This is a genomic window from Photorhabdus sp. RM71S (assembly GCF_042879355.1).
GTDB lineage: Bacteria > Pseudomonadota > Gammaproteobacteria > Enterobacterales > Enterobacteriaceae > Photorhabdus > Photorhabdus kayaii.
In genome coordinates, this window is the sequence record NZ_JBHFKV010000009.1 from 57,672 (window position 1) to 115,342 (window position 57,671).

The 57,671-nt window shown below is 40.9% G+C and carries 53 protein-coding genes, 3 pseudogenes and 1 other annotated feature (2 of these 57 cut by a window edge); of the genes and pseudogenes, 17 read left to right on the forward strand and 39 right to left on the reverse strand.

Annotation, left to right across the window (positions count from 1 at the left end; translation table 11 throughout):
- Window positions 1–382, forward strand: the 3' portion of a protein-coding gene (gene dcd, locus ACGF5R_RS07480) for a dCTP deaminase (RefSeq protein WP_387690340.1). Its footprint begins 200 nt before the window's first position; 382 of the gene's 582 nt are visible here — the last part of the coding sequence; its start codon lies off the left edge, out of view; the stop codon is at window positions 380–382.
- A 58-nt stretch (window positions 383–440) separates the two neighbouring features.
- Window positions 441–2,273 carry an outer membrane assembly protein AsmA gene (asmA, locus tag ACGF5R_RS07485; protein WP_112876115.1) on the forward strand — a complete coding sequence of 611 codons (1,833 nt, stop codon included), beginning with the start codon at window positions 441–443 and terminating at the stop codon, window positions 2,271–2,273.
- A gap of 425 nt (window positions 2,274–2,698) precedes the next feature.
- On the opposite strand, the gene ACGF5R_RS07490 is transcribed toward asmA, so the two are convergent.
- On the reverse strand, window positions 2,699–4,270 hold the full coding sequence (locus ACGF5R_RS07490) for a TerC family protein (protein WP_112876114.1): 1,572 nt from the start codon (window positions 4,268–4,270) through the stop codon (window positions 2,699–2,701).
- A gap of 245 nt (window positions 4,271–4,515) precedes the next feature.
- Between ACGF5R_RS07490 and gndA the strand changes: the two genes are divergently transcribed.
- Window positions 4,516–5,922, forward strand: a complete 1,407-nt coding sequence (gene gndA, locus ACGF5R_RS07495; protein ID WP_112876113.1) for an NADP-dependent phosphogluconate dehydrogenase — start codon at window positions 4,516–4,518, stop codon at window positions 5,920–5,922.
- 306 nt (window positions 5,923–6,228) lie between these two features.
- On the opposite strand, the gene ACGF5R_RS07500 is transcribed toward gndA, so the two are convergent.
- From ACGF5R_RS07500 to ACGF5R_RS07510, 3 genes are all read right to left on the reverse strand, one after another.
- Complete coding sequence (locus ACGF5R_RS07500) at window positions 6,229–6,858, reverse strand: beta/gamma crystallin domain-containing protein (protein ID WP_387690342.1); 630 nt, start codon at window positions 6,856–6,858, stop codon at window positions 6,229–6,231.
- 1,086 nt (window positions 6,859–7,944) lie between these two features.
- Complete coding sequence (locus tag ACGF5R_RS07505; protein WP_387690344.1) at window positions 7,945–8,565, reverse strand: beta/gamma crystallin domain-containing protein; 621 nt, start codon at window positions 8,563–8,565, stop codon at window positions 7,945–7,947.
- 493 nt (window positions 8,566–9,058) lie between these two features.
- Window positions 9,059–9,550: a YbaK/prolyl-tRNA synthetase associated domain-containing protein gene (locus ACGF5R_RS07510; RefSeq protein WP_112876110.1), complete on the reverse strand. Its 492-nt coding sequence runs from the start codon at window positions 9,548–9,550 to the stop codon at window positions 9,059–9,061.
- A gap of 420 nt (window positions 9,551–9,970) precedes the next feature.
- Between ACGF5R_RS07510 and yiaY the strand changes: the two genes are divergently transcribed.
- The gene (gene yiaY, locus ACGF5R_RS07515; RefSeq protein WP_112876109.1) at window positions 9,971–11,122 is read left to right on the forward strand and encodes an L-threonine dehydrogenase; all 1,152 of its coding nucleotides are present in this window, start codon (window positions 9,971–9,973) and stop codon (window positions 11,120–11,122) included.
- 116 nt (window positions 11,123–11,238) lie between these two features.
- Here the strand turns inward: yiaY and ACGF5R_RS07520 are convergent, their stop codons facing one another.
- The 8 genes and pseudogenes from ACGF5R_RS07520 to ACGF5R_RS07555 form a co-directional block, all read right to left on the reverse strand.
- The gene (locus ACGF5R_RS07520; RefSeq protein WP_255566831.1) at window positions 11,239–11,364 is read right to left on the reverse strand and encodes a hypothetical protein; all 126 of its coding nucleotides are present in this window, start codon (window positions 11,362–11,364) and stop codon (window positions 11,239–11,241) included.
- A gap of 3 nt (window positions 11,365–11,367) precedes the next feature.
- The gene (locus ACGF5R_RS07525; RefSeq protein WP_387690390.1) at window positions 11,368–11,598 is read right to left on the reverse strand and encodes a 5'-nucleotidase C-terminal domain-containing protein; all 231 of its coding nucleotides are present in this window, start codon (window positions 11,596–11,598) and stop codon (window positions 11,368–11,370) included.
- Window positions 11,599–11,905: 307 nt separating this feature from the next.
- Window positions 11,906–12,787, reverse strand: a complete 882-nt coding sequence (locus ACGF5R_RS07530; RefSeq protein ID WP_387690346.1) for a DMT family transporter — start codon at window positions 12,785–12,787, stop codon at window positions 11,906–11,908.
- Between the two features lie 335 nt (window positions 12,788–13,122).
- Window positions 13,123–13,989, reverse strand: coding sequence for a hypothetical protein (locus ACGF5R_RS07535; RefSeq protein ID WP_387690348.1), 867 nt, complete (start codon window positions 13,987–13,989; stop codon window positions 13,123–13,125).
- Between the two features lie 62 nt (window positions 13,990–14,051).
- Window positions 14,052–14,864 (reverse strand): fatty acid desaturase family protein, encoded by an 813-nt coding sequence (locus ACGF5R_RS07540; protein WP_387690350.1) that lies wholly within the window; start codon window positions 14,862–14,864, stop codon window positions 14,052–14,054.
- Between the two features lie 153 nt (window positions 14,865–15,017).
- Entirely contained in the window at window positions 15,018–16,118 is a 1,101-nt protein-coding gene (locus ACGF5R_RS07545) for an amidinotransferase (protein WP_387690352.1), read from the reverse strand.
- Between the two features lie 589 nt (window positions 16,119–16,707).
- Window positions 16,708–16,986 carry a hypothetical protein gene (locus ACGF5R_RS07550; RefSeq protein WP_387690354.1) on the reverse strand — a complete coding sequence of 93 codons (279 nt, stop codon included), beginning with the start codon at window positions 16,984–16,986 and terminating at the stop codon, window positions 16,708–16,710.
- Between the two features lie 1,069 nt (window positions 16,987–18,055).
- A pseudogene (locus tag ACGF5R_RS07555) lies at window positions 18,056–18,323 on the reverse strand (helix-turn-helix domain-containing protein); the annotation flags it as partial.
- A 99-nt stretch (window positions 18,324–18,422) separates the two neighbouring features.
- Between ACGF5R_RS07555 and ACGF5R_RS07560 the strand changes: the two are divergent.
- Both ACGF5R_RS07560 and ACGF5R_RS07565 read left to right on the forward strand, forming a co-directional pair.
- Window positions 18,423–18,848, forward strand: coding sequence for an aminotransferase class I/II-fold pyridoxal phosphate-dependent enzyme (locus tag ACGF5R_RS07560; RefSeq protein WP_387690356.1), 426 nt, complete (start codon window positions 18,423–18,425; stop codon window positions 18,846–18,848).
- Window positions 18,849–19,110: 262 nt separating this feature from the next.
- Window positions 19,111–19,329, forward strand: a complete 219-nt coding sequence (locus tag ACGF5R_RS07565) for an integrase core domain-containing protein (protein ID WP_112879010.1) — start codon at window positions 19,111–19,113, stop codon at window positions 19,327–19,329.
- A 61-nt stretch (window positions 19,330–19,390) separates the two neighbouring features.
- On the opposite strand, the gene hisIE is transcribed toward ACGF5R_RS07565, so the two are convergent.
- The 9 genes and pseudogenes from hisIE to hisL all read right to left on the reverse strand — a co-directional run bounded on the left by hisIE (window position 19,391) and on the right by hisL (window position 26,665).
- Window positions 19,391–19,996, reverse strand: coding sequence for a bifunctional phosphoribosyl-AMP cyclohydrolase/phosphoribosyl-ATP diphosphatase HisIE (hisIE, locus tag ACGF5R_RS07570; protein WP_387690358.1), 606 nt, complete (start codon window positions 19,994–19,996; stop codon window positions 19,391–19,393).
- Window positions 19,990–20,766: an imidazole glycerol phosphate synthase subunit HisF gene (hisF, locus tag ACGF5R_RS07575; RefSeq protein WP_387690360.1), complete on the reverse strand. Its 777-nt coding sequence runs from the start codon at window positions 20,764–20,766 to the stop codon at window positions 19,990–19,992. Before hisF ends, hisIE begins: the two co-directional genes overlap by 7 nt.
- Window positions 20,748–21,485, reverse strand: coding sequence for a 1-(5-phosphoribosyl)-5-[(5-phosphoribosylamino)methylideneamino]imidazole-4-carboxamide isomerase (hisA, locus tag ACGF5R_RS07580; RefSeq protein WP_112879007.1), 738 nt, complete (start codon window positions 21,483–21,485; stop codon window positions 20,748–20,750). The genes hisF and hisA overlap by 19 nt, the downstream gene beginning before the upstream one ends.
- 5 nt (window positions 21,486–21,490) lie before the next feature.
- Window positions 21,491–22,096 (reverse strand): imidazole glycerol phosphate synthase subunit HisH, encoded by a 606-nt coding sequence (gene hisH / locus ACGF5R_RS07585; protein WP_262980995.1) that lies wholly within the window; start codon window positions 22,094–22,096, stop codon window positions 21,491–21,493.
- Entirely contained in the window at window positions 22,096–23,163 is a 1,068-nt protein-coding gene (gene hisB, locus ACGF5R_RS07590; protein WP_387690363.1) for a bifunctional histidinol-phosphatase/imidazoleglycerol-phosphate dehydratase HisB, read from the reverse strand. Before hisB ends, hisH begins: the two co-directional genes overlap by 1 nt.
- A complete protein-coding gene (gene hisC, locus ACGF5R_RS07595) occupies window positions 23,163–24,266 on the reverse strand; it encodes a histidinol-phosphate transaminase (RefSeq protein ID WP_255566990.1) in 1,104 nt (367 codons plus the stop codon). Before hisC ends, hisB begins: the two co-directional genes overlap by 1 nt.
- Window positions 24,267–25,586: pseudogene (gene hisD, locus ACGF5R_RS07600) on the reverse strand (histidinol dehydrogenase); the annotation flags it as partial.
- A 6-nt stretch (window positions 25,587–25,592) separates the two neighbouring features.
- Complete coding sequence (hisG, locus tag ACGF5R_RS07605; protein ID WP_387690365.1) at window positions 25,593–26,492, reverse strand: ATP phosphoribosyltransferase; 900 nt, start codon at window positions 26,490–26,492, stop codon at window positions 25,593–25,595.
- Window positions 26,493–26,518: 26 nt separating this feature from the next.
- Window positions 26,519–26,642 (reverse strand) — a sequence feature (His leader region).
- On the reverse strand, window positions 26,618–26,665 hold the full coding sequence (gene hisL / locus ACGF5R_RS07610; RefSeq protein ID WP_109791964.1) for a his operon leader peptide: 48 nt from the start codon (window positions 26,663–26,665) through the stop codon (window positions 26,618–26,620). (Overlaps the previous feature by 25 nt.)
- Window positions 26,666–26,943: 278 nt before the next feature.
- On the opposite strand from hisL, the gene ACGF5R_RS07615 reads away from it, so the two are divergent.
- A complete protein-coding gene (locus tag ACGF5R_RS07615) occupies window positions 26,944–27,771 on the forward strand; it encodes an SDR family oxidoreductase (RefSeq protein ID WP_387690367.1) in 828 nt (275 codons plus the stop codon).
- A 6-nt stretch (window positions 27,772–27,777) separates the two neighbouring features.
- Here the strand turns inward: ACGF5R_RS07615 and ACGF5R_RS07620 are convergent, their stop codons facing one another.
- A complete protein-coding gene (locus ACGF5R_RS07620; RefSeq protein ID WP_387690369.1) occupies window positions 27,778–28,398 on the reverse strand; it encodes a glutathione S-transferase family protein in 621 nt (206 codons plus the stop codon).
- A 243-nt stretch (window positions 28,399–28,641) separates the two neighbouring features.
- On the opposite strand from ACGF5R_RS07620, the gene ACGF5R_RS07625 reads away from it, so the two are divergent.
- Window positions 28,642–29,784: a serine hydrolase gene (locus tag ACGF5R_RS07625; RefSeq protein ID WP_387690392.1), complete on the forward strand. Its 1,143-nt coding sequence runs from the start codon at window positions 28,642–28,644 to the stop codon at window positions 29,782–29,784.
- A 238-nt stretch (window positions 29,785–30,022) separates the two neighbouring features.
- On the opposite strand, the pseudogene ACGF5R_RS07630 reads toward ACGF5R_RS07625, so the two are convergent.
- From ACGF5R_RS07630 to ACGF5R_RS07640, 3 genes and pseudogenes are all read right to left on the reverse strand, one after another.
- Window positions 30,023–30,295, reverse strand: a pseudogene (locus ACGF5R_RS07630) (helix-turn-helix domain-containing protein); the annotation flags it as partial.
- 600 nt (window positions 30,296–30,895) lie between these two features.
- Window positions 30,896–31,234, reverse strand: a complete 339-nt coding sequence (locus tag ACGF5R_RS07635; protein ID WP_112879000.1) for a hypothetical protein — start codon at window positions 31,232–31,234, stop codon at window positions 30,896–30,898.
- Window positions 31,235–32,254: 1,020 nt separating this feature from the next.
- Window positions 32,255–32,569, reverse strand: a complete 315-nt coding sequence (locus tag ACGF5R_RS07640) for a Cro/Cl family transcriptional regulator (RefSeq protein WP_112878999.1) — start codon at window positions 32,567–32,569, stop codon at window positions 32,255–32,257.
- A 944-nt stretch (window positions 32,570–33,513) separates the two neighbouring features.
- Between ACGF5R_RS07640 and ACGF5R_RS07645 the strand changes: the two genes are divergently transcribed.
- On the forward strand, window positions 33,514–34,335 hold the full coding sequence (locus tag ACGF5R_RS07645) for a hypothetical protein (protein WP_387690371.1): 822 nt from the start codon (window positions 33,514–33,516) through the stop codon (window positions 34,333–34,335).
- Between the two features lie 77 nt (window positions 34,336–34,412).
- Here ACGF5R_RS07645 and ACGF5R_RS07650 read toward each other — a convergent pair whose 3' ends face one another.
- From ACGF5R_RS07650 to ACGF5R_RS07660, 3 genes are all read right to left on the reverse strand, one after another.
- Window positions 34,413–35,711: an HAAAP family serine/threonine permease gene (locus tag ACGF5R_RS07650; protein ID WP_387690373.1), complete on the reverse strand. Its 1,299-nt coding sequence runs from the start codon at window positions 35,709–35,711 to the stop codon at window positions 34,413–34,415.
- 906 nt (window positions 35,712–36,617) lie between these two features.
- A complete protein-coding gene (gene ybjG, locus ACGF5R_RS07655; protein WP_112879012.1) occupies window positions 36,618–37,226 on the reverse strand; it encodes an undecaprenyl-diphosphate phosphatase in 609 nt (202 codons plus the stop codon).
- A 662-nt stretch (window positions 37,227–37,888) separates the two neighbouring features.
- Window positions 37,889–38,149: a GrxA family glutaredoxin gene (locus tag ACGF5R_RS07660; RefSeq protein ID WP_011145878.1), complete on the reverse strand. Its 261-nt coding sequence runs from the start codon at window positions 38,147–38,149 to the stop codon at window positions 37,889–37,891.
- Window positions 38,150–38,339: 190 nt separating this feature from the next.
- On the opposite strand from ACGF5R_RS07660, the gene ACGF5R_RS07665 reads away from it, so the two are divergent.
- The 3 genes from ACGF5R_RS07665 (at window position 38,340) to rlmC (ending at window position 40,404) form a co-directional block, all read left to right on the forward strand.
- On the forward strand, window positions 38,340–38,642 hold the full coding sequence (locus ACGF5R_RS07665) for a YbjC family protein (protein WP_112878996.1): 303 nt from the start codon (window positions 38,340–38,342) through the stop codon (window positions 38,640–38,642).
- A 91-nt stretch (window positions 38,643–38,733) separates the two neighbouring features.
- Window positions 38,734–39,246 (forward strand): YbjN domain-containing protein, encoded by a 513-nt coding sequence (locus tag ACGF5R_RS07670; RefSeq protein ID WP_112878995.1) that lies wholly within the window; start codon window positions 38,734–38,736, stop codon window positions 39,244–39,246.
- Window positions 39,247–39,270: 24 nt separating this feature from the next.
- Entirely contained in the window at window positions 39,271–40,404 is a 1,134-nt protein-coding gene (rlmC, locus tag ACGF5R_RS07675; protein WP_262981000.1) for a 23S rRNA (uracil(747)-C(5))-methyltransferase RlmC, read from the forward strand.
- Window positions 40,405–40,456: 52 nt separating this feature from the next.
- On the opposite strand, the gene artM is transcribed toward rlmC, so the two are convergent.
- The 5 genes from artM to ACGF5R_RS07700 all read right to left on the reverse strand — a co-directional run bounded on the left by artM (window position 40,457) and on the right by ACGF5R_RS07700 (window position 44,544).
- Window positions 40,457–41,125, reverse strand: coding sequence for an arginine ABC transporter permease ArtM (gene artM / locus ACGF5R_RS07680; protein WP_112878993.1), 669 nt, complete (start codon window positions 41,123–41,125; stop codon window positions 40,457–40,459).
- Window positions 41,125–41,841: an arginine ABC transporter permease ArtQ gene (gene artQ, locus ACGF5R_RS07685; RefSeq protein ID WP_262981001.1), complete on the reverse strand. Its 717-nt coding sequence runs from the start codon at window positions 41,839–41,841 to the stop codon at window positions 41,125–41,127. The genes artM and artQ overlap by 1 nt, the downstream gene beginning before the upstream one ends.
- 14 nt (window positions 41,842–41,855) lie before the next feature.
- Entirely contained in the window at window positions 41,856–42,590 is a 735-nt protein-coding gene (gene artJ / locus ACGF5R_RS07690; protein WP_387690376.1) for an arginine ABC transporter substrate-binding protein, read from the reverse strand.
- 19 nt (window positions 42,591–42,609) lie between these two features.
- A complete protein-coding gene (gene artP / locus ACGF5R_RS07695; protein WP_112878990.1) occupies window positions 42,610–43,338 on the reverse strand; it encodes an arginine ABC transporter ATP-binding protein ArtP in 729 nt (242 codons plus the stop codon).
- A 306-nt stretch (window positions 43,339–43,644) separates the two neighbouring features.
- Window positions 43,645–44,544, reverse strand: a complete 900-nt coding sequence (locus tag ACGF5R_RS07700; RefSeq protein WP_112878989.1) for a lysine exporter LysO family protein — start codon at window positions 44,542–44,544, stop codon at window positions 43,645–43,647.
- Between the two features lie 313 nt (window positions 44,545–44,857).
- On the opposite strand from ACGF5R_RS07700, the gene macA reads away from it, so the two are divergent.
- Window positions 44,858–45,973, forward strand: a complete 1,116-nt coding sequence (gene macA, locus ACGF5R_RS07705) for a macrolide transporter subunit MacA (protein WP_112878988.1) — start codon at window positions 44,858–44,860, stop codon at window positions 45,971–45,973.
- Window positions 45,973–47,916, forward strand: a complete 1,944-nt coding sequence (macB, locus tag ACGF5R_RS07710; RefSeq protein ID WP_112878987.1) for a macrolide ABC transporter ATP-binding protein/permease MacB — start codon at window positions 45,973–45,975, stop codon at window positions 47,914–47,916. Before macA ends, macB begins: the two co-directional genes overlap by 1 nt.
- Before the next feature lie 80 nt (window positions 47,917–47,996).
- Here the strand turns inward: macB and cspD are convergent, their stop codons facing one another.
- Window positions 47,997–48,218: a cold shock-like protein CspD gene (gene cspD, locus ACGF5R_RS07715; RefSeq protein ID WP_036814644.1), complete on the reverse strand. Its 222-nt coding sequence runs from the start codon at window positions 48,216–48,218 to the stop codon at window positions 47,997–47,999.
- Window positions 48,219–48,560: 342 nt separating this feature from the next.
- Here cspD and clpS point away from each other — a divergent pair, with 342 nt between their 5' ends.
- Window positions 48,561–48,881 (forward strand): ATP-dependent Clp protease adapter ClpS, encoded by a 321-nt coding sequence (clpS, locus tag ACGF5R_RS07720; RefSeq protein ID WP_112878986.1) that lies wholly within the window; start codon window positions 48,561–48,563, stop codon window positions 48,879–48,881.
- Window positions 48,882–48,913: 32 nt separating this feature from the next.
- Window positions 48,914–51,190: an ATP-dependent Clp protease ATP-binding subunit ClpA gene (gene clpA, locus ACGF5R_RS07725; RefSeq protein WP_112878985.1), complete on the forward strand. Its 2,277-nt coding sequence runs from the start codon at window positions 48,914–48,916 to the stop codon at window positions 51,188–51,190.
- A gap of 84 nt (window positions 51,191–51,274) precedes the next feature.
- On the opposite strand, the gene infA is transcribed toward clpA, so the two are convergent.
- The 5 genes from infA to trxB all read right to left on the reverse strand — a co-directional run bounded on the left by infA (window position 51,275) and on the right by trxB (window position 56,963).
- Window positions 51,275–51,493, reverse strand: coding sequence for a translation initiation factor IF-1 (gene infA, locus ACGF5R_RS07730; protein WP_002211347.1), 219 nt, complete (start codon window positions 51,491–51,493; stop codon window positions 51,275–51,277).
- Window positions 51,494–51,649: 156 nt separating this feature from the next.
- Complete coding sequence (aat, locus tag ACGF5R_RS07735) at window positions 51,650–52,342, reverse strand: leucyl/phenylalanyl-tRNA--protein transferase (RefSeq protein ID WP_112879011.1); 693 nt, start codon at window positions 52,340–52,342, stop codon at window positions 51,650–51,652.
- A 6-nt stretch (window positions 52,343–52,348) separates the two neighbouring features.
- Complete coding sequence (gene cydC, locus ACGF5R_RS07740; protein ID WP_262981005.1) at window positions 52,349–54,097, reverse strand: cysteine/glutathione ABC transporter ATP-binding protein/permease CydC; 1,749 nt, start codon at window positions 54,095–54,097, stop codon at window positions 52,349–52,351.
- Window positions 54,098–54,099: 2 nt separating this feature from the next.
- The gene (gene cydD / locus ACGF5R_RS07745) at window positions 54,100–55,869 is read right to left on the reverse strand and encodes a cysteine/glutathione ABC transporter permease/ATP-binding protein CydD (protein WP_112878983.1); all 1,770 of its coding nucleotides are present in this window, start codon (window positions 55,867–55,869) and stop codon (window positions 54,100–54,102) included.
- Window positions 55,870–56,003: 134 nt separating this feature from the next.
- On the reverse strand, window positions 56,004–56,963 hold the full coding sequence (gene trxB / locus ACGF5R_RS07750; RefSeq protein WP_387690378.1) for a thioredoxin-disulfide reductase: 960 nt from the start codon (window positions 56,961–56,963) through the stop codon (window positions 56,004–56,006).
- Window positions 56,964–57,461: 498 nt separating this feature from the next.
- Between trxB and lrp the strand changes: the two genes are divergently transcribed.
- Window positions 57,462–57,671 carry the 5' portion of a leucine-responsive transcriptional regulator Lrp gene (lrp, locus tag ACGF5R_RS07755; RefSeq protein WP_011145896.1) on the forward strand. Its footprint extends 285 nt past the window's final position, so 210 of the gene's 495 nt are visible here — the first part of the coding sequence; it begins with the start codon at window positions 57,462–57,464; the stop codon falls past the right edge of the window.

Here is a 57,671-nt window from a genome sequence, read left to right on the forward strand (position 1 = left end):
TGTGATGAGTGATGAAATAATTCTGTCTGACGATGAGGTTTTTTTCCTCCATCCTGGCGAGTTGGCATTGGCCGTTACGCTGGAATCTGTCACATTGCCGGACGATTTGGTGGGCTGGCTTGATGGCCGTTCTTCTCTTGCTCGTCTTGGGTTGATGGTACACGTGACAGCACACCGGATTGATCCGGGCTGGCATGGTCAGATTGTTCTTGAATTCTATAACTCTGGTAAATTGCCTCTGGCGTTACGTCCGGGTATGGTCATCGGTGCTTTGAGTTTTGAGCCATTGTCTGGTTCCGCTGACCGTCCGTATAACCGTCGTCAAGATGCAAAATATAAAAACCAACAGGGTGTGGTGAGTAGCCGTATTGATGAAGATTAACATTTTTATCGGCTATTGAGTTGCATTGACTGTTTTGACAAAAAAAGCTGAGGAAGTCATGAAGAGATTGCTGACGGCACTGATTATTTTGCTGGTTGTGATTATTACCGGTCTGGCAGCATTAGTCATGTTAGTAAACCCAAATGACTTTCGGGCTTATATGGTCAAGCAGGTGCAAAAGAAGAGTGGCTACCAACTCGTCCTGCAAGATGGTATGCGCTGGCATGTCTGGCCGAAATTGAGCATCATTACCGGGCGTATGTCATTAACGGCCCCAGGAGCGGCTCAACCAACAGTGACGGCAGAAAATATGCGTCTTGATGTGGAGTTGTGGCCGCTTCTTTCTCATCAGCTTGCAGTTAAAGAGGTGATGCTGAAAGGGGCGATATTGAGAGTAACCCCGGAGAGCCAGTCGCAGAAGAAAGAGAATACCCCTATTGCACCAACAGGGAGTACAGCCAACTCTGTTGTGAAGGGTGAGGGTTGGAAGCTTGATATCGCCAGAATTAAGATCGCGGATAGTTTGCTTATTTGGCAGCGAGATGATCATGAGCAGTTAAATGTCCGCGATATTAATCTACTAATGGAGCGAGATAACCAAAACCATATCAGCGTAGAGTTAAGTAGCAAAGTCAGTAAGAATCAGCAAGACTTGGCTTTTAATCTTAATGCAGATGTCGATATTACTGATTATCCATATCGTGTTGCGGGTAATATTGACTCCTTTGATTACCAACTCCAGGGCGCAGGTATACCTACGGGAGGAATTAGTGGTTCAGGAAAAGTACATGCTGTTTATCAAAAAGAGACGACAGATGGGCCGCAAACAATTTCTTTACAGACGCTAAGTTTCACCGCTAATGAGAGTGAACTGCATGGCAGTATAAAAGCAATGTTGGGGGCTCATGCGGATTATCGGATCGATTTATCTTCCCAAAAACTGAATTTAGATAATCTGATGGGATGGGACTTGCTTCCTAAAGAGGATTCAGAAGTTAAACGTTATTACCGGATAGAGAATAGTTCAGCTAAACCGGTAATCGCCGTTTCAAGTTCTGCCCCGCCTGATTATAGCGCTGCATTTCTAAATGACTTTAACGCCAATGTGACTATTAATGCGGACAAATTTGTTTATCGAGGAATGGAGATCGATAATCTGATATTGAAAGCGACAAATAATAGTGGTACTGCTGAAATTTCTACTCTGAATGGCAAATTATTTGGTGGTGATTTCTCTATTCCGGTTATTTTAGATGCAACGGGTAATCAACTTAAGTTACACGCAAAACCTTTACTGCGGAATATAGAACTGGAACCAGTACTCAAAGCCTTTTCCTTACCACCGGCATTTAGTGGTAAATTCGATCTGAATGGGGATCTTTCTGGTAAAGGATATGATGGTTATGCGATTTCGCATATTTGGAAGGGTGATCTTAATTTCAGTTTAGTTAATGCCAAAATGTATGGATTAAATATCCCCCAATTAATCCAGCAATCTGTTGCTCGTGCAACGGATAAAGTGAATATCCCTGATAATATGGATAATTTCACCCGCGCTAAAAAGCTTGATGTTAAAGCGGTACTGAATCGAGGTGATATAAAAATCAGTCGACTGCATGCGGTATCCGATTTGCTGAATATTGATGGGCAGGGTAAGACTAATCTGCTTAAACAACATATTGATGTTGCTTTAAAAGTACAGATAACACAAGGATGGGGCAAGGATAATGAATTGGTTAGTCGTCTGCGAAAAATGAAAGTACCACTGCGGGTTTACGGTAATTGGAGTAATCTGCAATACAATTTGGATATTGAGCAATTGCTGCATAATGAGTTGGAGAACAAGGTAAAACAGGCTATTAACGATTGGGTTGAACGTAGCAGTAATTAAGCGAGGGTTATATTCATATATACCCAATGGATTTCAAGATGGATCGCGACGGCAAGGGAGCGAATCTCCGGGAGCATAGAGAACTATATGACCGGGGTGAGTGCAGCCAACAAAGAGGCAACTTGAAAGATGACGGGTATAATATCCTGCTGAATTAATGAATAATATTATTGATTGGCAAGTTTATATGAAATTTGTTGAATTGAGAAGCTATGGCTTTTTTGCTATGAATACAAAGTTATTTCATGTTGTTAGATAAATCATTAACAGTATCCTAATATAGTTCCGCATATAGTACTTCCGCATATAGTATTGATAGCAAAGGCCCAAAAAATCCCGGTGCAGTTTAAACTGACCGGGTTTTATTTTGTTTCAGAGGAAAAACTCAGTGATGGCAGATACGATGAATGATCAATAACACTGGGTTATTCTCTATTTTCTTCCTCTGACACCAGAGGGGTAATTTTTACCTTATTAATTCGGTGACTGGTCACTTCCAACGGTTCAAACAGGTAATTATCAATCTGTAATTGCTCACCTTGTCGTGGAATATGTTGTGAATGTTCCATTAACAAACCGGCTAAGGTCTGATATTCACGTTTTTCATCCAGTTGCAAAGGGACATAAAGGATCAAATCATCCAGCGGCATATAACCATTGGCGATCCAACCACCATGTTCAGTCGCTTGAATATCATGGCGGGCATCAGTTTCTTCGCCATCTACCGGTAAATTACCCGCGATAGTTTCCATTACGTCGGTCAAAGTTACCACACCTTCCACAGAACCAAATTCATCGACAACAAACGCAAAGTGAGTTTGTGCCTGGCGGAACTGCTCCAATGCCTGGAGTAGTGAAAGCTGTTCAGGGAAAATCAGAGGCTGTTTTATCAGCGAATGTAAATCAAAAGGCTGTTGGTTGAGTTGTTGATTTAATAAATCAATAACATGGACAACACCTAATGGTTCGTCACTGATATTTTCATCAGTTACCACAATGCGTGTGTGAGGACTTTTACTCAGTATTTGCGTCAGATTTTCAGTTGGTGCATGAATATCAAGGTATTCCACGTCGTGACGGGAAGTCATGATACTGTTAACGTTACGCTGCGCCATGCCGAGAACTCTGGCAATCATTTGACGTTCTTGTAGATCAAACACTTCCTGATTATCAGAAATCAGATTAGATGTATGATTATCTAATTCTGCATTTTCATGCTTACCACTAAGGATGCGTAAAACGGCTTCTGCTGTTCTTTCACGTAGTGAACGGGAAGCAGTAAGAAATCTGCGGCGGTTAAATTGAGCAAATTGGTTTAAGGATTCAATCATAATGGAGAAGCCGATAGCGGCGTACAAGTAACCTTTGGGGATGCGATAACCAAAACCTTCGGCGACCAGACTGAAACCGATCATTAACAAGAAGCTCAGACAGAGAATGACGATAGTCGGGTGAGCATTGACAAAGGTAGTTAACGGCTTACTTGCCAGTATCATCAGGAACATCGCAATGGTGACTGCCGCGATCATGATACCGATGTTGTCTACCATACCAACAGCAGTAACCACGGAATCCAGTGAAAATACAGCATCAAGGACAATTATCTGAACGACAACCGTCCAAAATTTAGATGTTTTGCGTTGTTGTCCTGAGTGGGCATCTTTGCCTTCCAGCCGTTCATTAAGCTCCATCGTCGCTTTGAACAGTAAGAAAAGACCGCCTAACAGCATAATCAGGTCACGGGCACTAAACGGATGTTCCCAAAGCGTAATTAATGGATGAGTTAGCGTTATCAGCCAGGAAAGACTAAAAAGCAGCACGATACGCATCAGTAACGCACAACTTAGACCTGTAATTCTTGCTTTGTCTCTTTGTTTTTCAGGAAGTTTATCTGCCAGAATGGCAATAAAGACCAAGTTGTCAATTCCGAGGACAATTTCTAGAACGATAAGAGTAACTAGTCCAGCCCATATCGTCGGATCAGCGATCCATTCCATACAGTTTGTTTTACCTTTTAATATGACGGCTCATGCCGAATAATGAATAATGGGCATTGACTCATCAAATTTCAATAGTTGATTTTTCATCTGAGGAAGTTTTTTCCAAAAAATGATGTGTAGTGGTATCGATGGCACCAATAACTATCCATTAGGACTCATCCTGAGTTAACATGTGATCACATTAACAAATTGCACACTAATTATTATTGGTGAGCAGGATTATCATCAGACAGGAGTTATTCATGTCCAAGCAGCAGATTGGTGTTGTCGGTATGGCGGTGATGGGGCGTAACTTGGCACTAAATATTGAGAGCCGTGGTTATTCCGTATCTATATTTAACCGTTCAAGTGATAAAACTGACGAAGTGATTGCCGAAAATCCGGGGAAGAAATTAGTTCCAAGTTACACTGTCGAAGAATTTGTCGATTCACTGGAAAAACCGCGCCGTATTCTGCTCATGGTTAAGGCTGGCGAAGCAACCGATAAAACGATTGCTTCACTGACTCCACATCTGGATAAAGGTGACATTTTGATTGATGGCGGTAATACCTATTTTCAGGATACTATCCGTCGTAATCGCGAGCTTTCAGCCCAAGGGTTTAATTTTATCGGTACCGGGGTTTCCGGTGGTGAAGAGGGGGCATTGAAAGGCCCATCTATTATGCCTGGCGGCCAGAAAGAGGCGTATGAATTAGTGGCGCCAATTTTGCACGAAATTGCAGCTAAAGCGGAAGGTGAACCTTGTGTGGTCTATATTGGCCCAGATGGCGCCGGCCATTATGTGAAAATGGTTCACAATGGCATTGAATACGGTGATATGCAGCTCATCGCGGAAGCCTATTCCTTACTGAAAAATGCCCTAAATCTGAGCAATGAAGAACTATCTGAGATTTTCACTGACTGGAATAACGGCGAGTTAAGCAGTTATTTGATTGAAATCACGGCTGATATTTTCCATAAGAAAGATGAAACAGGCCAATATTTGGTTGATGTGATTTTAGATGAAGCAGCAAATAAAGGTACGGGTAAGTGGACTAGCCAGAGTTCTCTGGATTTAGGTATTCCAGTGACATTGATCACAGAATCGGTATTTGCACGTTATATCTCTTCTTTAAAAGATCAGCGCGTTGCTGCGGCTAAAGTTTTGAGCGGACCTGAAGCACAGCCATTTAAAGGTGATAAGGCCGAATTTATTGAGAAAGTTCGCCGTGCGCTTTATTTGGGTAAAATCGTTTCTTATGCTCAGGGTTTTCAGCAATTGAAAGCGGCATCTGATGAGTACCAGTGGGATCTTAATTACGGTGAAATTGCCGGGATTTTCCGGGCGGGTTGTATTATTCGTGCTCAATTCCTGCAAAAAATTACTGACGCGTATAACGAAAATGCGGATATTGCTAACCTGTTGTTGGCGCCTTACTTTAAGAAAATTGCTGATGAATATCAGCAGGCACTGCGTGATGTCGTCTCGTATGGGGTGCAGAATGGTATCCCAACCCCTACGTTCTCCGCTGCTATTTCTTACTACGATAGTTATCGTTCTGCTGTATTGCCCGCCAATTTAATTCAGGCTCAACGTGATTATTTTGGTGCTCATACCTATAAGCGTACTGATAAAGAAGGTGTTTTCCATACTGAATGGATGGAGTAAGCCCGATTATTATCGATTGACTAGGAGCGTGGAGAGGCCACATTAGATGTGATGTGGTCTCAGTTTCCGCGATCGTCTGGGACACGTCGTTGCGGTTTTTTAACAAATATACCCGTTATCTTTCAAGTTGCCTCTTTGTTGGCTGCACTCACTCACCCCGGCCACATAGTTACCTATGCTCCCGGGGATTCGCTCCCTTGCCGTCGCGATGCATCTTGAAATCCATAGGGTATATACCGCAACGGCGTAGCTTAAATTTCAGAATATGACTTATCTGAGAGTGATGATTGTCACATTAATCCCGGATTAAGCAATAGGATCAGTACTGGTAATGTGAAAATCAAAACGATTATTTCCTACATGGATCAATTTCAAGTTCTTAGGGAAATTGAGTCCTTCATCAATAGTTGCAATGCCAATAGCATCATAAGAAAAATAGAATGACCCGTTACCAATATATTCTCCGGTGTTGACATTTCTTACATAAATTGAAGTGACTATCTCTTTCTGTACCAGTAGTTCGTTAACGACAGTATAATTATCATCTGTTGTTGCGTTAACGTCGATTGTTTCCTCTTCTTCTCCATTAAATATCTTAATGATCATAGAGAATTTTGTATCTGAATGAGTATCATCAATGATTCTTAGTGCAACCAGTTTTGTATCTTTCTGTATAATTCTGAATTTCGATAACCCTCTAATTTCTTTATCGATATCTGGATTGTCGACTACCCATTCATAATATTTACTCTCTGGATCATTATAGTGACGCCACGCATGGACTTTTGATAACTTTCCAATTTTTACTGAACGAAATTTATCGTTAAGATTGGAAGGGAGCGATATAATTTTATCAAGCTCTGGGTAATCATGTGACTTACCCTGATAGTTTTTCTCTTCGAAAAACGTGACGCCTGTAATTAATTCTTTTGTCATTTTTTCTACTCCTCAAAGTTAATGTAAGTAATATATAGGTTGCCAAAAAAAATTTTCCGTTAATAAACCCGTATGTAATGCTTTTCTGGAAGTATACCCGTTATCTTTCAAGTTGCCTCTTTGTTGGCTGCACTCGCTCACCCCGGTCACATCGTTATCTATGCTCCCGGGGATTCACTCCCTTGCCGTCGCGATGCATTTTGAAATCCATAGGGTATATACCTGATTGTATTAATGTGAAATATATAGTATTTACTCGTTTATACTATTTGTGAAAATTGGATTTTTTCTGTGTAATATTTCCCACTGATAATTCATTTATTCCTCATCTTTAGATGCAATATATCCAGTCAATAGAAGAATAATATTCTATGGGTTAATGTTAAAATTAGCAGAAAAATACATAAAGTAAAGTTGTTTAAAAAATACCGAATAATATTTTTATAATTACATTAGTATAGTCAAATTGACTGATTGAAATGTGAAAATTTGATATTTTTAGTGAATTTTGTATCTTAAATTTAGTATTCAATTGGATTGTGAATATTTTTCATGCTTGGTGTTTTGAATAGATACTATAAGATTGTTTTTTATTAATAATATTATGAAAATACCTAAAATAAGATATGTAATAATGGAATGGTTGGGTTTTTATATAATTTTTAAAATTAATCATTAGGGAAGTATTTATCTCAAAAGAAATAGCTTGTGAAAATTATTTCTTGTGGATCTTAATTTAATGTTTTTTTAAAGGTTAAGTGACTATTTGACTATAAATTTTTATAGAAAAAGGATAAATAACAATGAATGGCTAGTTAATGGTTAAGGATTTGTTGGCTGCACTCTCTCACCCTGATCACATCGTTCGCTATGCTTCCGGGGATTCGCTCCCTTGCCGTCGCGATAATCTTGAAATCCATAGGGTATATCATGATAAATAAAAAATTATTTATAACCACGAAATTTTTGCTGATTTATGAATACACCGTTGCGGTTTTTGATGATATTCCGCAACGGTGTTGCTTAAATTTTCAAAACGTAGCCTGTCTGAAAACGACGGTTAATTATTGTTACATTATGACCGGATTAGTGAGAAAAATCGGTACTGATAATATGAATATCAAAACGATTGCCACCTACATTAACTATTCTGAGATTTTTAGGGAAATTAGCTTTCTCATCAATAGTAACAACACCATTTGCATCACGATAGAAATAGAATGATCCGTTATTGATATATACTCCAGTACTGGTATTTCTTATTGCAATGGCAGTGACTAACTCGGTCTCAAATGGCAATATACCAACCAGTGCATAATCATCATCAGTTGTTGTTTCAACTGGGCCCACGCAATGTGTATTCGTGAACATTGAGAATTTAATACCTGAACAAGTATCATCAATAAGTCTTAATGCAACCAGGCAGGTATCTTTTGGTGCCACTTTAAACTTAGATAACCCTCTAATTTCTCTATCAATATCTGGGTGATCGTATTCCCATTCACGATAGCGTTGACCTGGTTCACAATTGGTCTGATGACGCCATGCATAAACTTTTGATAGTGTTCCAATTCTTACTGAACGGAATCTATCGTTAAGATCATAAGGCAATGGAATAATGATGTCGTTTTCTGGATAATGGTGCGCTTCACCCAGAAAGTATTTTCTATCGAAAAAAGTTGCACCTGTAACTAGCTTATTAGTCATATTTCTCTATTCCTTAAACTTTATTTTAAAAAAACGTCATCTTTCTTGTTGAAAGAGATATGAGAATACAATGAGTGTGGGTTTTTGTATTTAATAAAATATAATGAATATGCATATTAAATTGTTGTCAATACAACATTAATATAATTGACATGTCATTTTATACCGATATATGAAATAAAGATTCTGAAATTAAAAATAATTGAAAATTCCTATCAAGAAACACCTTTATTTGGGTAGGGAATTATCCCCTAATGTAATTGATAATTTTTTGTATATGGCTCAATAGTGAATAATTAGATATTCATGGTATTTGATAATTATACCTCTCTGTTTAATGTTTATATAATGTAGCAATAATAATGACTTTATCTAATGATATAAACTTATTGGGGCGGGATAGTTACTATTTTAAATGAATATGTTTAAAATATTATCTTAAATAGCCTATTTTTATAGGCTATTTGACAAATATCATTTTTCGCGATGGTATTTATTCTACCCGACGAAAACTCACCAATTCAGGTTGTGCAATTCGATGGTAATCTTGGGTGTTAAGAATCACTGAGCGTTCAAGGCTACCGGCATTAAAAGCCAGTTCATCAAAACGTTCAAATAATAAAGGGTCTGCAACCAGTTTCAGATCTGGATGAAAACTAAAAGGTGGAATAGCACCAAATACACATTGAGTCAGTTCAAAAACTTCTTTAGGACTTGCCAGTGAGGCGCGGTTGCCACCGATCTGTTTTGCCAGTGAAGAGAGGTCTGCTTGTTGATCCGCAGGCAGTACAGCGAGTACATATTGGCGGAATCCTTCCCCTTTAACATGGCAAACTAACCCTTTTGCCCCTTGTCCAAGTTGTGTACCACGGATTTTTGCAACTTCTTCAGAATGTCCGGCGGTTGAATGTTCTATCACCCGATAGCTGGCATGATGATTATCCAGTAATGTGGTCAGGCGGTTAAATATTTCGTTAGAGGACAAAATAAACTCCTAAGTAATAACTTTGTGAATTGATATATACCCTATGGATTTCAAGATGCATCGCGACGGCAAGGGAGCGAATCCCCGGGAGCGTAGAGAACTATGTGACCGGGGTGAGTGAGTGTAGCCAACAAAGAGGCAACTTGAAAGATGACGGGTATATTAATCTTCTCGATTATTGTATTTATTATATTGCCAATGGCATATATTACCAAGAGGGAAAATTATCAAATATCTATTTTAATAAGCATTATCTAACTCTACCGAGATATATTTATATTTTTTGAATTGTGTGGTTTAAATAGAGCTATTATTTATGTTTGTTGTAAGATAATGATTTTTAGTTCCATTAGGTGATTTTTCAAATTTTACTTTTTATATATTTTCATTCTAGAACTATTTTAATATAAGGAATTATCAATGATGACTACAACTTTTTTTATGACATCGGTAAATATGTTTGGTGCCGGTTGTTTGGTTGAAGCGGTAAATGCGATGAAAGGTGATGGTTACAAGCGAGCATTGATTGTGACGGATCATGTTTTAAATGAAATTGGAGTAGTGGCAAAAGTTCAATCTCTATTATCTGATGTTGATATTGAGAGTACGGTTTATGATGGTACCAATCCGAATCCGACGACAGTTAACGTTGAGGAAGGTTTGGATATTCTGCGTCAGCATAATAGCGATTGCGTTATTTCTTTAGGGGGTGGTTCGCCACATGATTGTGCAAAAGCTATTGTGTTGGTCGCTGCTAATGGGGGAGATATCCGGGATTATGTAGGTATTGGTCGTTCATCTAAACCGCATTTGCCATTAATCTCAGTTAATACTACTGCGGGTACTGCGTCAGAAATGTCACGTTTCTGTGTCATTACCGATACTGAGAGCCATATTAAAATGGCCATTGCTGATAAGAAAATAACACCTGTTTTGTCTGTGAACGATCCAGAATTAATGGTTGGAATGCCGAAAGGGTTAACCGCCGCAACTGGAATGGATGCAATGACTCATGCGGTTGAAGCTTATGTTTCTGTCGGGGCTAATCCAATAACGGATGCTTGTGCACTGAAAGCAATCTCGATGATTAGTCACTCTTTACGCCAGGCAGTCGCAGATGGGAGCAATATAGAAGCACGTGAAAACATGGCCTATGCACAATTCTTGGCGGGGATGGCGTTTAATAGTGCATTACTGGGATATGTTCACGCCATGTCTCACCAATTGGGTGGTACTTATGATTTACCACACGGTGTATGTAATGCTGTTTTATTACCACACGTTCAAGAGTTCAACGCTAAAGCAGTTTCGGGTCGTTTGAAAGATATTGCCGCTGCGATGGGGGTAGATGTAAGCGCTATGAATGATCAGCAAGGGGCTGAGGCATGTATTGCTGAAATTCGTAAATTGTTAAAAGATATTGGTATTCCGTCGGGTTTAGCGGAATTGAATGTCAAACTGGAAGATTTACCCATGTTGGCAACTAATGCCTTGAAAGATATATGTTGTTTGACTAATCCCACTCAAGCTACCCATGAAGAAATTGTTTCGATCTTTAAAGCGGCCATGTGATTTGTCAGCTTTCATTTCATTCGTGTAGATACCTATGCCCAATTGGGCGGGGAGCAGTCAATAAAAGGCGACGTAGATGTATACGTCGCTTGATAGTCATTTTTCGTGCACAATGTTTATATTGTCAGGCGACCTCGTAGCACGTTACGGGTTTCAATGGACGATTGACTAAATAGATCCCCGATACTTAAAGTGACCCAAAAAAGTACCATCCGGTTACCGGATTGATCTGAATAAGTCATTAATTATTCTTCGTTCACATTAACGATGCGATCTTGTTTAGGATAAGCAATGGGAGATTTTTCAGCGAAATATTTCATTACAGCATCAACATCTGGCACGCTATATACGGGATCAATACCCTCGTTAAATACAGAGAAGTTATTCCCCCCTGTTGTCAGAAATTCATTAGCAACCACACGGTATTTTCCATTTAATTCAATGGGCTTACCGGTGATTTTCATCGAGCGAGTAATAACACGATCATCTGCTTAATCTTATCTGTAGACATCGCCAATTCCGTCATTAATTTCCTTATTTTAATGTTATAAAAATAGAGTATATATATGCAGTCTGTTAGATTATGTATGCGGGCAGTACTGTAAGATGGAAATAGTCAATATCCAAGTGATAGCCATTATCATTTAATATATAAGGAGCAATACAAAGTGACTGCGGGCACTCATCCAGATCAGCGAAATCATATTGGCAATTATTTTGGAACTAATAATGGCATCAAGTAAAAGGCTATTGCCGGGCTAATTGCGACCCGGCGACACAGCTTTATTGAGTGGAAAGAGATATTTTCTTGGTACGAAAGACCAATACAAGTCCTGACAAAATAGCAGCCATACCCAGCAGACTTAGAGCCGGTAACGAATTTCCCAAAAATAAATAATCCATTATGGCGGTAACACCAGGAACAAGATAAAACAAACTTGTTACATTCACCAAATTACCACGCTGAATAAGCCGGTAAAGTAATAGTTGAGCGACAACGGAAATCACTAACCCAAGCCATAATAATGAAATAATAAAACCAGGCACCAGTTGAAATTCAAAAGGCTGGAAAGGAACAAACAGTAAGCAAAGCAGTAAGCTAACACTATATTGCAGAGGTAAAACCACTGAAGGCGCTTGATGAATTCGTTTCTGTAAAATCGCACCAAAGCTCATACAAACTAATGCTGCTAAGGCAAAAGTAATACCTGCAAAGGAAAACCGAGACAACACCAGGCTTTGATACACCACTAATATCAAGCCCAGTAACGCTAATAATAAACCTGCTAAACGTACAATCGAAAAACGGCGTTCGATCACCAGCAGTGTGATAATAGGTTGAATTCCCATCACTGTCGCCAAAACCCCAGGCGTGATCCCGTTATCCAAAGCAAAAAAATAACAGATAGAATAGCCGCCAATTAATAAAACACCGGTACTAGCTATCTGTTTGCGTGTCCCATGTACAGGCAGACAATGAGCTTTACGCCTGAATAATAATCCCAGAAATACCAAAAAAATAAGCGCAATAGCAAAACGCATCGTGAGAATGGCAAATGCGGTACTGTGATCAAGTCCCCATCGAGAAAAAATCGCACCACTGCTCCACAATAAGACAAACAGCAAAGTCGAGCTATAAGAGATCCATTGAGCTTTAGAAATCATAGGAATTTACACCTGTCTGACATTTAACGTACTCAAACCAACGCAGCTAGCCAAATCTGGCAACACTTGAATATAAACCCTCTCTCAAAGATGGGCATATTACACAGTTATGGATAATAACGGGGGGATGGTGGTGGAGCAGGAGGAGAAATGAAAGCAAAACGCATGCACACATATGCTTCGGCTAATACTAACCTGGCAGGTGAAATCAGTGTGCATGCGGGTAATAGCATTGTCTTCATCTTCTAACACTTACATTAGTCGTTTCTAAATGTAGACGAATATTCCACTATGGTCAAATTAGCCATGAAAAATTTTCAACATCATGAACACACCTATGTCCACCAAATAAGATCACCATTTTGCTGTAATCCCATAAAACAGGTCACCAGCAAACGCCGTTCCGGTGAAGAGGTAGCATTACCATTCAATACCGCATGGACTAAATTCCCATTCAACAATACCAAATCTCCCGCCTCGATATTAATCACCATACTTGCATGATCTTCCAATAATTCAGATGGATATGGAAAACCACTGTAAGTTAAACCAAGGGCACGACGTGATTGGTCATCGGGTTGAATGTTCCATACTTTTAATTGCCCCCCATTTTGAGGAACGTCAGCGTAAAAATTTACCGCCATGACACGATTAATTTGTTGGATCTCAAAATCACTCTGGCGCGGATCACTCAACTGCGCAAGATCATCATGAGGTAATAAAAGGAATTCACCGAAGTTATTCCAATACACAATTTTTGCATTTCCCGCAGCAACACCATGATACATAGCAGGACGCATTACCTGTGAGTCATTGCCACTAAAATGAGTTACTTGCTCAATGAAATGATCCATTGGATTGATCGTATCCTGAAACATCTCATCAATTGCCGGACGGAAATTTTCTGCTTCTTCTATATATTGACGGGTATCTTTTTCAATATGAGATGCCCCAATAAAATACCCTTCAACACCATCAATACCTTTGCCGTAACGGGGAGTGCGAGCTGGAGAACGCCAAAAATTTTCAACTATTTTCTTTCTTTGTTCTGGTGGAAGAAAATGACGAACTCGACAAGCCGCAAGGTGACCATTCAAAAGATCAGAAACCGCATCCATTGATATATCGTTCAACGTTTCGTATACAATAAATTCTGATTCTGCTAGCTTTGTTCCTCTAATGCCGTATCTTTCTTGCATCATAACAGACTCCCCAATAGTAAATTCGTCGGGCTATCCACCAAACCTGTCCTGATTAACCAGGATTATTTTTGCCTTATAAATCTGTGCAGCAGAGATCTACGCCTATATAAAAAACCTAATATCGCAGGTACGGGACTAATAATCCTCTTCTGGGCAGAAAGCTGGGTTGAATATTTCCTGCCTAAATCAGGTAACAGCTTCCAATGGGTGCCACCTGAGATATGATGCTCTTGATGATAGCCATCATTAAACATGAATAAATTATAGATACGTCCATAATAGCTCACTGAGTTTGCAAATCTGTTCTCCGGCTGTGCACCATAATGTTCGTAGTAGTTTTGAATATTAACCAGGACAAAGGCAAAATAGAGAGAGGGTAAATAACAAAATAAAGCCCATTCCCAAGACAGAGTGAATAAGCTAATAATCCACCCCGTCTGGAACAATCTATCTAACCTCAATTGCCATAATTCTTTAATTTTACTGGTTCTGGCATTAGAAAGAAGTTTTTCATACCCTTTATCGGCTTTACTAAGTGGTTTGTGCCAGATAAATAGAGACCAGCACATACGCACAAAACTACTATAAAAGGTAGATGCTGCGCCAAGGACAGAATAGTTCCAAAGAGTACTATGCTCCCCAATTTCTTTGCCATTTATAAAGGTAGAAGAGGTATCCAAAGGTCCGCCTTCACCTACTCCCCGATCGTTATTATATTTGTGGTGATTACGAACATGGGACAGGTGATAAGACTGTACAGACTGCCCAATATTCATTGAATTCAGTATCGACACAAACCCATTCATTACACGAGAAACGAACCAGGGAGTATGGGTGAAAAAATGCGATATCACTATTATGTTGTAAGTTGTCATCAGTGTAAGAAGCACAATGTTGACTAACCACCCATAATAGTGAAATGATCCCAATACATGACTAGTGTAACCGTGGCTACCGTATGCGAAATGCTTAATATAAACATGACTGCATCCCAAGCGGAATATTTCCAGATAGCCATCATTACTCTCCTAGTCAAGATAAGACTGTAAACTTCCGCGCCGCCTTACATCCACTGTTGCACAATGGAAGGAGCCACCGAAGGAGTTAAAGTTCCTGAAATTACATGGGATCGGAGTAAAGCCCCAACGTTTCATTGCAGCGATCATAGGTTCATCCTGCTTTTCAACAATCACCCGCTTCTCATCCAGCATTAAAATATTCATGTTGATCCATTTACTGGTCATATACAGAGGATGGTTGTCAGGAATAACCGGTTCAGGCGCATGCAGCACATCCCATCTTTTAAACAGCTCAGGAACTTTTAACACCTTTTTCGGGTTAATTAATAGTTTCCCAGGCGCCATAGGAACAAATGTGGCATCAATGTGCATAGGATTATTATCATTAAATTCAAAAACGTGAATACGATAATCATCACCTAAATGACGACGAAGCCACTCGATACCAAATTCATTCGTGACATGGCTTTTTTGCGCAATAATATCGCGCCCACACCGGATAAAATCCGCAGCATCAAATGTCGGTTCAAACTCGGTCACAGCAAGAGGAACACGATCCTTGCCATTAGGTTGATCCCATTCGAAATTATATTGCTCATCGATCAACTGTGGCTTTGGCCCAGAGCTCCATTTCGCGCCCTGTTTAAAATAATCTTTAAGTAGAGTCTTATATGCCGCCGTTTCAAAATAGCGGGAGCGCCACGCCAGCGGGCATTCAATAATATCATCACCAATAACTAACAGCACATCACGGGGCATTGCACAATATAGCCCTGTGCTGCTCCAGCCCGGTGCACCAAATACCAGAGATTGATCCTGAGGTTCTGGCCGACGTACTGTTACCCCTTCGCTTTCAAGAATATGAACAAACTCTTCTAATTCCCTGGCAGCCGCTTCAATTTGCTCTTGTGGAAATGACCGGCCAACATGGCGTTGAAAAGTCGTAACTTGATTTTCTGGTAATACAGGCTCCAAAGACATATGCCAGGAAGGGAATCTGGCGCCATCAACAACACCGACAATCACCTCTTCAAGATGATCCCATTCGTTAAAAGAATTAACTGGGGAAGAAATTTTACTATCACGATTTATTAAATTTGAATCAAGCATGTCGTCTCCTGATATTTTAATACTATGTCGCCTTAAAACTGTAACAACTGTATTAATTGCGATCCTATCGCCATAAATGGTGACTTCTCAGAAAGAATTTAGTTTAAATATAAGGTAATGATTAATATGATGGCTCTACGCATCCCTACAGTTTGAAAAATTAAATGGCTATGATTTTTTCAGGTTTAATAAATCCAAAAACAAATTATAATTTTTTTATTAGAAACGGTGATACACAGTTAAAAAATTTATTTTTTCATTATGAAATATTAAATCACTGTAATAATATACGATAACAACATTATAATTCCACCGTGCTTTTATAAACCTAAACTGACGCTATAAATTTACCTGCCCACAATAATATATAGACATTCAAATTTGTAAAGGCATTAGATTTAAGCACCGTGAAATAGAGCACATGTTATTGTTTGTCACATTATTATTTACTTATAAAATATTACCATAGGTAAATAAAGCAAGGTTTGTTTATGAGATATTGTTGTTTTATTTTCTAATGATCAATTCCAATAGAGGAAGGCAGGCCAATAATATTATTGGCCTGCTTTTAGTTAGTTATTGCTTATTATTATCGTGCTATCTTTAAAGTTTTTATCATACCTTCAATGTCTTGACCCGAAACGTATTCATATTTTCCTGATATACGAAGATCCTGATGAGACATAGCCATTAACAATATGTTATAAATTACTAGAGAATGATCAATGTATTTAGGTTCATCGAGTTTGTCTTCCCAATGTATACCATACTTTAGCCCTGATTTTACAGTTACAATAACTCTTGGCGACACGGTATGATCAAATTCGACAGCTGATACTTGAATTGGCGCTAGATTTTTATCGCTCATTTCAAACTCCATAATGTAATAAATAAATTTATATTACCCAAGATACAGAACAACAAACTGTTTACTTGTGGAATATAAGATAGAGGACACTTCTACTATAAAATCAATATGCTTGATAAGTCATCTACGCATCAGATATAGTAGTTAGCATTTTTAATACTACATTAATACTTTATCTAACACATATAACTATAGATGCCATTCATACGTTGTCAAATAAAAGTGATAGCTTAATTTAAAAATACGTCTATATTGTCACAAAAAATAGAAATGCAGATCTTTCATACTAAGACATTGATATATCATTAACTTTTTCCACATCTAACAGTTACATGTATAAATTATAATAATATGGATATTTATTATCCTCCTTAAAAAGGTAAAATTATTGATACAATCACAGAGTTAAAAAATAAATCATAGAAATTAGAATCGGTGTATTGTTCGTGGAATTATTTTTCACTGACTATACGAATCCACAAAATATTATTCCCTAATGATAAATCCCAATAGAAAAAGGCAGAACGATAATATTACCATTCTGCCTTTGACTAAGTGCATTTAGTAGGAAACATATTTATGATTTGAATAAAACCAGCTCTATCTGATTATATCTTTTAAATCAAATTATTCTACAGAACCTGTTATTCCACATACTCATTCAGATATTTAATCAATACTTATTAAATATCTATACCTACTATATATTTTATCTTAGTAAGATTACTTTTTGCGATTTTTACTTTTATACCCGCTATCTTTCAAGTTGCCTCTTTGTTGGCTGCACTCGCTCACCCCGGTTACATAGTTTGCTATGCTCCCGGGGATTTACTCCCTTGCCGTCGCGATGCATCTTGAAATCCATAGGATATACATCTAATTTTTCATGAAGAACACGTAAAAGAGACAGATAGAGCAGCACAATCTTCTCTTTATCTTTGTCACCATCAACCAGTAATAGATGAAAATCTTCAACCACGCCTAAAATATTCAGACTAACGATTACTGAACTGGGTGACAGAATATCTTTCTTGATCATGATATAAACTCCAAAATTTAATTTAACCAATTGATAAATCAGCCTATAAATCGTCTCATGATGCAAAAATATCCCTTTATGTTGCTTTAAATAATCAGCCACTTGTTCAGGGCTTAACTCTTTCCAAATTAACCGTTTTATCCATTTTTTTACTTCCGGCGTTATTTTCACGGCTTTCTTAGCAAAATGACGACGGGCTTTGCTTAAGTGACTCAGCAATGAAAAGCTGTGAAAAACCGGCTTTTTTTAAACTGGAAATCTGATATCTTTCTGTTTCGGTCAGTTGTGTATAGGCCATAGTGCATTCTCCTGTGGTGGGAAAGATGCCTACTATGTCAACTGACCACCTTCTGAAAAATTGTACTTGTATCATAGTAATTATAAAATAGAGTGGAACATGCATCATTTATTCCAAAATGAAAACCCATTTATGCCATTACCTAATATAACCGAAAGCATAAGTATAGAGCTGGATAAAATAAACCGTTATCCAGAATTGTTTCCCGAGTCACTCAGAAACAACTTATCACTTAAGCTTGGAGTGCCTTCTGACATGATCATGATTGGTGCCGGGGCTGCTGGCATTGCATTAACATCATTACAAACACTATCCAAAGCTAATTTCAACATTACCTATTCGTGGAGAAACTTTGAAGCTTACCCTTTAATATCTAACATAGTGGGAGCGTATACTTCTACAATTCCACTTCGACAAGACGGAACCCAAGATCTTGACGCTCTAATAAATAAAGCAAAGCAGACTGATGTTATCATATTATGCAATCCACATAATCCTATAGGAGAGTTTATTCAATCGGCCTGAATAGGCCCTCACAGAGCCTCAATTTCAAAGATAAGAATGGAAATAAGGTACGCAGATTCCAATGCACAACCATTGATGATGTAATGCGTATTGGGGTACTAAAAGTCTATAAAAAACATAACTAAGCATGTGCCATTGATTTTATTAATTATGTCGTCTAAAAATTTCCTTTCAGAATCAAAATGATCCGTACGGGTAATGATCATGAGTTTCAGTCTAAACTCCATTGGCATTGTGAAGACTTAGGGCCGGGCTTGAACATGTGTATCTCAGACCAGTTAGTCTCAATCTGAATGGGAAAGTTGAACATTCCCATCTCACCGATAAACAAGAGTTTTACCAATTATGCATATTTAAAGAGGACGTAGATTTAGCAGCCAAATTGGCTGAATGGGGGGCGTTTTACAACTATTACAGACCACACGGTGACTTGAAAGGTAAAACGCCTAATGAGATTCTTGTCGAAAAAATGAAAACGTAAAAATGCTCTGTCTGTCGAAGTCAGAGATCGCTCAGGATCTGAAATCAACCAGACCCCTGACTCATCTTTGTCGTAATCGACGAATAACACAGCTAAGATCCAGCTCTTGATCCTGTAGTAGAACCATTAGGTGATACATCAGATCTGCTGCTTCATTCGTTAGTTCCTCTTTATTATTAACTGCCGCTGCCAAAGCAGTTTCCAACCCTTCTTCACCTACTTTCTGAGCGATTCGTTTAGTACCGCTGGCATATAACTTCGCTGTATATGAGTGGTCAGGGTCGGCTGTTTTGCGACTTGCCAGTAATTTTTCAAGCTGATAGAGAAATCCCCATTCAGTTTGTGCCGGAGCAAAGCAACTGTATGTACCAAAGTGGCAGGTAGGACCCATTGGATCTGTGAGTGCTAACAGGGCATCATTGTCACAATCAGGATAGATATTGACCAAATTAAGAAAATGGCCGGAGTTTTCACCTTTGGTCCATAGACGTTGTTTACTGCGGGAAAAGAAAGTGATTTTGCCTGAACTGATAGTAATATTCAGTGCTTCTTTATTCATATAGCCCATCATGAGAACATCGCCGGATATAGCATGTTGCACAATAACCGGCATCATATAAGCAACTTTTTCCCAATCCAGTTTTTCGATTTGTTGTGCGGTCAGCAAGTTCTTATCTCCACGCCGTGTTGTGAAAGGTACTGTTTTAATTCACCAATATTGATAATGTGTTTATGGAATACAGATGCTGCTAATGCACCATCGACATTTGCCTGTTTAAAGGCATCAAGAAAGTGTTCTGGTGCGCCTGCGCCGCCAGAGGCAATGAGAGGAACGTGACAAACGTCCCGTACCTGTTTTAGTTGAGTCAGATCGTAGCCATTGCGGACACCATCCTGATTCATCATATTGAGTACGATTTCACCTGCGCCACGTCGTTGCGCTTCTTTTACCCAATTGAGGGTTTGCCATTGGGTGGCTGTTGTGCGTTTTTCGTCACCGGTAAACTGATAAACTTGATAGCGACCAGTGCCTTCATCAAACCAAGTGTCAATCCCTACGACAATGCATTGAACGCCATAACGGTCGGCCAGACGGGTAATTAAGGTTGGATCGGCCAGTGCAGGGGAGTTGATAGAGATTTTATCTGCCCCAAATGAGAGAATTTGCCCTGCATCTTCGACGGTTTTAATGCCACCGGCAACGCAAAAAGGAATATCGATCACTTCCGCAACTTTGGCAACCCAACTTTTATCGACTACCCGTCCATCAGATGAAGCAGTGATATCGTAGAAAACCAGTTCATCTGCGCCTTCTGTTGCATAACGTTGAGCGAGTGGCACAATATCGCCGATAATTTCGTGATGACGAAATTGAATGCCTTTAACTACTTGCCCGTCACGAACATCAAGGCAAGGGATTATGCGTTTTGCCAGCATTGAATTGCCTCCGTCAGGGTAAATTTCTCATCAAGTAATGCGCGACCAATAATAACCCCGGCTACACCGCTGGCAGGCAGAGAAGCGATATCATTTAACGTGCCGATGCCCCCCGAAGCCTGAAACGCGATTAGTGGATAACATTGGCAAATTGCCCGATATAATTCGACATTTGAGCCGATGAGAGTGCCGTCGCGGGAGATATCTGTACACAGTACATATTTCAACCCGCAAGGCAGATATTGCTCAATAACCTGTTCCAGAGTGACAGAGGAATTCTCCTGCCAGCCATTAATGGCAACCTGTTTTATGCCGGTATCATTGATACGGACATCCAGCGCCAGCACAATATTTTCCGCGCCATAACGTTTAAACCATTGGGTAACTAGTGCCGGTTGCTTTATGGCGATAGAGCCGAGCACTATTCGGTTGGCGCCTGCATCAAGCAATGTTTTCACATCTTCTTCTGTACGGATGCCGCCGCCAACCTGAACAGGTATAGAAACCGCGGCAAGTAATTTGCGCAGTAGAGGGATCTGGCGGGCGGATGGATCTTTAGCGCCGGTTAGATCGACCAGATGAAGCCGTTTTGCTCCCTGTTGTTCATATTGTTGGAAGTGGGACAGAGGATCGTGTTGATAATCCCGTTGCCGAGCATAATCCCCCTGATGTAACCGTACTACTTTGCCATCAATCAAATCTAATGCGGGTATGATCATTGTGCTTACATCTCCAGAAAATTCTTTAATAGTCTGGCTCCGGCAGCACCGGAACGTTCAGGGTGAAACTGCACGCCAAAGAAGTTATCTTTGGCGATTGCGCTGCTGAAAGTATTGCCATATTCAGTTTGCGCAATGGTGTAGGCATTCAGTGGGATCGCGTAGCTATGGACAAAATAAAAATAGGCATTGTCTTCAATACCACGGAATAGCGGGTGTCCGGCTTTTGGCAGAACTTGATTCCAGCCCATGTGTGGCAATGGAAGCCCGTGATTAGCCATTTTTTGGACGGGGGAAGCAATAACTTCGAGTAGGGAGATATTATCACCTGTAACATTATCGCTTTCTTCGCTGGTGGCAGCGAATAGCTGCATGCCAAGGCAAATACCTAACACAGGTTGGCTGAGTACTTTAATTAACGATATAAGTTCCCGTTGTTTCAATTGATCCATTGCAGCACTGGCAGTGCCGACGCCAGGCAAAAGTAATTTATCTGCTGCCAGGATCGTTGCTACTTCCTGACTGATTTCAGGTTGATAACCTAATTTTCGGATAGCATAAGCTACCGATGACAAGTTAGCGCAGCCAGTATCGAGAATGACGATTTTCATCACAGAACCCCTTTGGAGCTAGGCAATGTATCGCCTTCTATCCGAATCGCCTGACGTAGTGTTCGGCCAAAAGCTTTAAACAGGCTCTCTGCTCTGTGATGATCGTTGCTGCCTTTCGTTTTCAGATGCAGTGTACAGGCCATTGCATAAGAGAGTGAACGAAAGAAGTGCTCAATCATTTCAGTACTCAGATCACCTACCCGCTGGTGTTTGAATTCAGCTTTATATTCCAGATGAGGGCGACCGGAGATATCGAGAGCACAGCGGGCAAGGCATTCATCCATTGGCAACACAAAACCAAAACGGCAGATACCCCGTTTATCTCCTAAAGCCAGTTTCAATGCTTCCCCTAATGCCAGACCGGTATCCTCAACGGTGTGGTGATCATCAATACAGAGATCGCCTTTAACCTGAACATGCATGCGGAAACCACCGTGGGTAGCAATCTGATCTAACATATGGTCAAAAAAACCGACACCGGTATTGATATCGCTGCCACCTTCATGATCAAGCCAAACGTCAATATTGATACATGTCTCTTTAGTGACACGTCGAATGTGAGCGTGGCGATTTTTACGGGTTAGTTGTTCACTGATGGCAGACCAGCCAAGGTTTTTCGGATGATAACGCAACCCCTGAATGCCCATATTTTTTGCCAGTTGCAGATCGGTTTCCCGGTCACCAATCACATAGCTGTTAGCGGTATCCATCATGCTTTCTGCCAGATATTTTTCCACTAGTTTTATTTTTGGCTTACGGCAATGACAGTTCTCTTCTGGTTTGTGAGGGCAGATTAAAACTTCATCAAAATGGATACCTTGAGAATTGAAAATCTGCATCATCAGGTTATGTGGCGGTTCAAATTGTTCTAATGGAAAACTATCTGTGCCAAGACCATCCTGATTGGTGATCATAATCAGTTTGAACCCCGATTTTTGCAGGGCAAGCAGAGCAGGAATAACCTCGGTTTCCAGTACCAGTTTATCCAGACGATCAACTTGAAAATCTGTTGGCGGTTCAGTGATCAGTGTACCATCCCGATCAATAAAAAGGAGTTTCTGGTTCATCAGTTTGCTGTCTCCTTTGGTTGTTCATTTACAGTGGAAAGGGCGCTGATGGCTTCAACCACTCGCTCACACTCTTTACGGCTGCCGATGGTGATCCGCAGACAACCCTCTAAACCGGGCTGTTTGCGCTGGTCGCGTAGGATGATGCCCTGATGCCATAATGTTCTGAAAACAGTTTCTGCGTCATAGAATTTCACCAATATATAGTTAGTTTCACTGGGGAATACTTTTTCAACGATGGCTAATTTATTCAGCGCCTGTTGTAAGTCATTGCGGTTTTCCCTGATCTCAACGACACGTTTTTGCATAATTGCGATGCCTTCTGCTGTCAGTGCCTGTGCTGCAATATCTGCAACAGGAGTGGAAAGCGGGTAAGGTGCAATCACTTTTAACAACAGAGTGATGATATCCACAGATGCGAGAGTAAATCCACAGCGCAGACCGGCTAAAGCAAAAGCTTTCGAGAGGGTTCGCAAAATGACTAAATTTGGATAGTTTTTTAGCCAGCCTGCGATACTATTTTCCGGGCAAAATTCAATATAGGCTTCATCGATAGTGACAATTGCGCGATTGGCGGTCAGTTCCAGAATTTTACGCAATGAATCAGGATTAATTGAGTTTCCTGTTGGGTTATTAGGGCTACAGATATAGATCAATTTTACCCGGTCAAGGTTATTTTCGATCGCTTCGATATCCAGTTGCCAATTTTCTAGTGCAGCAATTTTCTTTTGTTCGACACCAAAAGCTTCAGCGCTGACACTGTACATACCATAAGTCGGAGGGCAAAACAGAACCACATCTTGTCCGGGTTCACAAAATACGCGGATTAGAAGTTCAATGGATTCATCAGCACCACGACAGGCTAATACTTGCTCGGGTTGTAAACCGGCATAGGCGGCATAACGGCGGATAACCGAGGCGGGCTGGCAGTCAGGATAGCGGTTCAATGTTTGCTGAGTGCATTGGAAATCAGGGGCTAGTGGGTATTCATTGGCATTCAACCAAACATCACCCTTGCCGCCAAGGCGACGAGCAGACATATAAGGGGTTAATTTGCGGATATTTTCTCGTGCCAACCGGTTGGCGTCAAAAATGTTATTCATATTCACTCCTTGACCGGCAATATTCAGCGCCGCCACACGTAAAGTGACAGCGTTTTTATGAGCGGTCAGTTGTTCTGCTTGCGCCAGTGTTTCAATGGTCTGAGATAGGTTCAGCAGCCCTTGCGGCGTCAGTTGTTGAATTGTCATACGCTTTAAGAAATCTGCCAGACCAAGGCTGGAATAGGTTGAGGTGTAGCCATAAGTTGGTAATACGTGATTGGTTCCTGATGCGTAATCTCCCGCAGATTCCGGCGACCAGTCACCGAGAAAAATGGAACCGGCGCTAGTGATTTTTTCAACCAGTTGTTCTGGTTGACGAGTTTGAATAATCAGGTGCTCTGGGCCATAGCGGTTGCTGATTTCCACACACTGTTGCAGGCTTGTTGTCACAATAATTCGGCTGTGCGCTAATGCCTTGGTGGCAATTTGATTGCGGGAAAGCAGGGTAAGCTGTTTTTCGATTTCCGCTATCACTTTTCTGGCTAACGCTTCATCAGGTGTAACCAATATCACTTGTGAGTCAGGACCATGTTCTGCTTGTGAGAGTAAATCGGCAGCCACAAAGATGGGGTTTGCTCCCGCATCGGCGATAATAAGCAGTTCCGATGGGCCGGCAGGCATATCGATGGCGGCACCATCTACGCGCTGACTAACTTGTCTTTTGGCCTCAGTGACATAAGCGTTACCTGGACCAAAGATTTTATCTACTTTGGGTACGGATTCTGTTCCAAATGCCATAGCGGCAATGGCTTGAGCACCACCAATCTGGAATATTTCCGTAATTCCACACAGTGTGGCTGCATAGAGAATTTCATTGGCAATCGGTGGCGGGGAACAAAGTACAACTTTATGGCAACCCGCTATTTGAGCAGGTATTCCGAGCATCAAAACGGTAGAAAGTAATGGTGCAGAACCTCCGGGGATATAGAGCCCGACAGAATCGATAGGCCGTGTTACTTGTTGACAATAGACCCCAGGTTGGGTTTCTACTTCGATCTTTATAGGCTTCTGCGCTTCGTGGAAAACGCGAATATTATTCATTGCCTGTTTCATTGCCTGTTTAATGTCGTCATTCAGGCTGTTTTCCGCGGCAGCGATCTTTTCCGGCGAAATACGGATATTTTTAATAACCGTTTTGTCGAAACGGCGGCTGAATTCACGCAGAGTGTGATCGCCATACTCTTTTACCGCATGCAGAATGTGTTCCACTGTATGGGAGATTTCTACGGAAGCTGAAATAGCAGGGCGTGTTAGTAAAGCGTTTTGCTGGTCATCATGGCATTCCTGCCAATGGATCAGGGTATCGAAACGGTCAGTCATTTTCGTTTACTCCATCATTTTTTCAATCGGCAAGACTAAAATGGAGCTGGCGCCAAGGGATTTAAGCTTCTCCATCGTTTCCCAAAACAGTGTTTCACTGCTTACCATATGCATGGCAACGCGGTTCTGATCCCCCGCCAGCGGTAAAATCGTTGGACGTTCCGCCCCTGGTAGCAGAGCAATCACTTCTTCAAGTTTTGCACTTGGTGCGTGCAACATGATGTATTTGGATTCACGGGCCTGAATTACCCCTTGAATGCGGGTCAACAGTTTCTCAATCAATTGCTGTTTATCGGCGGGCATTTCTCCATCACGTTGAATAAGACTGGCCTTGGAACGGTAGATAATTTCTACTTCCCGCAGACCATTCGCTTCCAGTGTTGCGCCAGTTGAAACCAGATCACAGATGGCATCGGCTAACCCGGCGCGGGGAGCAACTTCAACTGAGCCATTTAGCAGACAGGATTTAAAGTGGATTTTTTTCTGATCGAGATAACGTTTTAGTAGGTGAGGGTAAGAGGTTGCGATACGGGCATTTTGTAAACATTCGACGCCAGTGTAGTTGTAGTCTAGAGGCGCGGCCAGTGAAAGGCGACAAGTACCGAAATCAAGGCGGCGTAAAGTGAAATAACGAGGATCTTCTCCTTGAGCGCGACGGCTTAATAGCGCTTCTTCCAGCACATTTTCACCGATAATACCCAGATCGACGACGCCATCCATAACCAACCCTGGAATATCGTCATCGCGTACCCGCAAGATATCAATGGGCATATTTTCTGCGAATGCAATTAGGCGCTGTTGTTGCAGATTGATTTTAATGCCACAGCGAGCCAGTAATTCTCGTGAATCTTCGCTTAATCGGCCTGATTTCTGCATTGCGATACGTAAATGTGATTTATCTAACATTTTCATCCCCACTTAAAATCGGAAACATAAAAAAACCCTCGGAAGGATCCTTCCGAGGGTTTTTATCGCATTCATGCCACCGGAAGACCCGCTAAACGTCTTCCAGCACACAATCGCCTGAAAGACTAATCAGGATGATGATGATGGTAATGGCTAAATTGAATGCGGATCATAATGGTTTCTCTTTGTTTATGATTGCGGACTGTTTACTGCCGGTTACTTTTATTCACTGACCAACAGAGGTTAAATTTTTTGCTTGCTATTCAACCTATACGATTTGACGGCTTAAAAGCAATCTATTTTTTTAACAATAAATTTATCTCATAATAATGTTTTGTTTTTACTTGAAATATTCCCTCCTATGGGAGAAATATAGGATCAATAATAACAGTGGCTTAATGTTCGGATTGTTTGCATAATCAAAGTAATATCAGGCATAGCAGGAGTGGTGATGAAAAAAGTTTCCATTATCGGTCTGGGTTGGTTGGGGATGCCACTAGCCAAAGCATTGAGTTGTAGTGGTATGCAGGTTGTTGGCAGTAAAACGACGCCGGATGGTGTAGAGGCAGCACGTATGTCTGGTATCGAATGTTATTTGTTACAACTGGAACCTCAGATCAATTGCGCGCTTGATGATTTAGAGCAACTGATGGTAGCTGATGTGATGATTATTACTTTACCGGCAAGCCACACTGCGGGTGGCAGTTATAACTATGTTAGGGCAGTTCAGTTAATTGTCGATACGGCTCTTTCGTACTCTGTGCCAAGGATTATTTTCACCAGTTCTACTTCTGTTTATGGTTTTGTTGCTGGCAATCTCAATGAAGATGCGCCTTTTTGCCCTGAAACACTTTCCGCTCAGGCATTGGTTGAATTAGAGAATTGGTTGCATAAACTGCCAAATATTTCCGTTGATATTTTACGTTTAGCTGGTTTGGTCGGCAGTGGCCGTCATGCCGGACGTTTTCTGGCGGGAAAAAAGGAAGTTAAAGGGGGTAATCAGCCGGTCAATTTAGTTCATCAGGATGATGTTATTTCAGCCATTAATCTGTTAATTCAGAGGACTGACGGTGGGCATATTTATAATTTATGTGCGCCTGTTCACCCAACCAAAGCTGAATTTTACCCTAAGGCCAGTAATCAGCTTGATTTAGTTCCACCTGAGTTTTCCAGAAAAGAAACTCAGGTGAGAAGCAGAATTGTTGATGGCAGCCGTATTTGTCAGGAATTAGGATTTAAGTATCAATATCCCGATCCCAGATGGATGCCAATGAGCTGATTTTTCTCAACTTAACTCAATCATGACAATTTCTTTGAACGCTGGTCTTTCTGCCATTAACTGATACCAGCGTTCAATATTTGGCAGAGATGGACGTTTGATTGGAATATTAAGCCAGGGATAAATCATGGGCCCTAATGCAATATCTGCCATGCCAAATTTATCGCCAGAAAGATATTGCTGTTCTGCCAGAATGTTATCGAGCACTTTCATCAGTTTTTCGATTTCAGCCAGGGTTTGTTCTATTTGTTTTTGATCCCGCTCTGCTTCCGGTGTGCGAATAAAACCTATCATGAGTTGTCTGATATAAGGAAACAGATGTGAACCAACCCAATCCATCCATTTATCCGCATTCGCTCTTTCCTGTAGATCTTGTGGATAAAGTATATCTTTACCAAATTTTGCGGCAAGATAACGAACAATTGCGTTGGATTCCCACAAAATAAAATCGCCCTCCTGTAAACAAGGGATTTTTCCATTCGGATTCATTTTCAAATATTGCGGGTCATCCAGTTTGCCAAATTTACCGCCAATATCTACTTGATTATACGGTACACCGAGTTCTTTCAGACACCAGAGCACTTTTTTTACATTGGAAGAGTTTTTACGGCCCCAAATGGTTAGCATGAGCTTCTCCTTGAATCGGGATGATAAGAAAATCGTCTATTTGTTACCAATAACCTCTATCAGGTTAAATGAAAACCCATGATCGGCACAATCTTTACACTGTTTACGTTGGTTTCTTGTCGTACAACATTTTATATTAATAAGAATTTGACATTTTTTCTTATTAAGTAAAGGGGAACGATGATGAAGAAAAATCTGGCGATGACGATGAAATGTGTGATTGCGGTGCTGATAGTGGCATCAATGGTAAGTGCCCGTGTTTATGCATCGGATGAACCTGTTGTTCCACCCGTGGACGCTAGAGCTTATGTGTTAATGGATTATGACAGCGGTAAAATTCTGGCTGAGGGTAATCCCGATGAGCGGCTTGATCCAGCCAGTCTGACAAAAATTATGACCAGTTATGTTGTCGGTCAGGCGATAAAAGCAGGAAAAATTACGTCGGAAGATGTCGTTACTGTGGGAAAAGATGCTTGGGCGACGGGAAATCCCATACTGAAAGGTTCTTCGCTTATGTTTCTTAAACCCGGTGACAGGGTAAAAGTGATCGATCTGAATCGTGGCGTTGTTATTCAATCTGGTAATGATGCCAGCATCGCTTTGGCTGATTATGTGGCGGGCAGTCAGGATGTATTTGTTAGTCTGATGAACAATTATGCAAAAGCGCTTGGGTTGACTAACACCCATTTTCGTACGGTTCATGGATTGGATGCTGAAGGCCAATTCAGTACTGCTCGTGATATGGCGGTATTGAGTCAGGCGATGATCCGTGATGTTCCTGATGAGTATGCTCTGCATAAAGAGAAAACATTTACCTTCAATAAAATCCAACAGCTTAACCGTAACCGATTGTTGTGGAATAAAAATATGAATGTCGATGGTGTGAAAACAGGATATACCAGCGGTGCCGGTTATAATCTGGTTGCTTCAGCGACAGAGGGATCTATGCGGCTGATTTCTGTGGTGTTAGGCGCACCAAGTGATCGGGTTCGTTTTGCTGAAAGTGAAAAATTACTTGCATGGGGATTCCGTTTTTATGAAACGGTAACACCTATTAAAGTTAGCGAGCCGTTTGTTTCAGAAAAGGTTTGGTATGGCAAGCGTTCAGATGTTGCTCTCGGCGTAGAAAAAGATGCGGCGATCACTATTCCTCGTGGGCAGTTAAAAAATCTGAAAGCCAGTTACACATTAAATCAGACTCCATTAACAGCGCCTTTGACGAAAAATCAGGTTGTTGGTGTGATTAACTTCCAATTAGGGGATAAGGTCATTGAACAACGTCCTTTGGTGGTTAAAGAGGCGGTAGAGGAAGGTAACTTTTTTAGCCGTATTTGGGATTTGATTGTGATGAAAGTTAGTGGTTGGTTTAAGGCGATTTTTGGTTGATTTGACGTCAATATAAGGTTTATGTGGCAGGTTGGGTGGATTTATATTCTTTCTGATTTAGGGCGCGGTATTTTGCCGCGCACGTTTTACACTTATTTTTTTCCATCTAGAGAGCAACATTTGCTATTTTTTATAGCAGATCCGTTATACCGGCCTTTGAATAACAAGACACCATCAGGTTTATCTTGCCAGTAAGCCCATAATTCGATCTCAGTTGTGACTGCTCCCCGCCGTAAACGTGCTTACTTTTAAATGCCGGGAAACGCGCTTTCAACTTCGGATTAAAGAAGTTATCAAATGCGGTATTCAGGTTAATCACAGCCTGCTGTAAGGCAATAGAATCATATTCTTTAAGCTAGGCATATTGACGGGATTTTTTTGCCGCTGCCAGCAAAGGATTTAGGTCTTTACGCGGGTTTAAATTTACGCCGTAACGCTTATAAACGTGTTTTTTAATGTGCAGCGCCTTGTTATACGCAAAACGGACCGCACCGAACTGGGCGTTAAGATACCTTCATATCGGAGTTCATAGCTAGTAGAGAATCCTGTTAAATAGCCATTTCTGAATAGAATACAGATTAATAGTAGTAAGCGTTATTGATATTTGTCAAGAAAATGGGGTTTAATTGGGTTTTTATTATTTTATAGGTAATATTAGATAGGAAATTAATTTGTAAAAAATTAAAATATCAATGTTCAGAAATAGATTTAATACAATTGTTTTAATATGTTGTTATCGGGTGTGTTAAATATATGATTAATAAATTTATTAGAGTTAATTTTAGGTCTATTATTGTTTTTTTTATTACTCTTGTAAGTTTTTATTTTCTATTTGAAATGGTTTTTAAATTCATTGAATATAGATTAATGACACCGAAATAGCATTATTGAAATAAGATATTATTTATTAATTATCGTGAATTTAAAGCGGTGTTGTTAGAACAGGCAGAACCTTGTGATTAAGGTTCTGCCTGGAGAAGGGAGTAACTGGTAGAAAATATTTTTAGCTTTACTCAACATCAGCTTAGTTCTACCAGAGAAATACTACACTCAATTTCTATTGTAACAATAAGGAATTAGGTGGAGCTATTTAGCAATTTATGACTTTATATTAAGAAGCCAATAATGTTGCGTTGTAGATATAATTGTAACCACCAGGAGAAACCGCTGATGAAGAAGTTATATTTACACGTTTGTTATTACTGCAAGCGTTCAGAAGAAGATGATACAGTGCTGAACCTCTGTAGTCCTGAGCATTCCACCATAACAGATAGTTAAATTTGCCGTTAGGGAATTGCATAGTGACAGTCACTTGCAATTGGTTTTGATCAGGTGCAGCCTGAACTGAAGTTACTGTACCAACAGCGAAATAGTAATTAGGGTTTGGAGAAGTCTGTTCAGGTTTATTTTCTGTTACCGCTTCATTAGAAGAAGGATTTGTATAGTTCATCGTGTTAACCTTTTAATTTAACGTAATTGAAAAATAGAAATTTTTACTAAAATGTACGGAGAAGTCATTTGTCCGCCGAAGAAATATAAGGTAATTTGTAATTGTAATCTATATTAAAAGTTTATCTGTATTATATAATTATTGATGCTGTTAAAAAGTCGCCAATAATATATTTCCTCTAAATGGTTATAATAATCAAATGCATCACTCTAATCAAAAAATAATATTGATATTTATTTACTACCGTTGAAATGGAGAAATTACAATCTGTTCCGGTGGGCATTATTTATGCAGGATATTCTTATTAATAGAGTATGGGTATGGAAGGGGCGGCAGGAATTGAAGCGTACTGGCAGTATGTGGTGAATGATTTAAATTTTAATTTTCTAGTTGATATTTAAATAAAACATTATGAAATTATTCTTATCCTATAGTATTTCGCATGGATATATATGATTGCAATCTTTGAAATTAATTTACTTAAATCTATTTTGGATTTAATAATACCTAAGTGTATAATATTTTATTAACAATTACAATGTGTAAATATTATTGATGTAATTACGTATGTTGTTAAGTATTTACGGGGTGAAATAAAGAGATGTTGTCCTACCCTGTTTTTAAAGATTGAATGGATAGTATGTGCTATTATTAGAATAATTTCTGAAAGAAATTTTTTTAGTGAAATTAAATTTTAATAATAATATATTGATATTTTTGTGTAAAACAGATAACTAAGTTAATTAATTTTAATTTATTGAAAGTTTGTTTTCTGTTATTTTTATGAGTTTGTTTTTTTATTAAATTTAACTATGGTAGGCAGAACGTTAATATTACGCTCTGCCTTAGATAGGGTAGAATGTGCCGTTATAAAAGTCAGCTTCATTATACCAGAGAAATGTTTTGCCAAACTCCTATCACAACAGTACTGTATTTGGCGATTGATGAGATCGCTTCAGTAAGATTGAATTTCTATTAGGAATCTATTATTTGGCTCAAGCATTTCAACAAGCGATTATTTTACATAGAGATTTCTACGCAATTAATGTAATCGCAGCCGAGAGGACCAACTTTTCCTACGGTGCTTATTTTCACATCTTTCTTAGCGCAAAGCGCTTCCATCAGGACTTTATAAATCGCCATGCCTCTATTGTCTAGCAGATTCCATTTCAAAAGCATTTCTTCACATGTGCCATCATGCATTAATACAGTCACCATAACTTGCATAACTTTGTCTGGCATAACTTTCATTGCAATGATTTTACAGCTACGTAGCATTACGTCATCTACTATATTATTATCTTTAATTAAAGAAGGATGCATGTCATTAATCATAATATAAACTCCAAAATATAATTTAATTAATTGATAAATAAGCCTATATTATCTCAGAATAAAGAACGGAAAACCGTCCGTTTGAGAAATATAAGGTGGTTGGTACTTCTACTATAAAAGCAATCTACATAAGAAATTTTTTTTGCGCTAAAAATATAGGACAGTTAACGTTTTTAATTGGCATATAACATTTTCTCTAACACATATAACTATAGGTGCCATTTATAGGTTGTCAAATAAATTTGAAAAAATAATGTAATTGCCTGATATATAGAGTCATTTTATTAAAAAATAGAAAATAAATTGTTGATGTGATAAATATAAAATAACTGGGATTTTTTATATCGTATATAATTAGATTAAATTAAAATATAATTGAAAATTTATTTATTTTGAATGATTAGTTTGATAATTAAAATTTTTAATTATATTTTTGATTGTTGTAAGTAAATATGGTTAATTTATTTATTTGAAATTTATATAAATATTAATGTGAATGAGATATTGTATGTGTTTTTTATAAAAAAAATTTTTCTTTATGAAGTGTTCGTCTATTATTTAAAAAACTCAATAGTGTATAAAATAGAAATGTCACTAACTATTTCAATATTAAGGTTAAATTGTATTAGAATAATTTTATATTTATCAATAAATTAATGTTATTAGAAATATACCCTATGGATTTCAAGATGGATCGCGACGGCAAGGGAGTGAATCCCCGGGAGCATAGGTAACTATGTGACCGGGGTGAGCGAGTGCAGCCAACAAAGAGACAACTTGAAAGATAACGGGTATAGTGCTTTAGCAGTAACACATTTAAGGTAATACTGGAGAGGCAGTTATAAATTGGCATGACAATATAGTGTTAAACCGTTGTTGGGAAAATAATTATCGTTTTTTAATGGGCGTATAGGCTCATTATTCTATGATGAAAAGGTGGTTATATGTCATATCTTGATCCGTTAGCGCTTTCTATCCGTTTTGGAAATCGCAATAATTTAGGTGATGACAAACGGTGGACGGATAAACCTAATCCTCTCCATAAGCTTAATCAGGAGCAATTTACTTACATTTATGAGGATAGTCTGCACTTTCTTTATGGTCGATATAGATTCAATCCAAGTAATGGACGAGATAATATTTTGACAGATATGCAGGTGTCGAAAATCAAGACGGGGAAATATATTGATCAATATGGTCATGATGAACAGTATGAGGTTCTTGGTTTCCTTGGTGGCATGGGAACATTTCCTTTACATTCAATATTCGGTACGTTTAGAACAGAAGAAGTCGATCTGATTAGTTACTATTTTTATATTGCATATGTATTGACGGATAATTATTCAATTCATAATCGTTATTTTTACCAAGGTTATCCAATGGGGCCTAATAACGATGAGGGGTTAGATTATATTCTTATGTGGAACGCCGTTGATATCATTCCACCACCGTATAAGCCGGGTTTGCCACGATATTTCCCGTTGATTAATGGTTATATTCTCTTTCCTTCAGCAACTGAGGCTGTAGTTATCTCTAATATTTCTACCGATGCCAAGTTTATCCGTCTTGAGGAGACTGGCAATAGGTTTCCTTTTACTGGAGAGATTGCGACCAAGACGCCTTATATCCTGACAGATAAGTTGTGGCAACAATGGGACGAAGAAGAGCAGCAGGAGGTACCAATAGACGAACGGGGATATTTCAACGAAGACGATTTATGGCAATATGATGAACAGCAGGGGGATTGGGTGAAGTGGGTCGTGTAGTTTAAATTTTTCCGCTAGCTAGCTCATGTCATTATTCGGTTGCTGCCCGCTTGAAGAGAACAGCAACCAAATATTTATTATGCAAACAGTGAGTAGAGGACAGCAGAGATAGCAACTAACCCCATAAAGACGATAAACAGATTACTCAGCTTGCCGCTATATTTGCGCATTGCAGGAACTTTGCTGATTGCATACATTGGCATAAGGAACAGCAACATTGCGATAATAGGACCACCTAATCTTTCGATCATTTCCAAAATACTTGGATTCAGAGTAGCGACAATCCAAGTCGTTACTAACATGAAAATGGACGTGATACGATTCAGCTTTTTAGGCTCAATAGTTTTACCTTGGTCACGCAATGTCTTAACCACGATACCATTAAAACCTTCACGCGCACCCAGATAATGGCCAAGGAAAGATTTGGTAATTGCTATGAATGCAATAAACGGAGCGATGTAGGCAATCACTGGTGTATTAAAGTGGTTAGCCAGATAAGACAGAATAGAAATATTTTGTGCTTTGGCTTCTGCCAGATTTTCTGGAGACAGGCTCAATACGCAGCTGAATACGAAGAACATCACGGTTACAACCATCATGATATGGGCGTAAGCCAGAATGCGGGAGCATTTTTTCTCAGCATTTTCACCATATTCTCCACGTTTTGCCACAGCAAACGCCGAGATAATTGGCGAGTGGTTGAAGGAGAACACCATTACTGGGATCGCTAGCCATAGAGTGATGAGCAGCCCATGACTTGCACTCGATGCAGAAACGCTGATGTTTTCGAAGATTGCGGTATTCCAGTTAGGGATCAGATAAAACGCCAGTAGCATCAAAACGGCAACAAATGGGAATACCAGCACGCTCATTGCCTTAACAATAGCCTGTTCACCGAAACGGATGATGGTCATTACGCCAATGATTAGGATCAGAGCCAGCAGAGCACGGGGAGGTGATGGCAGATGTAATTGGTGAACAATAAAGCTGTCTACGGTGTTGGTAATAGCAACGCTGTAAACTAAGAGGATTGGGTAGATAGCGAAGAAGTAGAGCAGGGTGATAAGTTTGCCTGCCAGATTGCCAAAGTGTTCTTCTACGACTTCGGTAATATCTTCGCCAGGGTTTTTACCGGATAGAACGAAACGGCACATCCCGCGGTGGGCGAAGAAAGTCATTGGGAAAGCCAGTAGCGCCATCACCAAAAGAGGTAGTAGGCCACCAATACCGGCATTGATGGGTAAGAATAATACACCGGCACCAATCGCAGTACCATATAAGCCAAGCATCCATACTGTATCTGATTTACGCCAGGTTTTATAATCGCTTGGGCTGGTCGCCTGCGATGCTATCGTACCTGTTTGAGTCATATCCATAGTTATCTCCGAGAATAACGCGGTAAATTAAAAAATGAAATTACAATGCCGCAAGTATGCAATAAATGCAAATACATGTGGCCTAACTCTTTCTTTATAAAAAATAAATTTTTCAAATATCTCTGGTGTTTATTTAAACGTTTTTATTACCACATTAACATCTTGGTCGAAAATTGGACTTTAAATTAACAAGCCGAAATTTTCGCTTTACTTTCTTTTTTGAAAGAAAGTCTGGAAATTTTAATACCAGACTTTTGATAGCGGCAAGATAGCGATTTTTAGTGAATAGTACCGTGATCATAGTCTCAAATGCGGAATATATCTCGAAAAGTCATCATATTACGAGATTTAGTGTAATTGTTGTCTAAATATTGCAAATTTTAATGAGTTCAAATTATAGCCTCAATTTGCCCATGACTCAACTCTTATTATTCTCTTATGTTTTTGTTATTTCTTGTCTATTCGTTTACATATTAATGAATGAAAATGGCAAATAGAGTAAATGGTTAATAAATTGATAAATATCAATTTTTTACCAGATTTTAAAATAGATATCTCTTATGTAATGTTTGTATCTTTGTGAAAGATATAGATAAAACCAGAATAATAGATTAATAGCATCAATAATATGAATGAAAGATGTGCTAGCCATTCTTTGATCAAGTTTTAATAATCTCTTTCGTTATATATCTATTTACATAGTGATTTATATAGATTTATTGATTTATATGAAAATCGTTGAGTTGAATTTAAGCGCAAATAAATGCTAAATAGGGTACAGGATATTACCCTGCTGGTTAACTCATGTCCATTTTGGTATGTAAAATTAGCCAATAATTTCTAATAAAAAGACTTTGGTTGAAATAGCGTTCGTTTATCTCAAGTCACTAAGTTGCATTTATGTTGCTAGCTTTTTATCCAGCCTTTACGGATAGGAAAAGCGCAGCAATGTTGGTACAGACTGTTCAATCTTTTTTGTAAACGTTCACCAGACAGGCTCCATATTATTTGTGCAAAAGTGCATCCCATTAGGCTGACGATAAATGCCCCGACCATATCCATCGGCCAGTGAACGCCTAAATAGACTCTGGCCCATGCAATTGCCAGTGCAATCGCCATCATGCATAAGCCCGGCCAAATCCTATACCAGAATAAAAAGGATAAAGCGAAAGTGAAGACGGTTGTTCCATGATGACTTGGGAATGAGGTTGTTGGCGCGTGAGGAAGAAAGTTATAACCAAAACCTTCTGCAAAAGGGCGGTCGTGAGGGCAGAGTAAACCGATACAGTATGAAGTTAGCATAGCAAAACAGAAGGCAACGGTGGTTTTACTGACGATAACCCGATGATAAGGGCGAGTACGCTCTGAACTCCAGAACCAGAAACTAGCCAATATTAGAGGGAAAATAAGAACCAGGTATTTTGCAATAAACGTCGCTATTGCAATCATGGCTGGTGATGATTCAGGCGTAGCATTGAAAAAGGTAAACAGATCATGATTTATTTGTTCTAACAAATCGGGCCTCACATATAGTCACTTATGTACATCACGACAGCCGGACGCAAGAGGGTAAAGTTGGCTGACCTGAGAGTAAAGCGTAATTATCTTAATTGTTGGTGTTATTTATTTTTGGTTTATATTTCCACCAAGGGAATATCTGGCAGTCATCCTGACAAAAACTAATCAATTCATTGATATATATGATGATAATATCTAGATCAGCGCGTTGATAGTATCGGTGGTTGATAGGTTGATCATCTGTAGAATCGGTTATATCCGTCATCTTTCAAGTTGCCTCTTTGTTGGCTGCACTCACTCACCCCGGTCACATAGTTCTCTATGCTCCCGGGGACTCGCTCCCTTGCCGTCGCGATGCATCTTGAAATCTATAGGGTATATGTGTTTATGAACGGTATACTCTTCAGACAATAAAAAAACCCGATAGTCTTGAACCAAAATGGATTAACTATCGGGTTCCTCAATATGGGGATATCAAAGAAAAGCAGTGGCATTAATTCAGACTACGGTTTGGCAAAAAAGTTCTTCGTGATAAGAAAAAAAAACAGATTTTTTTCAATTTGATGAAAATAACATTTTTTGCACAAATCAACCGAGTCCATTGTGACGAATAATCAATGGCGGTTTTTACCGCAGCGAAAGTAAAACGGGAAGTTCGATTATTGTAGCAATTGGTGTTCTTTTACGTACGCTTCGAAGTCAGTGCAGCCACCGATATGTTTCTCATCAACAAAAATTTGCGGGACGGTTTCTACGGGTTTACCAACTGTTTTTTCCAGATCAGCTTTAGTGATACCTTCTGCGTGAATATCAACATAACGGAAGTCAAAGTCATCACGCTGCTCTTTCAGTCGTTCCGCCAGCTCTTTCGCGCGGACACAGTACGGGCAGCCAGGACGACCGAAAATCACAGTAAACATATAAACTCCTCTTGGTTATATTAAAATAATGCGGTTTGATGCGTTACTCATGCTTATTTGATAGCTACTATGCCTGTATCGATCGGTAAAAAAAAGCAGAAATTGCCTTTTGTTTTAATTCATCATACCAATTTTGGTAACAGTGTTTCCGGTAGTATAATGTAGCATCAGGTTGTTAAGAGAGGATGCGATGAAAAGTCATCAAGGCAATATGAGTTCTTTGGCAGATATGCCAAAACAGGTTATCCTGCTAGAAATTGTCGGAATTTTATGCTTAATCCTGTCATATTTGACTATTAATGATATTGTCATCTTAACAGATTTACTAATGACGCCAGAAGCACATGTTGTTATGATTTTCATCGGCATAGGTTGTTTGGTTCCTGCTGCGGTTAATATCATTTGGCGTGCAGTGTATGGCCTCTCTTTTTTGGGAGTTGATCATAAAAAAGAGAGCAAAAATAAGGTAGAAGGTAGTGATAACGGTAAGTAAAAATAATTTATCAGTTATTGGTGATGGCGCGATAAAGAATTATTTCGTAAGCTATAGCGCTTTTTCATTTTCCGTTGTATGGGGTTGTTAGATGAGTTCACTTGTCATTCCTGACTTATCAGTATTGCGTGAGTGGTTGGATCAGCTCAAAATTTCCTACTTTGAGTGCGATTCATGCCAGGCGCTGCATCTACCTCATATGCAGAATATTGATGGTTTATTTGATGCTAAAATTGATCTGTTGGACAATGTAATCTTGTTTTCTGCGTTGGCTGAAGTTAAGCCAACCGCCATTATTCCTTTGATGGCTAATCTAAGCCAGATTAATGCCAGTTCGTTGACAATCAAGGCTTTTCTTGATATCCAGGATGAAAACCTACCGAAATTGGTGGTGTGTCAATCTTTCCTTGTTTCAGCCGGGCTGACTTTTTCCCAGTTTTCTCATTTCTTGCAACAAAGCGAAGAGCAGATTGCGGGGGTGATTTTTGAAATTCACAGTAATAATTTGTTGTATATTAATCGTGATATCGAAATCGAGAGTGACATTGAAGAGGAAGAGGAATCACAAGCTTCTGTTAAGGTGCCGACTTTTACTTTGCACTAATATTTTCAACACGGTCATCCAACCATGCAATGTACGCATTATTCTGCGGGGCACTGTCACTCTTGTCAGTGGCTCGAAAAACCCTATTCTCAGCAGTTAGAAGATAAGCAGCAGAATTTAAAGCAGTTATTACCTCAAGCTATTGTGAAGCAATGGTTACCTCCAATTGCCAGCCAACAAGATGCCTTTCGTAATAAAGCTAAAATGGTCGTCAGTGGCAGTGTAGAACGCCCATTGTTAGGCATGTTGCATCGTGATGGCACGGCGGTTGATCTGTGTCATTGTCCCCTCTATCCAGCGCATTTTCAGCCTGTATTCGATGTTGTTAAATCGTTCATTGCTTGTGCCGGCTTGACGCCGTATAACGTTGCTCGTAAACGGGGTGAACTGAAATATTTGTTGCTGACAGAAAGCCGTCATAGCGGTGAAATGATGTTACGTTTTGTACTGCGTTCTGAAACAAAAATTGCTCAACTGGAGCGTGCTTTACCCCGGTTGTGTGAGCGATTGCCACAGCTTACGGTGATCTCTGCCAATATTCAGCCAATCCATATGGCGATTTTGGAGGGGGAAAAAGAGATTCTGTTTACTGAACAAAAGGCGCTGAAAGAACAGTTCAATGGCATTCCTCTTTACATCCGTCCACATAGCTTTTTCCAGACTAACCCGAAAATGGCTTCTGAATTGTATGCAACAGCAGGGCGTTGGGTTCGTGAACTGAAAATCAGTAGCATGTGGGATCTATTCTGTGGTGTTGGGGGTTTTGGTCTGCATTGCGCAGATAAAAATACCTGTTTAACCGGCATTGAAATCAGCTCAGAAGCCATTGATTGTGCCCGCGATTCGGCGAAAACACTGGGTTTGGAAAACATCGAGTTTCAAGCTTTGGACTCAACACATTTTGCTGTAGCAAAAGATAAAATTCCGCAATTGGTTTTGGTAAACCCACCTCGCCGGGGAATTGGTAAGGTGTTGTGCGATTATCTCAGTAAAATGGCGCCGGATTATATTCTTTATTCAAGCTGTAATGCTCAGACAATGGCGAAAGATATTGCTGTACTGGTTAACTATCGTATAGAAAAGACACAATTGTTTGATATGTTTCCTCATACCGAACATTACGAAGTTTTAACGTTATTGAAGTTAAATTACGATTGAATAACGAAAGAATGTGTGGGGATGGGGTTCCAGTAAGAACACCCAACCCTGTTCAGTTATGGCGCTCAAAAGCGAGTGCACGGCGTTCAATCATCCGCATTAGTAAAGTCAGGATGCCGTTAACGCATAGATAAATCACCCCTGCGGCAATAAAAACCATCACATCATAATTGCGGCCAAATAGAAGCTGGCTGTATCCCATTACTTCCAGCAAAGTAATGGTACTTGCGAGAGAAGTACTCTTGAAAATTAGTACAACTTCGTTGGAATAGGAAGATAACGCCCGCTTAAAAGCGTAGGGCAACAAGATTCGCATAGATTGTGCTTTAGACATTCCCAATGCTTGACAGGATTGCCATTGGCCAGCAGGAATGGCCTTTACTGCGCCATAGAATAGCAGAGTAGAATATGCCGCACTGTTAAGCGCTAGCGTTACCATTGCGCACAGCCAGGGCTCAGACAGTAATTGCCAAAGCCACGGGTACGCTTTTATGGATGGAAACTGCCCAGGCCCGTAATAAATCAGGAAGAACTGTACCAACAAAGGCGTACCGGTAAACAGAGTAATGTAGGTTTTTACCAGTTGTGTCAGTACTGGCAGTTTCATGGTCAGAACCATAGTGAACAAGACGGACATCATGAAAGCAACAAAAAGCGCTGTGACGGTCAGGCTCAGACTGGTTTGCAGACCCGGTAAAATTTGTTGAATATACTCAAGCATCAGGGAGTGCTCCGATCAAAGCGAGTGGTATGCATCTCAATTTTTTTCAGAATAAATTGACTGATTAGAGTGATAGCCAGATAGATAAGCGCCACAATCATATACCAGGTAAAGGGTTCCTGAGTACGTGTGGCAATACTTTTGGTTTGCTGCATGAGATCATTCACACTGATAAGCGATACCAGCGCGGTATCTTTCAACAAAACTAACCATTGGTTACCGAGCCCTGGTAGAGCATGTCGCCACATTTGAGGCATGATCAGGCGGAAAAATATTTCAGCGCGACCAAGACCTAATGCTTGACCGGCTTCCCATTGGCCGGCCGGAATGGCTTTTATCGCACCACGGAGTGTCTGGGATGCATAGGCAGAGTAGAGTAGGGAAAGTGCAATGACACCACAAAGGAATGGGCTGACATAAAAGTCTTGAATATCTATCTGAATTCTGGAGTGCCAGAAGATAAGATTAATGTCAAAGCCATCAGCCAGTGTCATGAGAAGTTGTGATGCGCCGAAGTAAACGAATAGCACGACCAAAATTTCTGGCAATCCTCTGAACAGAGTGACCCAACAGGTGCCAAGTATGGCGAAGGGTTTCCAACGGGCTGATTCCCAAGCAGCAAATAGCATAGCTAAAATCAGACCAAGCACTAATGCAGACACGGCAAGGCCGACGGTGATGCCGGCGGCGCTTGTTAGAGATTGGAATTCATTCATAGAGATTCGGCTACTTATTTAAACCATTTTTTATAAATGATGTCATAAGTGCCATCTCGTTTGATGTCAGCGAGTGCTTTATTCAGCTTATCTTGTAGATCTTTGTTACCCTTACGAACTGCAATACCTAAGCCGATACCAAAGTAATTTTTGTCAGTGACTTTGTTACCTACGGTACTTAAGTTTTCATTCTTTTTCAGCCACTCGTTAACAACGGCAGTGTCACCGAAAACGGCGTCCAGACGGCCATTTTTCAGATCCAGAATGGCATTTTGATAGCTGTCATAAGGAACGGTTTTAATCTCTTTTCGTTGTTCCATCAGATACTTCTGGTGAGTTGTCCCATTCTGAATACCCACAAGTTTGCCTTTCAGCTCTGCGGTACTGGAGACTTTGCCTTTAACGGAGATGAAAACTGCGGAGTTATCGTAATAAGTGTTAGTAAAATCAACCTGTTTCCGGCGCTCGGGTGTGATATCAATACCGGCGGCTAAAGCGTCGAAGCGACGAAATTTCAGACTAGGGATCAGGCTGTCAAAGGATTGGTTAGTAAAGGTACATGTGGCATTAATTTTCTCACAGAGAGCATTGACCAGATCGACATCAAAACCCTGAATTTTATTATTTGCATCAATGAACTCAAACGGAGGATAAGTGGCTTCTGTGGCAAAACGAATGGTCTCTTTTTCCGTGGCGGTTGCAGATAAAGCTACTGTGCCTAAGAGGGTTGCAAAAAGTAGTTTTTTCATCGCTATATCCTATTAATAGTTAGTGTGATAGATAATTAGCAAAGGCTTTGGTTTGTGGTTGAGTAAAATGGCTGATATCACCTTGTTCTATAATGCGGCCGTTTTCCATATATACGACACGGCTTGCGGCCTTACGGGCGATTTCCACTTCATGGGTAACGATAATCTGCGTAATGCCCGTTGCAGATAGTTCATGGATGATATTGACAACCTGTGCTGTGATTTCTGGATCCAGCGCTGCTGTGGGTTCATCAAATAATAAAACCTGGGGTTCCATCATCAATGCTCGTGCAATAGCGACCCGTTGCTGTTGCCCGCCGGATAAGTGTTGTGGAAATCGGCCAGCGAAATCCTCTAAGCGCAAGCGGGAAAGGAGCTTATCCGCTTTTTCCTGCGCCTGTTGCTTGGATAAACCGAGTACGCGACAAGGTGCTTCGATCAGGTTATCCATAACAGTAAGATGAGGCCATAAGTGATATTGCTGAAAAACCATACCTACATTCTGGCGTAGAGAACGAATCTCCTTGGTTCCTGGTGTTTGTTCGAAATCGAATTGATGATTAGCTATATGCAACTGGCCGGATCGTGGTATTTCCAGCAGGTTTAATACTCGCAACAGCGTACTTTTACCGGCGCCACTTGGCCCTAGCAAAACCATCGTTTCCCCTGGAGAACACTCAAGATTAATATCAAACAGTGCCTGCTGGACGCCGTAATAGCAATCAATGCTTTTTAATTGAATACTCATGCTTTAATTCTGAATAGTCAGTGATTTGGTTTGATGCTAAACTCGTTAGCATAATTATGCAATATCTTATGTACAGAATATTATTAATTGATATTTCAATTACATGTATCATTAACGCGTTCTGGCTGCTATTTGTGTGATTTATCAACAAAAGATTATTTATTCTATTTCCATGCCGTGGAAAGATGGATCGACCACAACGAGTAAGCATATTAGGATAAGCAGCGGCAGCGGACGACTTATGATGAATGAAGCGTCCGAACCGTTATTTATGACATCAAGTATTAATTGTGGCTCAACTTTTGGTTAAGTAAAGAATGCCATCAGTAAGGGTGCGAGCAAACTTAGCACAAAACCGTGAACTATTGCTGCTGGAACAATACTGACGCCACCACACCGTTGTAATACTGGCAAGGTGAAATCCATCGAGGTCGCCCCGCTTAATCCTAGAGCGCTTGAGCGATATCGATTGATTAGAACTGGAATGAGCATAATTGCCACCAGTTCGCGTACCAGATCATTAAAGAATGCGGCACTGCCGATTACCGGCCCGTAAGCGTCGGAAAGTAAGATGCCAGAAAGGGAATACCAGCCGTAACCAGAAGCTAATGCTAAACCTGTTTTCACTGGAAGTCCGAGAATAAGTGCCGCAATTGTACCGCCGATAAGCGCGCTGACAGCAATGATAATCGCAATAATAGCACCACGGCGGTTTAGCAATATCTGTTTCAGGCTCATACCGTTGTTACGTAATTGAATACCGACGAGTAACAGTAAAACGATTAAGGCGATTTCACTGGCATGATTGGAGAAGTGCAGCCATGACCAGCCAGTGAGTCCAAATAGGAAACCTAAAATCAGCATGCCACATAATTTCAGTGATTCAAAAACCATATGTAAACGGGAAGGGGGTTTTTCCTGTTTATGCGGGCTGATAATCCAAGGATCGCGCTTTTCAAGCAGGAATAACGCCAGCATATTAGCTGTAAAAATACATAAAAAAAATGTTATCGCGTATTGAAAGATAGAGAAGAGGTTACGGCCTAAATCGTCCAACAAAGCCAGGCTGATCCCCATTAAAAACAGGATGATATAGACCATCGCGTTAAGAAGGTGATGAACTGCATTTAACAATACTTTATTATTCAAATGGATAAGATAGCCTAACGTTAATGGCAAAAGAATGATCAGCAGCCCAGAGTACATAATTAACATCCTTTAAAACGATTAACGTCTTTTTATCCAAATTCAGTATAAAAATCGATTGTAAAGACTATAAAAATAAAAGATAACAATTTTTTTACATTAAGAGAATAGCCAGGATAGAGTGAAATGTATTGTTGCTCAAAGAATTTTTTATTCTTAAGGTGGGTGTGTTATTAATAACTTTCAGTGGATATAAAACGTAAAGGGAACGGTATCTATCTGGAATGAGTGGAAATCTCAGGTTTTCGTGGTATTGCAAGAAATAAGTTTTTACTATTTTTCTGAATCCAATGCTTAATATGGTGATATTTAAATGAATTTTATTCGTTCGAAACGTCGATGGGTTGTATTGTTAGCTATTGTGACCGTTATCACATTGGTTCTGGGATATTTTCTGTATAGGCCAGAAGCGATTAAATATCAGACAGTCTCTATCATTAAAGGCGATTTGGAAAAAAATGTACTGGCAACGGGGAAATTGGACGCGGTCAGAAAAGTGGATGTGGGCGCACAGGTAAGTGGTCAGTTGCAGAATTTGTATGTTGAAGTGGGTGATAAGGTGACAGAAGGCCAGTTATTGGCATTGATTGATCCTAAACCTGCGCAAAACCAGGTCAAAGAAGTTGAAGCCACGATCAAAGAATTGAGTGCTTATTTGATAGAAGCCAAGGCACAATTGGAATTGGCGCAGGTGACATTACAGCGTCAGAACAATCTGGCAAAAGTACAGGCTGTCTCACTCCAGGAATTGGATCAGGCTAAAACGGACGTTGAAGTAAAAAGAGCGAAGGTAGAAACTTTGCTGGCGCAAATCAGTAAAAATCAGGCCAGCCTTGATACTGCTCAGACTAATTTGCAATATACCCGGATTACCGCGCCAATGGATGGTATCGTTGTCAATATCAAAACCCTTCAGGGGCAAACAGTCATTGCGGCACAGGAAGCCCCGACTATTCTGACACTGGCTGATCTGGGAACGATGTTGGTAAAAGCGGAAGTGTCAGAGGCCGATGTTATTTACCTGAAACCGGGCCAGAAAGCTTCTTTTACTGTATTAGGCGCACCGGATAAAAATTTTCCAGGGGTGTTGAAAGATATTTTGCCGACGCCAGAAAAGATTAATGATGCCATTTTCTTCTATGCCCGCTTTGAGGTGGCTAATCCTCAGCAACTTTTGCGTTTGCAAATGACCGCCCAAGTGAAAATTCAGCTTGATTCCCATCGTGATGTGTTAATGATCCCGATCTCTGCTCTGGGTAAACAGATTACGCCAACTCGCTATGAGGTGGATATCTTGAATGGCGATAAAGAAGAGAAACGAGAAGTGACCATTGGTGTGCGCAATGATGTAAATGTACAGATTCTATCTGGCCTGAAAGAACATGAGCAGGTGATCACTGGTCGTAGTGAAGAAGTCGAGGATGAGTAATGGATGCGTTACTTGAGCTGAAAGGTATAGAGCGCAGCTATCCCGCTGGTGAGCAGCAGGTAAAAGTACTGGATGATGTCACCTTGTCTATTCATGCCGGTGAGATGGTTGCCATTATCGGCGCGTCAGGTTCGGGTAAATCGACACTGATGAATATTCTTGGTTGTCTTGATAAACCCAGTCAGGGTGAATACCGGGTCGCAGGACAGAATGTTGCTGAACTGAGTGATGATGAATTGGCAGCACTAAGGCGGGAACATTTTGGCTTTATTTTTCAGCGTTATCATTTGCTAACTCATTTGACCGCTGAACAGAATGTGGAAATTCCTGCTATCTACTCAGGAGCCTCTAAAGCGGTACGTCGCCAGAGAGCCATAGAATTACTTGGTCGTTTGGGGCTTGAAGAGAGAACCTGCTATCGTCCGGGGCAGCTTTCTGGTGGACAGCAGCAGAGGGTTAGTATCGCCAGAGCGTTGATGAACGGAGGGCAAGTCATTTTAGCCGACGAACCAACGGGAGCGTTGGATAGCCATTCCGGCGAAGAGGTGATGGCGATCCTCAAACAACTGTGTGAACAGGGGCATACCGTCATTATTGTCACTCATGATCCGAAAATCGCGGCGCAGGCACAGCGCATTATCGAGATCAAGGATGGTCATATTATGAGTGATTCTGGTACGAAAATAAGCAAAAAAGTCACTAAGGTCCCGTCGTCAACATCAAAAATATCTTCAATACGCCAGACCCTTGGGCGGTTTAATGAAGCTTTATTTATGGCATGGCGAGCGATGGTTGCCAACAAGATGCGCACTTTACTGACTATGTTGGGGATTATCATTGGTATTGCTTCTGTCGTGACTATTTTGGTTATCGGAGATGCGGCTCGGGCATCGGTATTATCCGATATTAAAGAGATTGCAACGAATACTATTGATATTTATCCGGGAGAAGATTTTGGCCTTGATGATCCGGTCAGTATGCAAGCGCTAAAAATAGAGGATTCAGACGCGATTAAAGCGCAGCCCTATATTCTGGCGGTTTCACCAGAAATTGAGGGGCAAATGCGCCTTCGTAAAGGGAACATTGATGTTGCTTCAAGAGTGACTGGCGTTGGTGATGAGTTTTTTCAGGTTTATGCTCTGCGCTTTGCTCAGGGAATGGGGTTCTCATTGGATATGATACGCCGTCAGGGGCAAGTTGTGGTTATTGATAAAAATACTCAGCGTAAATTGTTTCCTCACCAGAAAAATGTGATTGGGGAGGTGATTTTGGTGGGTAATATGCCGGCCACAATTGTGGGAGTGATATCTGATAAGAGAGCTGCATTTGGCAGTAGCAAATCATTACATGTCTGGTTGCCTCATAGCACGATGACCAGCCGTCTGATGAACCGAAATTATCTGGATTCAATTACTGTCAGAATAAAGGATGATTATAACTCTAAGGATATAGAAAAGAAGATAGTTCAATTGCTCACTTTGCGCCACGGCAAAAAGGATGTTTTCACCTATAACGTGGACATGATGGTAAAAGCAGCGGAAAAAACGGCTCATACTTTACAACTGTTTTTGACGATGGTAGCGGTAATTTCACTGATAGTTGGCGGTATTGGCGTCATGAATATTATGTTGGTTTCAGTAACTGAACGTACAAGAGAGATCGGCATCCGTATGGCAGTAGGCGCAAGAACCAGTGATGTGATGCAACAGTTTCTGATAGAAGCTATTTTGGTTTGTCTGGTTGGTGGCGTTTTGGGCATTGCACTCTCTTATATGATTGCATTTATCGCTCAATTAGCGCTCCCTGGCTGGAGCTTTGTTTTCCAGCCTGTTGCTTTACTCAGTGCTTTCGCCTGTTCTACCGCAATTGGGGTGATATTTGGGTTTCTGCCGGCCCGTAATGCTGCTCGTCTTGATCCAATCGAAGCGTTAGCAAGAGAATAAGCGGAAATAATATGACGCCGCAGGTAATTGCCTGCGGCGTATGAAAATAATACCTGGTTATGACCCACAGGCCAGGCTATTTAGCCTTTGGGTTCGTTTTCAAGAGGAACAATAATACTGGCATGATTTCCCTTTGGTCCTTGGTGAACGCTGAAATTCACCTTTTGGCCCGCTTTCAGCGTCCGGTAACCGTCCATCTGAATGGTTGAGTAATGAGCGAATATATCTTCTCCGCCGCTTGCCGGGCAAATAAACCCAAAACCCTTAGCATTATTGAACCACTTAACAGTACCTGTCTCCATACTTTTACATCCCTCGTCTAATGATTTCGGTTGAGATGAGCCATTAATATAACAGTCGTAAACAATCACATGTAAACAGTGGCATTATCTATGTTTGTTCACAAAACATACTGTAGTAAAAATCAAATTCTCGTCAAGCACAGAACAAATGTCTGGTTGTTTTGAATGACTAAAGTTTGATATAGATAACGATATGAGTTTCGTTCATGCACTTTTATGCCGAGTTTTCATAGGGGAATAGTCTGTGGTAAAAGGAGTTGCCCAGATAATGATAAGATAAATGGCAACATAATTTATTTGCTGGCAGTGGCTGGTTTTAGAGATTAATCCGTTGGGAAAATAATGAGCGAGTATCATAACAATTTGAAAAGTAAGGAATCTATTAAGGATGAGCGACAACAAAAACTGCAACCGCCGTCAATGTATCAGGTCATTCTTAACAATGATGATTACACTCCGATGGAGTTTGTAGTTGACGTATTACGAAAGTTCTTTTCTTATGATATTGAACGGGCAACGCAATTAATGTTGGATGTCCATTATCAAGGGAAGGCTGTTTGTGGGGTTTATACTGCTGAGGTGGCAGAAACTAAAGCAGCCCAGGTAAATATGTATGCCAGGGAGTATGGGCATCCATTACTTTGTACGCTGGAAAAAGTTTGACCAGGTATACTGATTTTTAGGGGGAGGTGCTTATGCTCAACCAAGAGCTTGAACTTAGTCTTAATATCGCCTTTGCTAAAGCACGGGATAACAGACACGAGTTTATGACCGTGGAGCACTTATTGCTGGCGTTGTTAAGTAATTCATCAGCGCGTGAAGCATTGGAAGCCTGCAAGGTCAATCTGGCTCAATTGCGTAAGGAGCTGGAGAATTTTATTTCACAAACGACACCGTTGTTACCTGAAAATGATGAGCGGGAGACTCAGCCAACGTTGAGCTTCCAACGTGTTCTTCAGCGCGCGGTATTTCATGTTCAATCCTCTGGGCGTTCAGAGGTTTCTGGTGCTAATGTGCTGGTGGCTGTTTTTAGCGAACAGGAGTCTCAAGCGGCTTATTTGCTGCGTAAACATGATGTGAGTCGTCTGGACGTGGTTAATTTCATTTCTCACGGAACTCAAAAAGAGGACTCGGAATCGGATCATCAGGAGACAGGCACGCAATCAGCAGAAGAGCAGCTTACAGGAGAGGATCGGTTGGAAAATTTTACAACTAATCTTAATCAACTCGCTCAAAGAGGACAGATTGATCCATTGATTGGCCGCCAGGATGAGTTAGAAAGAACAATTCAGATATTGTGCCGCCGTCGAAAAAACAACCCATTGTTGGTCGGAGAATCGGGGGTTGGTAAGACAGCTATTGCAGAAGGGCTGGCGTGGCGGATTGTGCAAAAAGATGTACCGGAAGTGATGGCAGATTGTACGATTTATTCGTTGGATATTGGTTCATTGCTAGCGGGAACTAAATATCGTGGCGATTTTGAGAAGCGCTTCAAAGCATTGTTAAAAACCCTTGAGCAGGATAGAAAAAGTATTCTATTTATAGATGAAATCCATACCATTATCGGTGCGGGGGCTGCGTCAGGGGGGCAGGTCGATGCGGCTAATCTGATTAAGCCATTGTTATCCAGTGGACGTATCAGAGTGATTGGTTCTACGACCTATCATGAATTCAGTAATATTTTTGAAAAAGATCGGGCATTAGCGCGTCGTTTTCAGAAGATTGATATTGTTGAGCCTTCACCCGAAGAGACAGTACAGATTATTAGAGGGTTGCGGCCAAAATATGAGGCGCACCATGATGTACGTTATACCACGAAAGCTATCCGTGCTGCGGTTGATTTATCGGTGAAATACATTACTGATCGCCACTTACCGGATAAGGCGATCGATGTGATCGATGAAGCTGGGGCGCGTACTCGTCTGGTGCCGATTAGTCGCCGTAAAAAAACGATTAATGTGTCGGATATTGAATTCGTCGTTGCCCGGATTGCCCGGATTCCTGAAAAAACCGTTTCTGCCAGTGATAAAGATGTCCTAAGAACGCTGGATGAGCGGCTGAAAATGTTGGTATTCGGTCAGGATACCGCGATTGCGGCATTGACCGAAGCTATTAAGATGAGTCGTGCAGGGTTAGGGCAGGATAATAAACCGGTGGGTTCTTTCCTACTTGCAGGTCCGACAGGCGTAGGGAAAACGGAAGTCACCGTACAGCTTGCTAAGGTGTTGAATATCAAATTATTGCGTTTTGATATGTCAGAATATATGGAGCGCCATACAGTAAGTCGTTTAATTGGTGCACCACCGGGATATGTTGGTTTTGATCAAGGAGGATTGCTTACGGATGCTGTGATTAAACATCCTCATTCAGTATTGCTGCTTGATGAGATTGAAAAAGCACATCCAGATGTATTTAACCTGTTATTGCAAGTCATGGATAACGGTACTCTGACTGATAACAACGGGCGCAAAGCGGATTTTCGTAACGTCATTTTAGTCATGACAACGAATGCGGGTGTACGTGAAACACAGCGCAAATCCATTGGATTTAAGCAGCAGGATAACAACTCCGATGCAATGGAAGAAATTAAGAAAGTGTTTACACCGGAATTCCGTAACCGTCTTGATGGTATCATCTGGTTTAATACGCTTTCTATTGAAGTCATTCAACAGGTAGTTGATAAGTTCATTGTCGCCTTGCAAGCACAATTGGATGAAAAAGGCGTTTCGCTGGAGGTCAGTGCGGATGCTCGTCAATGGTTATGTGATAAAGGCTATGATAAAGCAATGGGTGCTCGTCCAATGGCGCGGGTTATTCAGGATAGCTTGAAAAAACCGTTGGCAAATGAACTCCTATTCGGCTCATTAGTTCACGGTGGTTCGGTGAGTATCGGCTTGGATAAGGCAAAACGCATACTGACTTACGATTTCAGCAATGCTTATAAGCAGAAGCCGGAAGATGTAGTGCACTAATAGAAGAGCGACACCACAGGTGAATACAAAGTTGTTAAATACAAAGTTGCTACCTGTGGTGTAATATCTGAAAACGGTAATGAATCAGCGGCTACGGAAGACGATACGGCCTTTGCTCAGGTCATATGGGGTCAGCTCAACTGTAACCTTGTCGCCTGTCAGGATGCGAATATAGTTTTTACGCATTTTACCTGAAATGTGAGCAGTGACTACGTGCCCGTTTTCTAATTCAACGCGGAACATAGTGTTTGGTAGTGTGTCTAGCACAGTACCTTGCATTTCAATATTGTCTTCTTTGGCCATCTAATCCTCTAAGTTTAATAACCATCGTTTTTAACGGGCAAGATAATGCCGAAAAACCCTCATTATGTAAAGGAATGTTGTATTTTAACCCGTTATTTTGCAAATAGTGCATAGTGATATTTATGTTATCAGCAACATGAATCGGTCAAATGTTGATTATAATTCCAGTACTTGTTGTAACCAGCAACCAGGTTTTAATGACCGATTTCTGAATTGATAAAGATACTGAATAAATTCTTCCCTGGGGATCTCTTTTGCACCCAGTGAAGCTGTGTGATGGTTAAGCACTTGGCAATCCAGTAGTTCACCACCGTGTCGCAGAAAATGGTGATAGAAGGCAATGAACGCACATTTGGATGCATTCTCCATTCTGCTGAACATAGACTCACCGCAGAATAGTGTGCCAACGCTGACACCGTACAAACCACCAACAATCCGCTCATTGTGCCAGACTTCTACTGAATGCGCTTGTCCTATCTGATATAATTTTTTATAACCTTGTTGAATATCCTTGCCTATCCATGTTCCTTCCTGCCGTTGAGCACAGAAATGAACCACCTGTTCAAAAGCATGATTCACCGTAATATGGTATGGGGGATTGCGCAGAAACCGGCGTAGGGTTCGGCCGATATGCAATTCACCCGGAATGATTACCGCACGCGGATCGGGGGACCACCAAAGTGGCATTTCACTGGGTAAAAACCAAGGGAAAATACCTTGATGGTAGGCTGCATTTAATCGCTTAGCGGATAAATCTCCCCCGACTGCCAGTAGGCCGTTAGGCTCCGTTAATGCTTCTTTCGGGTGAGGGAAATCATATGAATCAGCATCCAGTTGAATTATTGGCATCATGTGTTACTGCCCCGGTTTAAGACGAATCTGATGTGGTCGCTGATAAAACTGATAATAGCGACCTTGCTGAGCCAGTAATTCATTATGCTGCCCTTGTTCAATAATAGTGCCGCCATCCATGACGTAAATACGGTCCATATGGTCAAGCCCGTACAGGCGGTGGGTGACAATAATCAGTGACTTATGCTGACAATGCTGATGCAATAGAGATAGAATTTGTTGTTCAGTATCCGCATCGAGTCCTTCCGTAGGTTCATCCAGTAACATCAGTGGCGCCGAGTGCAGTAACGCTCTGGCAATTCCCAAGCGGCGCTGTTCACCGCCTGACAACTGACGACCGCCTTCGCCCATCCAGCAGTTTAGTCCCTCATTGGTTTCCAGTAGATTGCTTAAACCTACCTGTTTCAGCACAATTTCTAGTTCATTATCGGTTGCATTTGGTTTTGCCAGTAATAAATTCTGTCGTAAAGTATGACTGAACACATGAACACGTTGTGAAACAACCGATATCATACTGCGCAGAGTTGATTCGTCATAAGCAGTAATAGAATGCTGATTCAGACAGATTGAGCCTGAATCAATATCCCAGGCCCGGGTCAATAATTGTAGCAAGGTAGATTTACCACAACCGGTTTTGCCTAACAGCGCGACATGTTCCCCTGCTTTCAAGCAGAGAGAAACATTTTTCAGGACGGCCATTGGCTGATCAGGATAAGTGAAACTGATATTTTTGATATCAATACTGGCTTGAGCTGAACTTTCCGGCCCTGATGTAGGAAAGGTTACTTCCGGTTCTTGTTGCATCAATTGAGAAACCCGGGTTGCAGAGGTAATGACCTGTCCTAGATGTTGAAATGCAACAGTGACGGGGCCCAGAGTTTCAAATGCGGCAAGAGAACAGAAGACGAACAGTGCGATTAATGCCCCCGGTTGTTTGTTTCCCCCCACGCCGTTAGCTGCCAGCCATAAGATCAATGTGACAGTCATACCGGTGGCAAAAATCATAACTGCCTGTGACAAGCCGGTTAGATTCGCTTGCTGTTGCTGACGTCTTAACCAACGTGACTCAATATCAGCCATTGACTTGCGGAAACGGCCAGCAGCACCGAATACCATCAATTCGGCTTGTCCTTGCAATGCCGCTGTGAGTTGGGTGCGGTATTGACCACGCAGAATAGTCAGATTGTGGCCAACGGATTTACCTGCGTTATAAAATACTGATGGCAGCAGGATCAACAGAGCCAGCATAATACCGCCAAGGATATAGGCTAATGTGAGATCCAGAAAGCCAAGGCCGAAAGTGAGGACCATGATAACGATAAGAGCTGATAATATCGGCGAAATCACCCGTAAATAGAGATGATCCAATGTTTCAACATCAGCAACTAGTCGGTTTAATAATTCTCCTTGGCGAAAACGAGCTATTCCTCCCGGTGAAAGTGGCAAGATTTTCTGAAAGGCAAAAACCCGTAAATGTGCCAATACCCGGAAAGTGGCATCATGGCTAACCAACCGTTCAGCATAGCGCCCGGCAGTTCGAAGAATGGCTGAGCCACGGACACCGGCCGCCGGTAGCATATAGTTGAATGTATAACCGGCAAGACCTGCTAGTGCTGCGCCTGCAAGGAACCAGCCAGAGAGGGTCAGTAAACTTATGCTGGCGAGTAGTGTAACAATGGTCAGAACCATGCCTAAACTGATAAGAAACCAATGACGGCGATAGAGCGCCAGAAAAGGAAGCAATACCCGCATAATTACAGCTCCTTACTTCGATGGGATAACAGGCGGGTGAATACCCCTTGAGATTGGCTTAGCGACTGGTAATCTCCCTGTTCAATAATCAACCCCTTTTCCATGACCCAAATCTGATCATATTCCAGCGTTTCTTCCAATTGATGGGTAACTAACAGGGTCGTCTGATGATGAGATGCCTGATTGAGTGTTTCCATCACCTGTTGTTCGCTATGCGCATCCAGGCTGGCGCCAGGCTCATCCAGTAATAATAACCGGCAAGGTTTCAATAGGGCACGGGCAACAGCGATACGTTGGGCCTGACCAACGGATAATCGTGCTGCATTATCACCGATGATGGTATTCAGCCTATCGGGTAAATCGTGAATAAATTCGATGACGTATGCTTGTTCCATAACCTGATGGATTTGTTGTTGATTGGCATTAGGTTGGTTCAGACGAATATTATCAAGCAAAGTCTGCTCAGGCAGATGTGGATTTTGTCCAACCCAGCTCAGTTGATTACGCCATCTCTGTTGATCCAACTCACACAGTTCGGTGCCATTAATTTGTATTGAACCACGATAGGGCAGGAACCCTAACAGTAAATTCAAGAGGGAACTTTTACCTGCTCCACTTTGACCAATTAATGCCACCCGTTGATTTTTCTCTATAGTAAAATTCAACGGGCCAGCAAGCCGGTTGCCGTCGTGGGCCAAAATTTCCAGATTATTAGCAATGATGGTCAACGGATCTTGGGGGGGAAGTGTTTTATCACCACCGGCAGGTGCATATTCACCATCACTGCTCAATAAAGTCACTAATGCTTCGGCGGCCCCAATCGCCTGTGCTTTAGCGTGATAATAAGTACCCAGATCGCGTAATGGCTGAAAAAATTCTGGGGCGAGGGTTAACACCAGAAAACCGGCAAACAGGGTAACACCCATCCCGTAACTGCCAAAATTAAGCTCCCCCAAATAGGAGAAACCGAAATAAACAGCGACAACGGCAATAGAAATGGCTGCAAAGAACTCCAGCACCGCAGAGGAAAGGAACGCTAATCTCAGCACTTCCATCGTTCTGCAACGGAAGTTTTCGGTGGATTCGTTGATTTGTTGTGTTTCTACTTTGCCGCGATAAAACAAGCGCAACGTTTCTAACCCACGTAACCTATCAAGAAAATTACCGCTTAACCGCCCTAGTGCGACAAAATTACGCCGATTAGCGTCTGCGGCGCCTAAACCAACCAGCGCCATAAATAGCGGGATCAGGGGAGCAGTAGCGAATAAAATTAGCCCGGCAGCCCAGTTAACAGGGAATAGGGTGATCAGAATAAGAATAGGGATTATGACGGCGAGAGACATCTGTGGCAGATAGCGGGAATAATAATCCTGCATATCTTCTATCTGCTCAAGAATAATGGTTGCCCAACTACCGGCTGGTTTACCCTTAACCCACATTGGGCCAAGTTGTTCCAGCTTATCTAATACCATAGCGCGGATTTTCTGACGCACGACTTTGCCACAGATAAAACCGATTCGTTCCCGAATGGCACTGATGATAGCTCGTAACACAAAGGTGGCTGCTAGCAACCAAAATTCGTTCGTAATGTGCTCGCGTGGAAGATTATCCATGATTAAAGCTTGCAGAATTGAGGCCAGTAGCCAGGCTTGAGCAATAATCAATAATCCATTGATTAAGCCAAATAACATGGACAGGCGGAGCCAGCGTTGGGCCGGGGCACTTTGCTGTTTCAGCCAGCGAACCAATTCATACTGTCTTGTTTTGTCCATAAGGAAAAATTCTAATTTAACAGGTGAGAGTAATGGTGTACCAAAAGGCTGGACATATCCTATGTGTCAACATCCTGCTGATATGTTACATGTTAAAAAGCGCTACCGAAATAGCGCCTTGAAAGAAAAAGAATTTATTTAGCGGCTAGCCCATCCAGGAAACGTTCTGCGTCAAGGGCTGCCATACAACCTGTACCGGCGGACGTAATTGCCTGTCGGTAGGTATGATCCATGACATCACCGGCGGCGAATACACTGGGAATAGAGGTCTGAGTGGCGTTACCCTGTAAACCGGATTGAACTTTGATGTAACCATTATCCAGTTCTAATTGGCCTTCAAAGATAGTGGTATTGGGAGTATGGCCGATAGCAATGAAGGTGCCGGTAACCGCCAATTCTTCTGTAGCGCCACTTTGGGTATCGCGTAGGCGAACACCGGTAACACCCATATCATCACCGAGTACTTCATCCAGAATACGATCGGTGTGCAGGATGATATTGCCATTTTTGACTTTATCCATCAGGCGATTAATCAAGATCTTCTCTGAACGGAAGGTATCACGGCGATGAATTAGATGAACTTCCGCTGCAATATTTGCCAGATATAAGGCCTCTTCTACCGCAGTATTACCACCGCCAACAACGGCGACTTTCTGGTTACGATAAAAGAAACCATCACAAGTTGCACAGGCTGAAATACCACGCCCTTTGAATGCCTCTTCAGAAGGTAAACCTAAGTAACGGGCAGAAGCACCTGTTGCGATAATCAGTGCGTCACAGGTATATTCTTGTTCATCACCATAAAGGCGTAAAGGCCAGTTTTGCAGATCAACTTTTTGAATATGGTCAGAAATGATTTTAGTTTGGAATTTTTCAGCATGTTGGTGCATGCGCTCCATTAACCCTGGGCCGGTCAAATCTTCAGGATCGCCTGGCCAGTTTTCGACCTCGGTGGTTGTAGTCAATTGACCGCCTTTTTCAACCCCGGTAATAAGAACCGGATTTAAATTTGCTCGGGCAGCATAAACCGCAGCGGTATAGCCTGCTGGACCGGAGCCAAGAATAATGAGTTTGTGGTGTTTGGCGGCGCTCATGAATACCTCATTTCCATTTATCACCTATCGAATATCGAACGATTGTAGGAGAAATAGGAGGGTAAAAAAAGTTAAAAGACTCATGTTACTAACGATTTTACCGATAGATATTAACTAACAATGATTTTAACCTGAGAAAAGTGTCCTTTTAGTGCTGTTTGGATTTTATTTGCTCGTTTTCAATTAATGATAGACTATCGAAACGATTAACTGAAAATTTGTTCCACAGGTTGTTCTGATTTTTGCTCATTTACTTTGACAATCGGCTGTGCATTTGCGAAAACATCACTGTAAGAGATAATTATCCACCTCGCTAAATTCGTTTCTATAAAAATCGACATGCGGATAATTCCCTCTAGTGTAGCATTAAAAAAATGGCCTGTGAGTTGCTTTACGCTGATAGAGCGAGGCTTTAACTTTAAGACATCTTTTCCAACTCAAACTCAAGAGATAGGGGAAAATGTTATGGGTGTAGGAAAATAAAGAGAGATCAACAAAATGATAGATAATAAAAAACGTCCGGGAAAAGATCTTGATCGCATAGATCGTAATATCCTAAATGAGCTACAGAAAGATGGGCGAATTTCTAATGTAGAACTGTCTAAACGGGTAGGTTTGTCTCCAACCCCGTGTCTGGAACGTGTTCGTCGTCTGGAACGCCAAGGGTTTATTACTGGATACACGGCATTGCTGAATCCTCACTATTTG

Coding starts and splice junctions, on each gene's coding strand:
- artQ (WP_262981001.1), bottom strand. CDS start 41,841: ATGAATGAATTCCAATCTCTAACAAGCGCCGCCGGCATCACCGTCGGC.
- hisH (WP_262980995.1), bottom strand. CDS start 22,096: ATGAAAATCGTCATTCTCGATACTGGCTGCGCTAACTTGTCATCGGTA.
- ACGF5R_RS07535 (WP_387690348.1), bottom strand. CDS start 13,989: ATGATGCAAGAAAGATACGGCATTAGAGGAACAAAGCTAGCAGAATCA.
- cspD (WP_036814644.1), bottom strand. CDS start 48,218: ATGGAGACAGGTACTGTTAAGTGGTTCAATAATGCTAAGGGTTTTGGG.
- hisA (WP_112879007.1), bottom strand. CDS start 21,485: ATGATCATACCCGCATTAGATTTGATTGATGGCAAAGTAGTACGGTTA.
- ACGF5R_RS07500 (WP_387690342.1), bottom strand. CDS start 6,858: ATGACAAAAGAATTAATTACAGGCGTCACGTTTTTCGAAGAGAAAAAC.
- ACGF5R_RS07615 (WP_387690367.1), top strand. CDS start 26,944: ATGAAAAAAGTTTCCATTATCGGTCTGGGTTGGTTGGGGATGCCACTA.
- gndA (WP_112876113.1), top strand. CDS start 4,516: ATGTCCAAGCAGCAGATTGGTGTTGTCGGTATGGCGGTGATGGGGCGT.
- ACGF5R_RS07530 (WP_387690346.1), bottom strand. CDS start 12,787: ATGATTTCTAAAGCTCAATGGATCTCTTATAGCTCGACTTTGCTGTTT.
- ACGF5R_RS07650 (WP_387690373.1), bottom strand. CDS start 35,711: ATGGATATGACTCAAACAGGTACGATAGCATCGCAGGCGACCAGCCCA.
- yiaY (WP_112876109.1), top strand. CDS start 9,971: ATGATGACTACAACTTTTTTTATGACATCGGTAAATATGTTTGGTGCC.
- artP (WP_112878990.1), bottom strand. CDS start 43,338: ATGAGTATTCAATTAAAAAGCATTGATTGCTATTACGGCGTCCAGCAG.
- ACGF5R_RS07620 (WP_387690369.1), bottom strand. CDS start 28,398: ATGCTAACCATTTGGGGCCGTAAAAACTCTTCCAATGTAAAAAAAGTG.
- ACGF5R_RS07540 (WP_387690350.1), bottom strand. CDS start 14,864: ATGACAACTTACAACATAATAGTGATATCGCATTTTTTCACCCATACT.
- hisC (WP_255566990.1), bottom strand. CDS start 24,266: ATGAATAACATTTTTGACGCCAACCGGTTGGCACGAGAAAATATCCGC.
- ACGF5R_RS07625 (WP_387690392.1), top strand. CDS start 28,642: ATGGTAAGTGCCCGTGTTTATGCATCGGATGAACCTGTTGTTCCACCC.
- artJ (WP_387690376.1), bottom strand. CDS start 42,590: ATGAAAAAACTACTTTTTGCAACCCTCTTAGGCACAGTAGCTTTATCT.
- infA (WP_002211347.1), bottom strand. CDS start 51,493: ATGGCCAAAGAAGACAATATTGAAATGCAAGGTACTGTGCTAGACACA.
- macB (WP_112878987.1), top strand. CDS start 45,973: ATGGATGCGTTACTTGAGCTGAAAGGTATAGAGCGCAGCTATCCCGCT.
- ACGF5R_RS07670 (WP_112878995.1), top strand. CDS start 38,734: ATGAGTTCACTTGTCATTCCTGACTTATCAGTATTGCGTGAGTGGTTG.
- ACGF5R_RS07665 (WP_112878996.1), top strand. CDS start 38,340: ATGAAAAGTCATCAAGGCAATATGAGTTCTTTGGCAGATATGCCAAAA.
- macA (WP_112878988.1), top strand. CDS start 44,858: ATGAATTTTATTCGTTCGAAACGTCGATGGGTTGTATTGTTAGCTATT.
- cydD (WP_112878983.1), bottom strand. CDS start 55,869: ATGGACAAAACAAGACAGTATGAATTGGTTCGCTGGCTGAAACAGCAA.
- clpS (WP_112878986.1), top strand. CDS start 48,561: ATGAGCGAGTATCATAACAATTTGAAAAGTAAGGAATCTATTAAGGAT.
- hisB (WP_387690363.1), bottom strand. CDS start 23,163: ATGAACCAGAAACTCCTTTTTATTGATCGGGATGGTACACTGATCACT.
- ACGF5R_RS07505 (WP_387690344.1), bottom strand. CDS start 8,565: ATGACTAATAAGCTAGTTACAGGTGCAACTTTTTTCGATAGAAAATAC.
- ACGF5R_RS07490 (WP_112876114.1), bottom strand. CDS start 4,270: ATGGAATGGATCGCTGATCCGACGATATGGGCTGGACTAGTTACTCTT.
- rlmC (WP_262981000.1), top strand. CDS start 39,271: ATGCAATGTACGCATTATTCTGCGGGGCACTGTCACTCTTGTCAGTGG.
- trxB (WP_387690378.1), bottom strand. CDS start 56,963: ATGAGCGCCGCCAAACACCACAAACTCATTATTCTTGGCTCCGGTCCA.
- ACGF5R_RS07560 (WP_387690356.1), top strand. CDS start 18,423: ATGCATCATTTATTCCAAAATGAAAACCCATTTATGCCATTACCTAAT.
- hisF (WP_387690360.1), bottom strand. CDS start 20,766: ATGCTGGCAAAACGCATAATCCCTTGCCTTGATGTTCGTGACGGGCAA.
- clpA (WP_112878985.1), top strand. CDS start 48,914: ATGCTCAACCAAGAGCTTGAACTTAGTCTTAATATCGCCTTTGCTAAA.
- ACGF5R_RS07660 (WP_011145878.1), bottom strand. CDS start 38,149: ATGTTTACTGTGATTTTCGGTCGTCCTGGCTGCCCGTACTGTGTCCGC.
- asmA (WP_112876115.1), top strand. CDS start 441: ATGAAGAGATTGCTGACGGCACTGATTATTTTGCTGGTTGTGATTATT.
- cydC (WP_262981005.1), bottom strand. CDS start 54,097: ATGCGGGTATTGCTTCCTTTTCTGGCGCTCTATCGCCGTCATTGGTTT.
- artM (WP_112878993.1), bottom strand. CDS start 41,125: ATGCTTGAGTATATTCAACAAATTTTACCGGGTCTGCAAACCAGTCTG.
- ACGF5R_RS07640 (WP_112878999.1), bottom strand. CDS start 32,569: ATGATTAATGACATGCATCCTTCTTTAATTAAAGATAATAATATAGTA.
- ACGF5R_RS07645 (WP_387690371.1), top strand. CDS start 33,514: ATGTCATATCTTGATCCGTTAGCGCTTTCTATCCGTTTTGGAAATCGC.
- ACGF5R_RS07550 (WP_387690354.1), bottom strand. CDS start 16,986: ATGAGCGATAAAAATCTAGCGCCAATTCAAGTATCAGCTGTCGAATTT.
- ACGF5R_RS07700 (WP_112878989.1), bottom strand. CDS start 44,544: ATGTACTCTGGGCTGCTGATCATTCTTTTGCCATTAACGTTAGGCTAT.
- hisG (WP_387690365.1), bottom strand. CDS start 26,492: ATGTTAGATAAATCACATTTACGTATCGCAATGCAGAAATCAGGCCGA.
- ACGF5R_RS07520 (WP_255566831.1), bottom strand. CDS start 11,364: ATGACTTATTCAGATCAATCCGGTAACCGGATGGTACTTTTTTGGGTC.
- aat (WP_112879011.1), bottom strand. CDS start 52,342: ATGCCAATAATTCAACTGGATGCTGATTCATATGATTTCCCTCACCCG.
- ACGF5R_RS07635 (WP_112879000.1), bottom strand. CDS start 31,234: ATGAACTATACAAATCCTTCTTCTAATGAAGCGGTAACAGAAAATAAA.
- ACGF5R_RS07545 (WP_387690352.1), bottom strand. CDS start 16,118: ATGCTTGATTCAAATTTAATAAATCGTGATAGTAAAATTTCTTCCCCA.